The sequence below is a fragment of the Vibrio sp. 10N.261.51.C6 genome (assembly GCF_041471785.1).
GTDB lineage: Bacteria > Pseudomonadota > Gammaproteobacteria > Enterobacterales > Vibrionaceae > Vibrio > Vibrio crassostreae_C.
This window is the reverse complement of the sequence record NZ_JBFRPB010000066.1, coordinates 7093-53818: the sequence shown is the minus strand read 5'-3', so window position 1 is coordinate 53818 and position 46726 is coordinate 7093. Positions and strand designations below refer to the sequence as shown.

40 protein-coding genes and 1 tRNA gene are annotated in these 46726 nt (G+C 45.0%); 9 read left to right on the top strand and 32 right to left on the bottom strand.

Features of this window, described 5'->3' with window-relative positions:
- Positions 1 to 22: 22 nt before the first annotated feature.
- From purF to fabB, 10 genes are all read right to left on the bottom strand, one after another.
- Entirely contained in the window at positions 23 to 1537 is a 1515-nt protein-coding gene (gene purF / locus AB4375_RS17980) for an amidophosphoribosyltransferase (RefSeq protein WP_017062345.1), read from the bottom strand.
- Between the two features lie 34 nt (positions 1538 to 1571).
- Complete coding sequence (locus AB4375_RS17975) at positions 1572 to 2063, bottom strand: CvpA family protein (RefSeq protein WP_009848678.1); 492 nt, start codon at positions 2061 to 2063, stop codon at positions 1572 to 1574.
- A gap of 61 nt (positions 2064 to 2124) precedes the next feature.
- Positions 2125 to 2700, bottom strand: coding sequence for an SPOR domain-containing protein (locus AB4375_RS17970; protein WP_017063432.1), 576 nt, complete (start codon positions 2698 to 2700; stop codon positions 2125 to 2127).
- The gene (folC, locus tag AB4375_RS17965) at positions 2701 to 3963 is read right to left on the bottom strand and encodes a bifunctional tetrahydrofolate synthase/dihydrofolate synthase (RefSeq protein WP_017062347.1); all 1263 of its coding nucleotides are present in this window, start codon (positions 3961 to 3963) and stop codon (positions 2701 to 2703) included.
- Positions 3964 to 4005: 42 nt separating this feature from the next.
- Positions 4006 to 4932, bottom strand: a complete 927-nt coding sequence (gene accD, locus AB4375_RS17960) for an acetyl-CoA carboxylase, carboxyltransferase subunit beta (protein WP_017062348.1) — start codon at positions 4930 to 4932, stop codon at positions 4006 to 4008.
- 176 nt (positions 4933 to 5108) lie between these two features.
- Positions 5109 to 5903, bottom strand: coding sequence for a tRNA pseudouridine(38-40) synthase TruA (gene truA / locus AB4375_RS17955; protein WP_004734161.1), 795 nt, complete (start codon positions 5901 to 5903; stop codon positions 5109 to 5111).
- Between the two features lie 194 nt (positions 5904 to 6097).
- On the bottom strand, positions 6098 to 10924 hold the full coding sequence (locus tag AB4375_RS17950; protein WP_372052188.1) for a FimV/HubP family polar landmark protein: 4827 nt from the start codon (positions 10922 to 10924) through the stop codon (positions 6098 to 6100).
- Positions 10925 to 11131: 207 nt separating this feature from the next.
- Positions 11132 to 12145 carry an aspartate-semialdehyde dehydrogenase gene (locus AB4375_RS17945; protein ID WP_017062350.1) on the bottom strand — a complete coding sequence of 338 codons (1014 nt, stop codon included), beginning with the start codon at positions 12143 to 12145 and terminating at the stop codon, positions 11132 to 11134.
- A gap of 12 nt (positions 12146 to 12157) precedes the next feature.
- Complete coding sequence (locus AB4375_RS17940; protein WP_017062351.1) at positions 12158 to 13291, bottom strand: 4-phosphoerythronate dehydrogenase; 1134 nt, start codon at positions 13289 to 13291, stop codon at positions 12158 to 12160.
- Between the two features lie 483 nt (positions 13292 to 13774).
- Positions 13775 to 14986 (bottom strand): beta-ketoacyl-ACP synthase I, encoded by a 1212-nt coding sequence (gene fabB, locus AB4375_RS17935; RefSeq protein WP_017062353.1) that lies wholly within the window; start codon positions 14984 to 14986, stop codon positions 13775 to 13777.
- A gap of 56 nt (positions 14987 to 15042) precedes the next feature.
- On the opposite strand from fabB, the gene mnmC reads away from it, so the two are divergent.
- A complete protein-coding gene (mnmC, locus tag AB4375_RS17930; protein ID WP_372052186.1) occupies positions 15043 to 17193 on the top strand; it encodes a bifunctional tRNA (5-methylaminomethyl-2-thiouridine)(34)-methyltransferase MnmD/FAD-dependent 5-carboxymethylaminomethyl-2-thiouridine(34) oxidoreductase MnmC in 2151 nt (716 codons plus the stop codon).
- 145 nt (positions 17194 to 17338) lie between these two features.
- Here the strand turns inward: mnmC and AB4375_RS17925 are convergent, their stop codons facing one another.
- From AB4375_RS17925 to AB4375_RS17915, 3 genes are all read right to left on the bottom strand, one after another.
- Positions 17339 to 17860, bottom strand: a complete 522-nt coding sequence (locus AB4375_RS17925; protein ID WP_017070306.1) for an NADPH-dependent FMN reductase — start codon at positions 17858 to 17860, stop codon at positions 17339 to 17341.
- 176 nt (positions 17861 to 18036) lie between these two features.
- Positions 18037 to 18300, bottom strand: coding sequence for a YfcL family protein (locus tag AB4375_RS17920; RefSeq protein WP_017063425.1), 264 nt, complete (start codon positions 18298 to 18300; stop codon positions 18037 to 18039).
- A 9-nt stretch (positions 18301 to 18309) separates the two neighbouring features.
- On the bottom strand, positions 18310 to 18840 hold the full coding sequence (locus tag AB4375_RS17915) for an elongation factor P hydroxylase (protein WP_017063424.1): 531 nt from the start codon (positions 18838 to 18840) through the stop codon (positions 18310 to 18312).
- Positions 18841 to 19139: 299 nt separating this feature from the next.
- Here AB4375_RS17915 and AB4375_RS17910 point away from each other — a divergent pair, with 299 nt between their 5' ends.
- Positions 19140 to 19763 (top strand): trimeric intracellular cation channel family protein, encoded by a 624-nt coding sequence (locus AB4375_RS17910; RefSeq protein ID WP_017062358.1) that lies wholly within the window; start codon positions 19140 to 19142, stop codon positions 19761 to 19763.
- 150 nt (positions 19764 to 19913) lie between these two features.
- On the opposite strand, the gene aroC is transcribed toward AB4375_RS17910, so the two are convergent.
- A complete protein-coding gene (gene aroC / locus AB4375_RS17905; RefSeq protein WP_029235357.1) occupies positions 19914 to 20999 on the bottom strand; it encodes a chorismate synthase in 1086 nt (361 codons plus the stop codon).
- 269 nt (positions 21000 to 21268) lie between these two features.
- Positions 21269 to 21345 (bottom strand) — tRNA-Arg (locus AB4375_RS17900).
- Positions 21346 to 21556: 211 nt separating this feature from the next.
- Here AB4375_RS17900 and folD point away from each other — a divergent pair.
- A complete protein-coding gene (gene folD / locus AB4375_RS17895; protein ID WP_017062367.1) occupies positions 21557 to 22414 on the top strand; it encodes a bifunctional methylenetetrahydrofolate dehydrogenase/methenyltetrahydrofolate cyclohydrolase FolD in 858 nt (285 codons plus the stop codon).
- A gap of 126 nt (positions 22415 to 22540) precedes the next feature.
- Here folD and AB4375_RS17890 read toward each other — a convergent pair whose 3' ends face one another.
- The 5 genes from AB4375_RS17890 to AB4375_RS17870 form a co-directional block, all read right to left on the bottom strand.
- On the bottom strand, positions 22541 to 24355 hold the full coding sequence (locus AB4375_RS17890) for a cation:proton antiporter (protein ID WP_372052184.1): 1815 nt from the start codon (positions 24353 to 24355) through the stop codon (positions 22541 to 22543).
- Positions 24356 to 24519: 164 nt separating this feature from the next.
- Entirely contained in the window at positions 24520 to 25719 is a 1200-nt protein-coding gene (locus AB4375_RS17885) for a NupC/NupG family nucleoside CNT transporter (protein WP_372052183.1), read from the bottom strand.
- Between the two features lie 205 nt (positions 25720 to 25924).
- Positions 25925 to 26845 carry a LysR family transcriptional regulator gene (locus AB4375_RS17880; RefSeq protein WP_017063421.1) on the bottom strand — a complete coding sequence of 307 codons (921 nt, stop codon included), beginning with the start codon at positions 26843 to 26845 and terminating at the stop codon, positions 25925 to 25927.
- A 135-nt stretch (positions 26846 to 26980) separates the two neighbouring features.
- On the bottom strand, positions 26981 to 27979 hold the full coding sequence (locus AB4375_RS17875; protein ID WP_017062371.1) for a lytic transglycosylase domain-containing protein: 999 nt from the start codon (positions 27977 to 27979) through the stop codon (positions 26981 to 26983).
- 30 nt (positions 27980 to 28009) lie between these two features.
- Entirely contained in the window at positions 28010 to 28300 is a 291-nt protein-coding gene (locus AB4375_RS17870) for a YcgL domain-containing protein (protein WP_017062372.1), read from the bottom strand.
- A gap of 219 nt (positions 28301 to 28519) precedes the next feature.
- On the opposite strand from AB4375_RS17870, the gene minC reads away from it, so the two are divergent.
- The 3 genes from minC to minE are packed head-to-tail and all read left to right on the top strand — an operon-like array spanning position 28520 to position 30286.
- On the top strand, positions 28520 to 29182 hold the full coding sequence (minC, locus tag AB4375_RS17865; RefSeq protein WP_017063419.1) for a septum site-determining protein MinC: 663 nt from the start codon (positions 28520 to 28522) through the stop codon (positions 29180 to 29182).
- Positions 29183 to 29203: 21 nt separating this feature from the next.
- Positions 29204 to 30016 carry a septum site-determining protein MinD gene (gene minD, locus AB4375_RS17860; RefSeq protein WP_009848498.1) on the top strand — a complete coding sequence of 271 codons (813 nt, stop codon included), beginning with the start codon at positions 29204 to 29206 and terminating at the stop codon, positions 30014 to 30016.
- A gap of 6 nt (positions 30017 to 30022) precedes the next feature.
- On the top strand, positions 30023 to 30286 hold the full coding sequence (gene minE / locus AB4375_RS17855) for a cell division topological specificity factor MinE (RefSeq protein WP_010436847.1): 264 nt from the start codon (positions 30023 to 30025) through the stop codon (positions 30284 to 30286).
- A gap of 129 nt (positions 30287 to 30415) precedes the next feature.
- Here minE and rnd read toward each other — a convergent pair whose 3' ends face one another.
- From rnd to AB4375_RS17815, 8 genes are all read right to left on the bottom strand, one after another.
- On the bottom strand, positions 30416 to 31534 hold the full coding sequence (gene rnd, locus AB4375_RS17850; protein WP_017062374.1) for a ribonuclease D: 1119 nt from the start codon (positions 31532 to 31534) through the stop codon (positions 30416 to 30418).
- A gap of 143 nt (positions 31535 to 31677) precedes the next feature.
- Positions 31678 to 33372: a long-chain-fatty-acid--CoA ligase FadD gene (gene fadD, locus AB4375_RS17845; RefSeq protein ID WP_017062375.1), complete on the bottom strand. Its 1695-nt coding sequence runs from the start codon at positions 33370 to 33372 to the stop codon at positions 31678 to 31680.
- 106 nt (positions 33373 to 33478) lie between these two features.
- A complete protein-coding gene (locus tag AB4375_RS17840) occupies positions 33479 to 34330 on the bottom strand; it encodes an alpha/beta fold hydrolase (RefSeq protein ID WP_372052192.1) in 852 nt (283 codons plus the stop codon).
- Between the two features lie 48 nt (positions 34331 to 34378).
- On the bottom strand, positions 34379 to 34939 hold the full coding sequence (locus AB4375_RS17835; protein ID WP_017070299.1) for a Slp family lipoprotein: 561 nt from the start codon (positions 34937 to 34939) through the stop codon (positions 34379 to 34381).
- 35 nt (positions 34940 to 34974) lie between these two features.
- Entirely contained in the window at positions 34975 to 35280 is a 306-nt protein-coding gene (locus AB4375_RS17830) for a hypothetical protein (protein ID WP_017062378.1), read from the bottom strand.
- A gap of 72 nt (positions 35281 to 35352) precedes the next feature.
- Positions 35353 to 36054, bottom strand: coding sequence for a tRNA (adenosine(37)-N6)-threonylcarbamoyltransferase complex dimerization subunit type 1 TsaB (tsaB, locus tag AB4375_RS17825; RefSeq protein WP_017062379.1), 702 nt, complete (start codon positions 36052 to 36054; stop codon positions 35353 to 35355).
- A gap of 59 nt (positions 36055 to 36113) precedes the next feature.
- Positions 36114 to 38042 carry an ATP-dependent DNA helicase gene (locus AB4375_RS17820; protein WP_372052182.1) on the bottom strand — a complete coding sequence of 643 codons (1929 nt, stop codon included), beginning with the start codon at positions 38040 to 38042 and terminating at the stop codon, positions 36114 to 36116.
- A gap of 160 nt (positions 38043 to 38202) precedes the next feature.
- A complete protein-coding gene (locus AB4375_RS17815) occupies positions 38203 to 38403 on the bottom strand; it encodes a hypothetical protein (protein WP_017062381.1) in 201 nt (66 codons plus the stop codon).
- A 301-nt stretch (positions 38404 to 38704) separates the two neighbouring features.
- Here AB4375_RS17815 and purU point away from each other — a divergent pair, with 301 nt between their 5' ends.
- The gene (purU, locus tag AB4375_RS17810) at positions 38705 to 39538 is read left to right on the top strand and encodes a formyltetrahydrofolate deformylase (RefSeq protein WP_372052181.1); all 834 of its coding nucleotides are present in this window, start codon (positions 38705 to 38707) and stop codon (positions 39536 to 39538) included.
- 315 nt (positions 39539 to 39853) lie between these two features.
- Here purU and AB4375_RS17805 read toward each other — a convergent pair whose 3' ends face one another.
- On the bottom strand, positions 39854 to 40450 hold the full coding sequence (locus AB4375_RS17805; RefSeq protein WP_017070298.1) for a VOC family protein: 597 nt from the start codon (positions 40448 to 40450) through the stop codon (positions 39854 to 39856).
- A 347-nt stretch (positions 40451 to 40797) separates the two neighbouring features.
- On the opposite strand from AB4375_RS17805, the gene argS reads away from it, so the two are divergent.
- Positions 40798 to 42531, top strand: a complete 1734-nt coding sequence (gene argS, locus AB4375_RS17800) for an arginine--tRNA ligase (protein WP_017067376.1) — start codon at positions 40798 to 40800, stop codon at positions 42529 to 42531.
- A gap of 412 nt (positions 42532 to 42943) precedes the next feature.
- A complete protein-coding gene (locus tag AB4375_RS17795; protein ID WP_372052180.1) occupies positions 42944 to 43372 on the top strand; it encodes an HIT family protein in 429 nt (142 codons plus the stop codon).
- Between the two features lie 132 nt (positions 43373 to 43504).
- On the opposite strand, the gene AB4375_RS17790 is transcribed toward AB4375_RS17795, so the two are convergent.
- Genes AB4375_RS17790 through AB4375_RS17780 form a run of 3 tightly spaced genes read right to left on the bottom strand, consistent with a single transcriptional unit; the run spans position 43505 to position 46227 of the window.
- On the bottom strand, positions 43505 to 43735 hold the full coding sequence (locus tag AB4375_RS17790; RefSeq protein ID WP_017061938.1) for a FeoC-like transcriptional regulator: 231 nt from the start codon (positions 43733 to 43735) through the stop codon (positions 43505 to 43507).
- Positions 43732 to 46005, bottom strand: coding sequence for a Fe(2+) transporter permease subunit FeoB (feoB, locus tag AB4375_RS17785; protein WP_017061939.1), 2274 nt, complete (start codon positions 46003 to 46005; stop codon positions 43732 to 43734). The genes AB4375_RS17790 and feoB overlap by 4 nt, the downstream gene beginning before the upstream one ends.
- Positions 46006 to 46227: a FeoA family protein gene (locus AB4375_RS17780; protein ID WP_004734203.1), complete on the bottom strand. Its 222-nt coding sequence runs from the start codon at positions 46225 to 46227 to the stop codon at positions 46006 to 46008. It lies immediately after the preceding gene.
- Positions 46228 to 46726: the final 499 nt, after the last annotated feature.

Sequence of the window (46726 nt, the reverse complement as noted above, 5' to 3'; positions counted from 1 at the left end):
GGTGTTCATGGCACGCTTACAGTTAAGCGCCTTCGTTGTGTAACTCTAAGTTAGCAAGATCTTGTTGAATCTCACGCTGAACCTTTGAGTCGTCATTACGCAAAGAGTCTAGGAAATCTAGGTACACTTGGTCGATATCGCCCGTTACATACTCGCCGTTAAATACAGAAGTATCAAAACGAGAGATGTCTTGATTGCCCATGCCCACTGCAGAAATCAGATCTGGTAGCGTTTGGAAAATCAAGGCGTCTGCGCCAATCTGCTTACAAATCGTTTCGTTATCACGACCATGAGCAATCAACTCTGTCGCGCTCGGCATATCAATGCCGTAAACGTTAGGGAAGCGAACCTCTGGAGCAGCTGAAACCATGAAGACCTTATTTGCGCCAGAATCACGAGCCATCTCAATGATCTGCTCTGATGTTGTGCCGCGAACGATAGAATCGTCAACCAGAAGAACGTTCTTACCTTTAAACTCAGAGCGAATTGCGTTGAGCTTACGGCGAACCGACTTCTTACGTTGTTGCTGACCTGGCATGATGAATGTGCGGCCAACATAGCGGTTTTTCACGAAACCTTGACGGTATGGCTTATTGATCGCTTGAGCGATTCGTAGCGCAATATCGTTTGATGTTTCAGGGATTGGAATAACTACATCAATGTCTAAGTCTGCGTACTCTTCTTTAATACGCATACCAAGCATCTCACCCATCTCAACGCGTGCGCTGTAAACCGAGATTTTGTCGATGAATGAATCTGGGCGTGCAAAGTATACAAACTCAAAGATACATGGGTTTAGTTGTGGGTTGTCTGCACATTGCTTAGTGAAAAGCTCACCGTCAAACGTTGCGTAGATAGCTTCACCTGGTGCTACGTCGCGCATGAAGTCGAAACCAACAGCATCGAGTGCTACCGATTCAGACGCAACCATGTACTCTGTTTTACCTTGAACTTCACGCTTACCAAGACACAATGGACGAATACCATGTGGGTCACGGAATGCGATCATACCGTGGCCGATGATCATCGCCGTTACGGCGTAAGCACCACGAATTGTACGATGCACATTTGCCACAGCGCGGAAAACGTCATCTGAAGTTACGTTACCTTTAACAGTATCGATCTCATGAGCTAATACGTTCAGTAGAACTTCAGAGTCAGAGGTTGTGTTTACATGACGACGGTCTTTTTCGAACAACTTCTCACGAACTTCGTTTGCGTTCGTCAGGTTACCGTTGTGCGCCAACGTAATGCCAAAAGGAGAGTTTACGTAGAAAGGCTGAGCTTCAGACGCACTTGAACTACCCGCAGTAGGATAACGAACATGGCCAATACCAACTTCACCTTGTAGGCGCTGCATGTGTTTTGCTTCAAAAACATCTTTTACTAAACCGTTCGCCTTACGCAGACGGAAACGATTGCTTTCTATGGTACAAATACCAGCGGCATCTTGGCCACGATGCTGCAATACCGTTAAAGCGTCATAAATAGACTGGTTTACAGGTGTTGAACCCACGATTCCAACAATACCACACATGTCCTAATCCTCGATTTTTCGACATTAACTGGCGCTAGAGCGCGCCAGATAAGAAACTAGATGTTGCTTGTAAATGCTCGAAGAACGGCGCAATGATTCGACTAAATTCTGGAACCAATTGCGAATTCTTCCACCACTCAGAACTTGGGAATGCAGTAAACGCATCCATGAAAAACAACACTGCAGAAACAATCAAAACACCACGTAAGCCACCAAAGACGACACCGAGGATTCTGTCTGTACCTGACAGGCCTGTTTTCTGAACTAGTTGACCGATGACATAGTTAACTAAGGCACCCACAACTAACGTTGCAACAAACAATGCTGCTATCGCAGTTCCGTTTCGAAACATCTCATCTTCGATATTGGTGAAGTACATCGCTAATTTAGCGTAGTACTGGCTAGCAATAAAAAATGCTCCAAACCAAATAACGAGTGACAAGGCTTCTTTAGCGAAACCACGAACTAAACTGATCACGGCAGAGAAGCCGATCACGCCTAAAATGACAAAATCTAACCAATTCATGAATTCTTCATCTTAAGTTGGCGCGCATTTTAACAGAAAAAATGCTGACGCAAACGTTTTCTTATGGATTTAACGGTTTAAATTTGAGCAACTGGCCTTTTGAACCCGTAATTTTTTCTAATTCCTTAATTTGTCGCTCAAGTTTGGATTTAGAGACATCCGGGCCAATAATTACTCGCGTAAAAGTTTTTTCTTGCTTGGTGTGAGCCTGATAACCGCGCTTTTGCAGATCCTTAACAACGTTTTTTGCGTTGTCAGCATTCTTCAAAGCCATCAATTGAATAATCCAAGCACTGTCTTGGTATTCATTTTTTTCAGGTACCGGCTTAACCACAACTGCCACTTTGTCTGCTTCTTTATCATTAGAAGAAGACGCGGTTTGCGTGTTTGAATTATCAGTACGACCACTTTCAACCACTTGCTCAACCGGAGAATCCGGTAGCGCTATCTGATCTTCAACGGGATCGAGTACTTCAAACACTTCAACATTACTATCAAGCTCAGGCTTAATTGGAATGCTTGCAAACTCTTCTTTGTAGTGGAGCTTCTTACCATCTAGTACATCGGGCAATACAATCACGCCAATGGCCACTAAAATGATGGTGCCGACTAACCGGCTTTGGAATTTACTTGCCATTTAGTTTCCTTTTTTCTGCCAATGCTCCAACACTTCACCCACTGTATGGAAAGAACCGACAACCAACACAACATCGTCACCTTTAACAGAAGCTAAAGCCGCTTCAAACGCTACAACAGGGTTTGAATACCGCTCTACACCTTCAGGTAAGCTTTGACACAATTCAGCGGCTGTTGCGGCTCGTGGGCCGTTCAGCGAAGCTGGGTACCAATGTGTTGTTATTGGAGCTAATACTTCCAATGTCGCGGGGATATCTTTGTCATGAAGCATGGCGACTACAACGTGTAAATTTTTGCCTGCATACTTCTTCGCGACTTGCTGCGCAAAGTACTCAGCAGAATGCGGGTTGTGTGCTACATCAAGCACAATCACCGGTTGTTCGCTAATTTGCTGCATACGCCCAGGAAGCTGCGCATTCTTCATGCCGTTAACCACGTTCACGTCGCTAATACTAAGCTCTGATGTGCCCAATGCCATCAACGCTGTTGCAGCGTTAGGTAACGGCAGGCTTGGAATAGGTAGCGATTCTAGTTGGAATGCACCACTGCGCCAGTTCCACGTATCACCGTCAACATCATAAGTGTATTGAATACCGACTTGGTAGAACTCAGCCTTAATGTCATCAGCGTGCGCTGCAACCGTAGCCGGTGGCTTGGGTTGACCACAGATAGCGGGTTTACCGCTACGATAAATGCCCGCTTTCTCAAAACCAATCACATTGATGTCATCACCTAGCCAGTCAACATGGTCGACAGCCAAACTAGTAATCACAGAAACATCATGCTCAACGATATTGGTCGCGTCTAAACGCCCGCCTAAACCCACTTCTAAAAGCACAACATCAACCGCTTCAGTTTGAAATGCACGTAACGCCGCTAAAGTGCCATATTCGAAAAAACTCAGGCTGATTTCGCCACGCTCTTTCTCAATGAAATCGAAAGACTGAACCATCTTTTCATCAGATAGATCTTGGCCGTTGATACGAACACGTTCGTTATAGCGAATTAAGTGAGGAGAGCTGTAGACACCAACTGAGTAACCAGCGTCCAATAGAATCGCTTCCATCAGTGCACATGTTGAGCCTTTGCCATTGGTTCCGGCAACAGTAATAACATGTTGAGCAGGTTTGGTGAGGTTTGCCTTAGAGGCGACGGCCTGAACTCGGTCTAATCCAAGATCAATAGCGCTTGTGTGGATGTTTGATAAATAATCAAGCCACATCTCCAAAGAGGATGTGGCTTGAGGAATAGGTTGTTGACTCATCTAACTCATAACCATAATTAAGTTGGTTTGTTAGAAGGTACTTTACCCTTTTTCTGGCGCTTCTGGTACTTCATAAGTAGCTTCATTCGGTGAATCGTTCACAGAAACTACTAATGGTGAAGGCTGGTTGGTCATTTTAGCAACAAGGCTTGCAACGCGCTGACGCATCTCACGACGGTCAACAATCATGTCGATAGCACCGTGGTCTAGTAGGAACTCACTGCGTTGGAAACCTTCAGGAAGGTCTTCACGTACCGTTTGTTCGATTACACGACGTCCAGCAAAACCGATCAGTGCTTTTGGTTCACCAATATTGATATCGCCAAGCATTGCCAAACTTGCAGAAACACCACCCATTGTTGGATCAGTCATAACTGAAACAAACGGTAGGCCTTTCGCAGATAAACGCTCAAGCGCAGCACTGGTTTTCGCCATTTGCATTAGAGACATCAATGCCTCTTGCATACGAGCACCACCACTTGCAGAGAAACACACTAAACCACAGTTGTTCTCGATAGCAGCATCTACCGCTTTCACGAAACGAGCACCAACAACAGAACCCATTGAGCCGCCCATGAATGAGAATTCAAAAGCACACGCTACGATAGGTAAACCCAATAGTTCGCCTTTCATTGCAACTAATGCGTCTGTTTCACCACTGTTCTTTTGAGCAGCAGAGATACGTTCTTTGTAACGCTTAGAGTCTTTAAACTTCAGCTTGTCTTGTGGCTCAAGATCAGCACCTAGTTCAACACGCTCACCTTTGTCTAGGAATGTATCCAGACGACGACGTGCTTTCATGCGCATGTGATGGTCACATTTTGGACATACTTCTAGGTTACGCTCTAGTTCAGCATGGTACAGAACCTGCTCACAAGAAGTACATTTCGTCCAAACACCCTCAGGGATAGACGCTTTACGAGATGTTACGATGTTGCTTTTTTCTAAAATCTTTTCAAGCCAACTCATGGAAGACCTTTTTGTTTCGATTCTTCCGCTTGATTGCGAAAGAAATAAATTTGGGAATTATGCGTGGGAATTAAAGCACATAAAACAGCGACTGTAGATAAAAAACTGGTTGTACCTATTTCCTGGGACTATCTTACGCACTAAACCGTAATAATTTTTGAACCTAAGTCTCACATTTAGTTCAAATTATCCGGTAAAAATAGAGGACCAATTGGCTCTCGTGGTAGCTCAAAATGTTCAGGATAATCAACATCCACCAGATACAAACCTTCCGCTTTTGCAGTTGCGCCGGCTACTTTTCGATCTTTAGCTTCTAAAAGCCACTGGATCCACTCTGGTTTCTGCTCACCTTTACCTACGGCAATAAGGCTACCCGTAATATTCCTCACCATGTGGTGAACAAACGCATTCGCTTTAATATCGATCACAATGTAGTGTCCATGACGAGTCACGTTCAAGTGAATCATGTTTCTCCATGGGCTACGAGATTGACAGTGTGTTGCCCTGAACGAAGTGAAGTCATTCTCACCAAGTAAGTACTGACCCGCTTCATGCATTTTTTTCTCATCAAGATGACCATGATAATGGCTCACACCTGAATTCAAAATGCCTGGGCGTAGTGCATGGTTAAAGATAATGTAGCGATAACGGCGGGCAGTAGCCGAGAAACGAGCATGGAAATCCTCATTCACTTCTGTCGCCCAACGAACCGCAATATCTTTTGGCATGTTGGCATTCGCGCCCATTGTCCATGCCACCATTTTACGATCGACATTAGTTTCAAAGTGAACGACTTGTCCCGTACCGTGAACACCGGCATCTGTACGACCTGCGCACATAACTTCTACAGGGTGATTCGCGACAACTGAAAGAGCCTTTTCCAATTCTTCTTGGACACTTTTCACGTCTCGTTGGCGCTGCCAACCAAAGTAGTGGGTACCGTTATATTCAATACCTAAAGCAATTTTCATGTTCTTGTTCTCTTTGAAAATGGGCGAGAAGTATATACGGAAATCAGTGCTAGCCCAAATAGGATGGGGCTAAAACTTCAATAAACAATCAGCATCGACCGAGACGATGCTGTTGAAAAACCAAATGAAACGATAGCGCTCTGTATCGCCTTAAAATAAAGGGTAGCCAACGCTACCCTTTCTGATTTGTAAATTTATCGACCGTTTAACGTATCGATAAGATTTTTTGCCTCTCGACGAATATCATCGCTGCCGTCAACGATTGCCTCTTCTAGAAGCTTAATTGCCCCTTGCGAGTCACTCATCTCGATGTAGATTTTGGCCAAATCAAGCTTACCCGCAGCTTCTGCATTGCTGTCGACATCATAATTGCCAATATCACCGATAACATCAGGGAATTCGTTAAGACCCACATCCAGTTTAAGCTCTTCATCGTCTGGATTAATGACTTCTTCACCTTCTTGCTCGACTTGAGCCATTAGCTCATCAATCGTCATGTACTGCTTATCACGACTGTTGCCTGATTCGGTTAAATTGTCTTGTTCAGCCCAATTCTCTTCTTTGATTTTCGGTTCAGCTTGCTGTTCAGCCGATGCCCAAATCTCTTGTTGGTCATCAGGCACATCATTATGCATGCTCGATTGTTGTTCTGGCGCTAGGTTAAAGCCTTTCCAGTCTTCGCCGCCGACTTCAAGCATGGCGTCAATATCTAACCCTGCGCTATCAATCGAAGTTGCGTCCAATGGCTTATCGAACATGTTGTCGACAGAGTCTTGAACATCTTCAGAAAGCAACTCAGCTAATGCTGTCTCATCAAAGTCATCAAAGCCTTCTAGTGGCTCGTCTTGAACCGCTGCAGGCGTTGAGTTTGGCTCTGAAGCCGCGCTCAGTGATTGTTCTGGCTGTGCAAAACCAGCCGGTTCAGAGTCTTCAGCATTCGAGAAATCATCAGCCTGACTATAGCTCTGCGGATTTGAGAACAGATCATGCAACGCATCTTGCTCTTCGCCTTGTGGGCTGAAAGAAGTCAGTGGTGTTGGCTTCTCAGCAAACGCATCAGAGATGGCTTCATCTTCACCATATTCCGGTAAATCAAACTCATCGAACTCTACGCCTTGGGCTTCCGCCACCGGCTCGGCATTGCTTTGCTCAATATCATCTAAAACAGAGTCTGCTTTTGCGCTTTCTTCATCGTACTCCGGAAGATCAAGGTCATCGAACTCGAACTTCTCTGTGTCAGGCGCTAAGTCTTGCTCTAACTGTGCTTCATCTGGTTCACTCACCACTTCCGCTAACGCATCGTCTTCACCAAACTCTGGTAGTTCGAAGTCATCAAGCGAGAATTCTTCTTCGCTTTCTGGTTTCGCAGTTTCAACTTGTGGTGCAGCATCTAACTGAGGCTCAGAGGTAGGTTGCGATTCAACACTTGATTGAGAGTATATAGCAGGCGTTGCTGGCTCTGTTGTTGATTCAGCATCAGCTTCCGCTAGTGCGTCTTCTTCACTAAACTCTAGTAAGTCGAAATCATCAAACGAAAACTCTTCGTCGTCTTGCGCCTGAGCTATAACTTGGGCTTCAGTTTGAGGCTCAACACTTGGTTGAGCATCAATAGCTGGCGTTACTGGTTCTGGTGTTGATTCAGCATCAGCTTCCGCTAGTGCATCTTCTTCATTAAACTCTGGCAATTCGAAGTCATCAAACGAGAATTCTTCTGCGCTTTCTTGTCCTAGAACTTCAGCTTGTTCTGCTACTTCCGCTTGTGGTGTAGCTTCAACTTTCGGTTCAGCGACAGGTGTCACTAGCTCTGGTGTTACGTCAGTTTCCCCTAATGCTTCTGGTTCAGACGCCTCATCTTCAATCAGCCAATCATCGTCTTCTGGCACACCAAATTCATTTGGAATGATCTCTGGCATGTTTGCAGCACGAACTGGCTCTGGCTCTGGCTCTGGCTCTGGCTCTGGCTCTGGCTCTGGCAAGGATTCAACGACATCTTCAAGCTGATCGCTACCTTGGATTTTCGGTTCAAAGTCAAAATCAGAGTCAATGTTCGCTGGCGACTCTACATCGTCGATGGCTTCAGCTAACCAGTCTTCAACCGTTTCTTCTTCATCTTCAGAGATATCGTTCAAAGACGATGGCGAAGCTTGCTCTTGTACGTCGGCTTCTTTCGGCTCTGGTTCTTGTTGTGCGGTTTCTTCTTTAACTCGCTCTTCAAAATCTGGTTTGTCAAAATCAGAATTCTCAGATAACAGCGAGTCGATATCCAGTTCATCATCTTCAACCGATGATGCGGTTTCTTGCGCTGATACTTCGTCGCTGTCTAAAAGAGACGCTTGCTCTGGTTCAACCGTATTGTCAATTGATGGTTCAACAGGCTCTTCTATTGCTGGCAACAAATCATTGTCATCAGAAGTCATTAACTCATCAATCAACGCTTCGTCTGTTGTTTCTAGCGAGTCATCAAGCAAAGCATCCGTTGCCGGTGCGACACCGAACAAATCATCGATAAAATCATCACGATTAAAGGCTTCATCATTTTCTGGCTTAATGTCAGAACTTTCTTGAGTCATTTCAGAATCTAACGATTCATCAGTAACGACTTCAGGTTGTGGTGTTTCACTAATGTCCGGATCTTGCTCAGGCTCACCTTCAGAGGTTAACGGAGTAAGCTCAACGTCTGAGTCCTTTTCAGGCTCCTCATTGGCGTTGTCCAAACCAAAGGCTGCGTCTAACTCTTTATCAAACGTCTTATCTTCAGATTCAAGCTCGTCTTCAATGCCACTTGTCAGTAAGTCATCAAATGGGTCTAGAGATTCTGATTTTGATGCATCCGCTAAAAGCTCATCATCTGACAATTCACTATCAAGGAAATCATCCAATAAGTCGGTACTTTCGGCGTCGAGTTCGAAATCATCGTCGTCAGAGTCACCTATTAATTCATCCAAGGTTTCCGTGCTGTCTTCTGCGATGTTGAGGTCATCATCGGTCGATAAACCAGAAAGCTCTTCAAGTTCAGACAGAGAATCAAAGCCAAGAGGTTCGCTTTCAGACTCATCATCCGAATCGTCCCCTAGCATCTCATCAAGAAGGTCTGTCGAGTTACTTAGGTCTACGTCATCGCCTGCCAGTTGCTCATCAAGCAGATCAACGCTGTCTTGAGGTTCTTCATTTACGATGGGCTTATCGAACTGAGACAGAATGTTTTCGATATCATCATCAGACGCCAAACCACCGTTTAGGTTAGTGGCAATCTCATCGTCGCTATCGAGGTTGAAAGGGTCATTCGCTTGATCGTTCTGAGCAGCAACTTGGGCAAAGATGTCATCAATATCATCATTCGCTGTCGGGGAAGCTGGCTCAGGGGACTGTTGTTCAGAGATTAGAGCATCAATATCAAAATCGTCATTGCTCAAATCAACAGGCTTAGTCTCACTTTGTTGCTCAGAGATAAGCGCATCGATGTCAAAATCATCGCTTGCTGGTGTTTCAGTGCTAGAAGGCGAATCACTTTGCTCTTCCGAAATCAGAGCATCAATATCGAAGCTGTCGTCATCTTCGTCATCAAGAGCAAACAGATCATCTAATAAAGATTGGTCTAACTCGTTGGAACCGAGATCTTCAGTTTCAGACTCTTGAGATAGTAAAGCTTCAATGTCATCAGCAGACATTGCGTTATCATCAGAAAGATCAAAGTCGACATCATCAGTATCGACGGCGCTTTCCGCTGTTTTGTCTAGCGCACGTTCCATCTCTTCAAGGCCAAGCGCTTTCTCTTCGCCATTAACACTAATGCCGTTGCTGCTGTCTAAATCTAGATCGTCGAAGTTGGTGTCTAAATCACCGTTTTCGCCAATGCTAGCAAATGGGTCATCGTCTTCACCATCTAGATTGAAATCGAGATCAGATTCATCTAAACCAGCAAAGACATCATCCTCTTCGGCTAGCGCTTGATCGTCAAACAGCTTGTTGGCGTCATCTTCCGTACCAAACAAGTCATCATCTAAAGACAGCTCGTTAAGGTCGTCCATCTCGTCGCCCAATGTAATAGGTGCAACGGTACTTGGTTCTGGCTGGAGCGGTTGTTCTTGAGTCGTCTGCTGTTGCTCATCATTTTTAGAACGACGGCCTAACAGCATCACAACGATCAAACCAATGAGCAGACCTGGAATAATCGCAAGAGCCGCCACTAACCAACCATTCGATAACAGTTCGTCCATGACACTTGGTGCCATCTTTTCAATTTCGGCGTTCTTTCTGCGCTCTTCATCAAGCAGCTTTTCCACTTCGCTACGAATGCGGTCTTCATCACTGAGCTCTGTTTTTAGCTCATCCACTTCCGATTGAACATTCGATAACATCAAACGAAGTTGGTGATTTTTCTCTTCAAGTGACAGCAGTTCAGTTTCTGAAAGCTCTAGCTGCTTCTCTAGCTTGTTCATCTCTTGGGTTGGTGCAGATTGAGCTAGAGATGATTGAGTTGGAGACAATGGCTTTTTAGCAGTTTCAGTAGTGCTTACTTGCTTAGCAGGAGTAACATTTTTTGCATCAGAACTCGGCGCTTTGGGTTTTGAAGCGACAGGCTTACTTGCAGGAGCATCAAGCTTAGCAAGATGTGAGTTCATGATGTTGATAGCTTGCTGCGTCGAGCTTGCACGTGCTTGCTCTAAAGAAGGCACGCGTAGATTGCTCGCAGGCAGCAGGCTATGGATATTCTGGTTTTCAAACGCTTGTGGGTTTAAGCGATAAATAGCCAACAGAGTTTGTTGGACTGAAACGGAGTTATCAGGGCGTAACTTTGAGGCAATAGACCACAATGTTTCTGAGCCGCGAGTTGGACCATAGAAACGTGAAGGCTCAGCGCTATTTGATTGCGCTCTTTGAAGTGGTTCTGAAAACGTAGGCGCTGATTGTATCTGGCCATTAGGCCCTACAACTCGAATGGAATCTGCACGAACAACGGAAATCTGAGTCGCAATGATAAAGGCAAAAGGCATTAACCACGGCTTGAAAATTTGAAACATAAAAGGCTCAGCTAGGTGCTTAAATTCGGAAAAGTGATGATCTATTAAATATATCGGATAAATGACGTAAAACTATAGAGATGAAAACAAAAAATGTGTTGCAGCAACAATATTCGCAGCAATTTCACACAATTTGACTAACAATATTTTTAATCGATTAAAAAAGCCCCACTAAAGAGTGAGGCTTTTTTATCAAAGCAATAAAGCTTAGAAGTAATCGCGAATCAGAACTTCAGCGATTTGAACTGCGTTTGTTGCTGCGCCTTTACGAACGTTATCAGCGACAACCCACATGTTTACGCCACTGTGATGGCTGATGTCGTTACGAATACGACCAACCATTACGTGGTCTTTACCACCTGCATCACGAACTTGAGTTGGGAAGTCTAGCGCTTGGAATACTTCAACACCTTCTGTGTTCTCTAGAAGCTGAACCACTTGCTCTGCACCGATTGGTGCGCGAGTTTCAATGTGTAGAGATTCTGCGTGACCGTAAAATACTGGTACGCGGACACAAGTCGGGTTCACTGTGATTGAAGAGTCAGCAAAGATTTTTTGAGTTTCCCAAACCATCTTCATCTCTTCACGCGTGTAGCCATTCTCTGTAAATTCATCGATTTGAGGAATACAGTTGAAAGCGATTTGTTGTGAGAACGCTGAGTTTTCAGCTGGCATACCGTTAAGAAGCTTAGCCGTTTGACCCGCTAGCTCATCGATACCTGGCTTACCTGCACCAGACACAGATTGGTAAGTTGAAACGTTAATACGCTCAAGGCCCACTTCATCGTGAATTGGTTTTAGCGCTACTACCATTTGGATAGTCGAGCAGTTAGGGTTCGCGATGATGTTACGGTTACGGAACTCAGCAATCGCTTCAGGGTTCACTTCAGGCACAACCAGAGGAACATCGTATTCGTAACGGAAGCGTGATGTGTTATCGATGACAACCACACCTTCATCAGCCGCAATTGGAGCCCAACGCTCTGAAAGCTCGCTACCTGCAGAGAAAAACGCAATATGTACTTGAGACCAATCGAAGTCTTCTACGTTTTGTACTTGTATTGTTTTGCCGTTAAAACGGGAAGTTTTGCCTTCACTACGTTCACTTGCTAGTAAGTGCATTTCACCGACAGGGAATTTACGCTCTTTAAGTACTTCAAGAATGGTTTCACCAACCGCACCAGTCGCACCTAAAATAGCAATATTAAATTCTTGGCTCATTGTTTCTCTCTTTTATAAAGTTGGCTTTACCATAAAACCGAGTTTAGATAACGGCGTTAAATTACAAGATTCGTCGCCCGTTAACTCGACTGCACTGTACTCTCTGCGGTCCCAATATTCTTTACGCATCTTGTCAAAAGAACCCGGCGTAACGATATTGCGACGGAATAAGGCGTCGTCTTTGCGCACATCATAGATCAACTGAGTCAAATTGTGCAGTGTTGCTTCATCCCAAGCTCTATCTAATTTCATTTGAGGTACAGGCGCTGTCGGCAATAAGTCGCTTGCATACGCACGCTGTTCAGTACCTAAAAATTCACAATAACTGTTGAAGATCATCGTGGTACCACGCGCTTTACCTTCTAAACCGTAGCCCGCTACGTGAGGCGTTGCAAAAGCGAGTAACGGAAGAAGCTCAAAGTCGACTTCAGGTTCAAACTCAAACACATCAAGCACTGCAGTGAAACCATCGGCTTTTTGCAGGCGAGCTTTTAGCGCTTGGTTATCAACCACAGGACCGCGAGCTGCATTAATCAGGATTTGATCAGCACGTAAGTTGTTCAGCACTTGCTCACTGATCAAGTGATGCGTTGGATACTCACCCGTCTTAGTGATTGGCGTGTGTAATGTAATAACGTCTGATTGTTCAAGCAAAGTCTCTAACTCAGTAAATTCGCGCGTATCACCCTCTTGCTGTTTTAGAGGGTCGTTCAGCAGAACTTTGATACCAATACCTTCAAGGCACTTCGCTAAGTAACTGCCCACTTGACCACAGCCGATAATACCAACCGTTTTATCAAAAACAGAAAAGCCTTGCTGTTGCGCAAGCACCATCATCGCACTGAATGCGTACTCAGCAACACCCACCTTGTTACAGCCAGGCGCCGCAGTAAAGAAAATGCCACGCTCTTTCATCAATTCTTGGTCAACATGGTCCATACCAGCCGTCGCAGTACCGACAAACTTCAGCTTATTGGCTTTGCTGATCAATGACTCGTTTACCTTGGTAACAGAGCGAATCATCAATGCGTCTACGTCAACTAGGTCGTCAGCAGTAAGTGTGCGACCAGACTTCATTGTCACTTCCCCTAGCTGGCTAAAAAGCGCTTCAGCGTAAGGCATATTTTCGTCGATTAAGATTTTCATTTGGCGAGTACTTTTGTTGGGGTCTATCGACCTAAATGTGAATTGAAATGATTGTGCAAAATTCCACACACGGTGTCGAGTAGCAATTGGAATACATTATAAATAAAGGGCTGAATCACTGAGTCTGCACAAACAACAGGCATAAGATTCCATACCCAAATCTCAAACGGCTAAAACGAAAAATGCCCGATTGAATAAACAATCGGGCAAACATCCAGAACAAAAGGATCCTATCTCGCTCTCCAGGAGACAGAGTCTTGCGTCTGTTCAACCAGTACTAACCAAAGTCAGTACTGGTCAAGCTCTGGAAACCTTTCAATCTCTAAACCCAGATTTAAAAACTATGTTCAAAAAACACGTTTACCAACCTGCGTCTAAAAACTTTGTTCTGATGGTCATTATTACTGGGTGACCTGTGCGTGTTGAATCGGCACTAGCGCAACCCTTTAACGATTAACCTTGTCTCTGTAACTCAAGCTTAAGTTAAGCTTGGTACTTTTTGATTACTAGCGTTGCGTTCGTACCGCCGAAACCAAAACTGTTAGACATAACTGTAGTTAGCTCTTGATCACGAGCTTCAGTCACGATGTCTAGGCCAGCAGCAGCTTCGTCTAGGTTAGAAACGTTAATGCTTGGAGCAATAAAGCCGTTATCTAGCATTAGCGTTGAGTAAATAGCTTCGTGTACGCCAGCAGCACCTAGAGCGTGACCTGTCATCGCTTTAGTTGCAGAAATTGCTGGGCTGTTGCCACCAAATACTTCTTGGATAGCGCCTAGCTCTTTAACGTCGCCAACTGGAGTTGAAGTACCGTGAGTGTTCACGTAATCAACGCCATCAACGTTTTGCATCGCCATCTTCATACAACGAACCGCACCTTCACCAGAAGGAGCAACCATGTCGTAGCCATCTGAAGTTGCGCCGTAGCCTACGATTTCACCGTAGATTTTTGCGCCACGAGCAACAGCGTGCTCAAGCTCTTCGATAACTAACATGCCGCCGCCACCAGAGATAACGAAACCATCACGGTCTGCATCGTAGGTACGAGAAGCCAGCTCTGGCGTGTCGTTGTACTTAGTAGAAAGTGCGCCCATTGCGTCGAACATCATAGTCAGAGACCAATCCAGTTCTTCACCGCCACCAGCGAATACAACGTCTTGCTTACCAAGTTGGATAAGCTCCATTGCGTGACCAATACAGTGTGCAGATGTCGCACATGCAGAGCTCATAGAGTAGTTCACACCACGGATTTTGAAAGGAGTTGCTAGACAAGCAGAAACCGTAGAAGCCATTGTACGTGGAACCATGTATGGACCAACGCGCTTCACGCCTTTCTCACGGATGATGTCTACCGCGTTTACTTGGTTTAGAGATGAAGCACCACCTGAACCCGCAACGATACCCGTGCGGTCATTAGATACTTGATCTTCAGTTAAGCCAGAATCAGCAATTGCTTGCTCCATTGAAAGATAAGCGAATGCCGCTGCATCACCCATAAAGCGCATTTTTTTGCGATCGATATGGTCAGCAGGGTTCATTTTTAGGTTACCCCATACTTGAGAGCGCAAGCCATTTTCCTTGAACTGCTCTGAAGCGGTAATACCAGATTTACCCTCTTTCAGTGATGCTAAAACTTCTTCGACGTTGTTACCGATACTTGAAACAATACCCATACCGGTGATTACGACTCGTTTCATGTGACATTCCTATAATTCTAAATTCAGCTAGATGATAACTAAGAAGCCCAACAAAAGTGGTCAGCTTTCCTAGAAATTCGTACAATCCCTACCAACATATCGCTTCAAATCACAAAATGATAGATTTTATGACTTCAATTACTAATGCAGAACTGGAATGGAATGAGTCTGGCACGCCAGTTTCAGACCAATTTGACGACGTTTACTTCTCCAATGTTAACGGTTTAGAAGAAACTCGCTACGTCTTTTTAAAGCAAAACCACCTTCCAGAGCGTTGGCTTGAACATGAACAACGCCGCTTTGTGATTGCTGAAACCGGCTTTGGCACAGGTTTGAACTTTCTTGCAGTTTGGCAATGGTTCGATGCTTTTCTTAAAGATAACCCACAAGCGATGACCAAAGAGTTACATTTCATCAGTTTTGAAAAATATCCTTTAAATAAAGAGGATCTGATCAAAGCACACCAATCGTGGCCAGAATTAGCCGAGTATGCGACCCAACTCCAAGAACACTACCCTATTGCTCTACCTGAATGTCACCGCATTGTGCTGGGCGACGGTGCAATCACATTGGATTTATGGTTCGGTGATATCAAAGACTGTATGCCAAGCGTGCCTACGCCAAAGCAAGGTTTGGTGGATGCATGGTTCCTAGATGGATTCGCCCCAAGCAAAAACCCAGAGATGTGGAACCAAAACCTATTCAATGGCATGGCAAAGCTAGCCAAACAAGATTGTAGCTGTGCGACTTTTACCGCGGCTGGCTTTGTGCGCCGTGGCTTAATTGAAGCTGGCTTTGAAATGAAGAAGGTCAAAGGTTTTGGCACCAAGCGAGAAATGATTGCAGGCCGACTTGGCGAAAAGCATGCTCACACCAACATCAAACCTTGGTATGGCCTATCACAGCACAACGAATCGCAAGACATCGCTATCATCGGTGGTGGTGTTGCTAGTGCAGCACTCGCTAAAACGCTGAGCCGCCGTGGTAAAGACATCACGCTTTATTGTGAGCACCCACAAGCAGCGGGTAATGCATCAGGCAACAATCAAGGTGCGATTTATCCATTGTTAAGCGAAGCCACCTCGAACGTGTCTCGCGTGTTTGGACCAGGCTTACTGTTTGCTCGTCAATTTATTAATCAAGCGGCTCAGTCTATTCAATTTGATCACAGTTGGTGTGGCGTGAACATCTTGATGTGGGATCAAGGCTCCACTAAAAAGCTCAACCGCATGTTGGAAGGCAACTTCCACACCGACCTGATTCAGCGTTTATCGCCAGAGCAAGCCAACGAAAAGATTGGCTTACCCGTCGATAAAGAGAGTGTTTACTTTCCGCTGGGTGGTTGGCTAAGCCCTCTGCAACTGACTCAAGGCTTGATTGGCAAGTTAGAAGAGAACAACCAAGTAAGCGCGCACTATCAACATCAAGTAACGCAACTTGAGTGGCTCGAAGCTGAACAACAATGGATACTGACGATGGATACACCTCAAGGTGAGATTCAAACCAAGCACGACCAAGTGGTTGTCGCGAATGGACACAAGTTCACTCAGTTTGAACAAACTCAGCCAGTACCACTGACTCCGGTTAAAGGCCAAGTGAGCCATATTCCGACCACGGAAAATCTCAGCCAGCTAAAAACCGTGTTGTGCTTTGATGGCTATTTGACGCCACAGAACCCCAACAATAGTCATCACTGTATTGGTGCGAACTACGACAAAACCAATATCGACCAAGAATTTGATATTGAGGTTCAGCAGCACAATGGCGAGCGCCTACATGGGTCACTACCAGACCAAGCATGGACAAAAGATGTCGATACCAGTGACAACTTAGCGCGCCAAGGTATCCGAAGCGTAAGCCGTGACCACCTTCCGTTTGTCGGAAACGTTGGTGACTTTGAAGCCATTAAGGAGCAGTACCAAGATCTCCACAACTTCAACCCGCAGCGTGACTCGGTTGAGGATGTAGAAACGGTAACAAGCTTCCCTAACCTTTATTGCTTTATCGGACTGGGTTCACGTGGTTTGAGCTCTGCACCATTATTGGCTGAAGTATTAGCATCACAGATCTGTGGCGATCCGCTGCCCTTGCCTGTTGATGTGCTTGAGGCGATTCACCCAAGTCGAATGTGGGTACGCAGACTGCGTAAAGGTAAGGCATTAACGGCTGGATGGGTTGCTGACAAGCATTCTAAATCAAAGCCGTAGTTTCTAGTTCAGCTATTTTGAACATCTGAAATTTCTGAATATCTGAAACTAATAAGTTAAAAGCTAAAAAGCCCGAGTTCATTGTGTCGCTCGGGCTTTTTGTTATTCGTGTTGCTCTAAACTGATGTTCTAAACGAAGCTGTATTTACAGCTTAGCAACCGCGTCTTTAATCTGTAGAGCAATCTCTTCGTTGCTGATAGAACCAGATTCAAAATCAAAGTTATCGTAGAAGCTTGGTACTGAAACTGACGCTTGCACGTTGCCACCGAAGTAAGGTGCAGAACCTGTCGCTGCACCAAGTACCGTTTGTGCGCCACCAGGGCCCGGTGAAGTCGCTAGGTAAACCGCCGGCTTCTCGCCAAACACTGAACGCTCAATACGTGTCGCCCAGTCAAATAGGTTTTTATACGCTGCTGGGTAGTGACCATTGTGTTCTGCGAACGAGATAACAAACGCATCAGCTTCAGCTAGGTCGCGTAGGAATGCTTGAGCACCTTCAGCTTGGCCAATCTCTTTTTCAGTGTCTTCACTGAACATAGGAACATTGTAATCGTTGATGTCTAGGACTTTTACTTCAGCACCTTCAATCAAGTTTGCTGCGTAAGTTGCTAGTGTTTTGTTGATTGAGGTAGAACTTGTGCTTGCGCCAAATGCGATAACTTTCATGATGTGACCTTTCTGTAATTCCGTTAAGTGGGATTAGAATAACGTAGTAAGAAAATGTAACCATCACAAGAAATGAACGGACTCATTCAAAAATTTCGAACGAGTCTCAAATAAACCAGTTCGCTCAGCAAAATGGGAAAGGAAGGGACTGAGCGGATAGTATTAATACATCGAGATTAAGCTTGGTTTTGTAGCTCAACCCAAAGGTCATTAACGATAGTGCGGTCTGCTGGTGTTAGTTCAGAGCGAGCGTCGTCTAGGCTCTGTTCAATACGAGCTTTTACTTCAGCCACATCTTCAATGCCTTCTTCTTCACATGAAGCCACTGAAAGAGAAATATGACCACGTAAGTAACCACCAGCAAACAGTTCATCGTCTGATGCGTTTTCAATGCGAGCATCAATTACTTCAAGTAGTTTTTCTTCAAATTCGATAATCATAATATTCTCTTATTTCACAATAAATTGGCTAGCACATAAAGGTTCTACATCGTAGAAGCTGCGTAATGCTTCAGAGAGCATTTTCACGCGAGGCGGAAAGCCTACTTCAAAGATACCCATAACTTCGCTATGTACTTTATTCATAAAGGCCAAACGATCTGGCTCAAAATCGCCGTGTAGATTGTCACAGCTGACATTAAAAGGAAAGCCTGCGCTCATCGCAATGATCCATTCATACGCTTGTGGGCGAATTTCTACTTTTTCAAACTCAGCTTGAACCGATTCCGTTCGACCGTCAGGTTCATACCAATAGCCAAAATCTTCAAGTAAACGACGCTCAGGCCCAGCAACGCACCAGTGTGCGATCTCATGGAGTGCAGAGGCGTAAAAGCCACGTGCGAACACGATTCGATGGTGTGGGATAGTATCATCAGCAGGCAAATAGATCGGCTCATCAGCCCCTAGCTCTAGTTTGGTATTAAAGCTTTCAAAAAAGGTCTGATTGAAGATATCGATAATGTCTGAGTATTGGTGTGTCATAAAATCAAATTTAAGTAAAAATAACTGGGGCATTTTGCTTTTTTTTAAGCGCTCGGTAAAGCCCTATCAAGCGTAATGACATCGGGTTCGCCATTATACTTTGCAGTGACAATCGATTGCCATTCCCAGATTACACCACTTTAAGGTGAATGATTAGTTTAGCTAATCTGAAAAGGCCATTCACGGTACAAATATTCATTCGTCAATCAGCATTTTTACTACTACACTCGCGCTTCATTTTTATATCCCTATGGCCTATAAGACTCCAATTTATAGACCTATATTATAGAGCTACAGCAATGCTACTAAGTGTTTTGTATATCATTGGCATCACGGCAGAAGCCATGACCGGCGCTCTCAGTGCAGGCAAACAAAAAATGGATTGGTTTGGTGTAATGTTGGTTGCGAGCGCAACGGCAATTGGCGGCGGTACAGTACGCGATATCTTACTTGGCCATTACCCTTTAGGTTGGGTTGAAAACCCTCAGTATCTGGCCATCACCTGTATAGCAGGTGTCATTACAACCGGGTTGGCGAAATGGGTTATCAAGCTAAAAGGTTTGTTTATTCGCTTGGATGCCTTAGGCCTAATCGTATTCAGTATCATTGGTACCAAAGTAGCGATGACCATGGGTCTGCACCCGATGATTTGCATGGTATCGGCATTAGTGACAGGTGTCTTTGGTGGTTTGTTACGTGACCTTATCTGTCGTCAAACACCATTGGTGTTACATGAAGAGCTGTATGCCTCTGTCGCACTTGTCGCTTCAGGTTTGTACCTAGGTTTGCTTGAGCTTGGCATCAACGACGTCACGGCGACAATTGTGACGCTTGTAGTTGGTTACTTGCTGCGCATGGCGGCTGTAAGATTCAAATGGAGTTTGCCTTCGTTCCAGCTTGATCCTGAAAGTTCAGTGCATTAATGGATTAAGAGCCTTAAGCTGCTAGCTGTCTTTAATGACGATAGTCGCTAACCGGACGAATAATCCTGCTAATGTGAAAAAGGGTTACTTCATTACGAAGCAACCCTTTTTTGTTTCTACCAATTCTATTCTAAATAAAAAGAAGCAGAATTAGATTTGTGGTGTTTCAGTTGTCACACCAAAGTTTTGACCACGATGACGTAGCAAGTGGTCAAGCAGCACGATAGCCAGCATTGCTTCTGCAATAGGTACCGCACGGATGCCAACACATGGATCGTGACGACCTTTCGTGATTAGCTGCGTTGCTTCACCATCTTTCGTGATTGTGTCACCAGGTACAGTGATGCTTGATGTTGGTTTAAGCGCAATGCTTGCCACAATATCTTGACCAGTAGAGATACCACCTAAGATACCGCCAGCATGATTGCTGCTGAAACCTTCTGGAGTTAATGGGTCACGGTGTTCACTACCGCGTTGATTAACAACATCGAAGCCATCACCAATCTCAACACCTTTCACAGCGTTAATGCTCATTAGAGCGTGCGCGATGTCAGCATCTAGACGATCAAAGATTGGCTCACCAAGGCCTACTGGCACTTTAGTCGCAACCACTTGAATCTTCGCACCGATCGAGTTGCCTTCTTTTAGCAAGTCACGAATCAGTTGATCAAATTCTGGTACTTTGTCGGCATCTGGACAGAAGAAAGCGTTGTTTTCAATCTCGTTCCAATCCACTTTATCAATTGAGATATCACCCATTTGAGAAAGGTAAGCTTGGATTTCAACACCAAATTCTTGTTTTAGGTATTTCTTCGCAATTGCACCTGCAGCAACACGCATTGCAGTTTCACGAGCTGAAGAACGACCACCACCTCGGTAATCACGCACACCGTACTTTTGATGGTACGTATAGTCAGCGTGGCCAGGGCGGAACTTGTCTTTAATTTCGGAATAGTCTTTAGAGCGTTGGTCTGTATTTTCAATCAATAGACCAATAGAAGTACCCGTAGTTTGGCCTTCAAATACACCTGATAAGATTTTCACTTCATCCGCTTCACGACGAGCCGTTGTATAGCGAGAAGTGCCCGGACGACGACGGTCCAGATCTTTCTGCAGATCTTCTTCGGTAATTTCTAATCCTGGTGGGCACCCGTCTACGATACATCCTAGTGCGATACCGTGACTCTCTCCGAATGTGGTCACTCGAAAGTGTTGTCCGATACTGTTTCCTGCCATTGCTTCCTCTAAATCAGCCATCAATCAGAAGGTTTGATTCCTAAACCGACTGGCTAATAGCTTTACTTGTCTATTCTTCGTGAATTCATAGTGGCTTTATTACCAAATGATGTAAACCCCAAAAAACGAACAATTTTAACTTTCTATTACATAAGCCGAATGAAACGAATAACAGAAGAAAATGAGTCGCGCTTGAAAAGAAGTGTTTTATGATGTGTAAAATGCAAAAAACCCGACAACTCGGAGAGTTATCGGGTTTCTTTAAATAATGGCACGCCCTGTAGGATTCGAACCTACGACCACCTCCTTAGAAGGGAGGTGCTCTATCCAGCTGAGCTAAGGGCGCGCTACAGGAACGAATTATACGAATTCGAATCAGTAAAGCAACGGCTTTATGTAACATTCTGATCTAAGTGGGTAAAAAAAGGCCAACAAACATATAAGTGTTGGAAAATAGAGCAAAGCAAACGTTTGCTTGATGGTAATCAAAAAGATTTTCTGGAATAATGCGCCAAAAACATCAGCCACTAACTTGAATATCAATACTAAGGAAATTCATGACTGCTCAAAATATTGATGGAAAGCTAATTTCTCAAACGGTTCGCTCCGAAGTTGCTGCACGTGTAAAAGCTCGTACTGAAGCTGGATTACGCGCTCCGGGCCTAGCGGTTGTTTTAGTGGGTGAAGACCCTGCTTCTCAGGTTTACGTTGGAAGTAAGCGTAAAGCGTGTGAAGAAGTTGGCTTCGTATCTAAATCTTACGACTTGCCAGCCACTGCGACAGAAGACGAATTGTTAACACTTGTAGACCAACTGAACGACGATCCAGAGATCGACGGTATTCTTGTTCAACTGCCTCTACCAGCAGGCATTGATAGCACTCACGTTCTTGAGCGTATCACGCCAGAAAAAGACGTTGATGGCTTCCACCCCTACAATGTCGGCCGTTTGGCTCAGCGCATGCCTAAGCTTCGCTCTTGCACGCCAAAAGGCATCATCACGCTGCTTGACCGTTACAACATCGACTTACGTGGTAAGCACGCGGTTGTGGTTGGCGCATCAAACATCGTAGGTCGCCCAATGACGCTAGAGCTTCTTCTAGCAGGTTGTACGACGACAACATGTCACCGCTTCACCAAAGACCTTGAAGGTCACGTGCGTCAAGCAGACGTTGTTGTAGTTGCCGTTGGTAAACCTAACTTCATTCCTGGCGCTTGGATTAAGAAAGGCGCTGTTGTGGTCGATGTTGGTATCAACCGTTTAGAATCTGGCAAACTAGTGGGCGACGTTGAATACGACGTAGCGAAAGAAAGCGCAAGCTTCATCACACCTGTGCCGGGTGGTGTTGGCCCAATGACGGTTGCGAGCCTAATCGAGAACACCATGATCGCTTGCGAGCAATTTCACTCGAAGTAGTCCGCAGCGCATATAAATAAAATTAGAAAGCCGCAACGTGATGAACGTTGCGGCTTTTTTGATGCTTTGGTACTTAGCTATTCGTCTTTACAACGGGGTGACTCGCTTTTGATGAAGTGCTCGTTGCTACTTATCTGGAGTCTCGACTTTTTCCGTCTGTTCAGAAGGCGGTAATAAACTAATAAGCTCACACTCCGTTGATATGAGTTTTTCCAACTCAGATCCTTGTGTAATTAAACGGAAATCACCGCCATTAATCACCCCAAGAGGAATGGCTTTAGGATACAAAGCGTTAAACTCTTTTAAATCAAATGCCTCGGTCAAACCTGTACTTTTAATTTGGCTACCCTGAGCCATCAGTGAGTTAAGCTTAGAATAGGTAATCCCTTCCGAGAACAGACTTCGATTGCTATTGCGGCTCACTTGATGTCTTTCATGCTTAGTCTCTGACGATTCAAGCTCAAACACCTTATTGGCACCAAACTCGTCTTGGTAATGCATGCTGACTAACGGGTTGGTTTGACGATAAGGCGAGACGATCATCGCACGCCCTATCCCATCGAGTTCCAAATTGTTTTCCGCGTGGCTTGAAGCTGGGTTACCAAAGTAAACATTCAAGTTATCCATACGAGCTAAGCGAATGCTTTCCCAGTTAGTATCAGCAAGCACACTGTTGATGTTGTGTGTGGCTAGCACCTTGGCAAATTGTCTTGCAAAGTGAGTGGCGCCAAAGAAGATAACCCCTTGCGCTTTCTCTTGAGTGACCCCTAGCCTTCTCGCCCACCAGCTCGCGGTAAGGCTCTGAATCACAACCGTACCAATAATGACTAAGAACACCATGGGCACGAGCAGATCTGCGCCTTCAATCAATTGCTTCTCTTGCAGTTTTATCGCAAACAGAGAAGAAACCGCGGCTGCTACGATCCCGCGAGGTGCCATCCAACTCAAAAACCATTTATCCGCCGAATTAAGATCCGTACCGATCCCGCTGATCCACACGCTTAACGGGCGAGCCACCAACATAACCACCGCTAGCAACCCAACCCCACCCCAGCCTATCGAGAGGAAGGTTCCGGAGTCAAGCCTGCTCGCTAACAGAATAAACAACGCAGAAATAAGTAACACGGTCAGGGTTTCTTTGAATTCGATGATGTCTTCGATATCCAAGCCCTTCACGTTGGCAAGCCAGATCCCCATGATGGTCACGGTTAATAAACCCGATTCTTCACTCAGATCATTAGAAAACGAGAACGCCGCCAACATTAGCGTCAGCACAGCCACATTACGTAAATAGTGCGGTACCCAATGCCCTTGCAGCATCTTGGCAATCAAATGGCCACCGATGCTCCCTAAGCCTAAACCTATGACTAACGTCAGGCCCAGAGCTGACAGAACGTGTCCGGTAGGGTCGGCAGAAGAAACAATGTACTCGTAGACGAGAACCGCAAACAGAGCGCCAATCGGATCAATTACTATCCCTTCCCATCGCAAGATACTGCCTAACGAAGATTTAGGCTGAATACTGCGAAGCATGGGCACGATTACCGTAGGGCCAGTTACCACAACTAATGCACCAAACAGTGCGGCTAACGGCCAACTGAAGTCCACAAAGTAGTATGCCCCCACCACGATACACGCCCATGTAATCAACATGCCGAAACTTACGAGGTGAGTCACCATCCGGCCATGGCCTCTGATTTCTTTGAAATTTAGGGTCAATGCTCCTTCAAACAAGATGATGGCAACCCCTAAGGAGATCATAGGAAACAGCACATCACCGAAAATGGCATCGGGATTTAGAATATTCAGGCCGGGACCTAACAATAGGCCAACGATAAGGAGAGGGAGAATGGCGGGAAGACGTAAACGCCAGCCGAGCTGCTGACAAGCTAAAGACAAGAGTCCAATTAACGCCAAAGAAGAAGTAATCGACAAATCCATTTGTGCCCCTAAAAGGTTTGCACCACACCCTGTGGTACAAACTATTCAATGAAATAAGAAAGCCTACGTTCTTACACTATAGGCTCTCTTTTTCACGCTAACCGAATATTATTGTGATTAATCAGTCACTTTACTATAGGGGGAGTAAAGTCATGATCAGTTAACTATAGAGAAAGTACAACACCAGCAATAGCAGCACTCATTAGGTTAGCAAACACACCTGCACAAATTGCTTTGAAGCCATATTGTGAGATGAAAGAGCGACGTTCTGGAACTAAGCTGCCCAAACCACCGATAAGAATCGCCATGGTAGAGATGTTAGCAAAGCCGCATAGAGCGAAAGTTACGATCGCTTGTGAGTGCTCACTTAGCGCCTCTTTAGCATCCATTAGTTGGATGAAAGCCACGAACTCGTTCACGACAATCTTGTTACCGATCAATGAGCCCGCAACCACAGCCTCAGACCACGGCACACCGATCAGCCATGCAACGGGTGCGAACACATAACCTAGTAGAAGTTCGAAGCTTAGGTTTACGCCAAACCAACCACCAACAATACCTAGCAAGCCATTCAGCATTGCAATCACACTGATAAAGGCAAGTAGTGTCGCACCCACCGCAACGGCAATACGAAGTCCAGACATAGCCCCATCTGCCATTGCCTCAACTACGTTTGTTGCTCGTGGAATTTCAACGTCAGACTCAATATTTTCTTGAGCGTCATCTGCGCTACCTGGTACTAAGATCTTAGCCATCAATAGGCCAGCAGGTGCAGACATGAATGCCGCAGCGATCAGGAAGTTTAGGTCAACGCCAAGCGATGCGTAACCCACTAGCGTACCACCAGCGACAGAAGCCAAACCACACACCATCACAGCAAACAGTTGTGAATCCGTCATGTGCTTCAAGTAAGGCTTAACCACCAATGGAGCTTCAATCATGCCAACGAAAATGTTTGCAGTCGCAGACAGTGACTCCGCACGACCTGTGCCCAAGAACTTTTGTAGTGCGCCACCGATAAGGTTGATCACCTTTGGCATAAAGCCGATGTGGTACAAACCAGAGATCAGTGCAGAGAAAAAGATAATGATGCCTAGAACGTTAATCGCGAAAACAAATCCGTTATTCGTTAGGCCACCAAATAGGAAGTTAATCCCCTCTTGACCGTAGTTGATCAAGCTAGATACCGCACCTGTGGCTGCATTCAACGCTTCTTTACCCATTGGTACATACAGAACCAACAGCGCGAATGAGATTTGTAATAAGAAAGCCAAAGAGACTGTTCTTAGTGGAATATTTTTTCTGTCCGTAGATAGTAACCAAGCGGCAACTAAAATAGTGATAATTCCAAGTAGCGAAGCCATGTGCGTCAACCTAAAAGTTGTAGATAGGAAAGGCGACGCATTCTATAGAGGAAATCGTTTGCGGCAAGCTGAGGTTGTTAATGTGATGTTGGGGTAATCACGATTTAACTATGAGTATAATTAAGTTATTGAATTTTAATAATTAACTTTGATTAAAAAGCGTACTTTTTCCATATGGAAATTATATTTATAGATTAGGAAACAGTTAGCGATGCAGTTCAACGCAAGTTTTGAGGTTTTTGTCCCAATACGTCGGCGACCCGATATGATCTTTAATGAACTCAATCACTGCCGAAAGCTTCTTCGGCATATTCTTTCGGCTCGGGTAAACGGCATAGAATGGCATCAGCTGACTGGCTCTCCACTCTGGCAATACTTGAATGAGCTTGCCCGTTCTAAACTCTTCTTTCACTAAGTAAGTCGCCAAATAAGCAACGCCCCACCCTGATACTGCCGCGTCTCGTACTGCCTCAGCCAAATCGACTGAGTAATCGCCCGCGACTTTGACGCTGAGGTTTTCTTGCCCGTTGTCAAACGCCCACGATGTGTAATCTCGTTCACGGCTGCGATAGATAAGACAGTTATGGTCAATCAAATCGGAAGGTACATGTGGCGTCCCAGCCTTAATCAGATAATCCGGTGACGCAGCCACCACAAACTGACTGTCGGCTAATCGCTGCGCAATGTAACCTTCAGGCAAATCTTCATTGTTGGTGATCCAGAGATCCAAGCGCTCTTCAATCATGTCCACCTTATAGTCGAACAAGTGGACCTCGATTCTCAATTGAGGATAAAGCTGTCTGAGTTGATCAATCGCCGGAATGATATGGAGTGTGCCAAATGACTGCGACAACCCGACGCGTAGTATTCCAGAGATATCATCGCGCTGGCTGTCCATATCCATCTGAGCTGCTTTCACCGTGTTAAACAGCTGCTCACAATGTTGATAGAATACGTCTCCCGCTTCAGTCAGCGTGAGGCTTCGTGTGGTTCGTTGTACCAACTTGATGCCGATTGAGTCTTCAAGCAAAGCGACTTGCTTACTGATATGAGACACCGAAACGTTCAAGCTTTTTGCAGCACTGGTAAAGCCTTCGTGCTTGATCAGCGCATGGAATATCACCATCTGTGCAGCTCTATCTGTTAGCACAAGATCACCTTATTAAATCTCTGAAATATAAAATCAAAAAGGACTCCGAAGAGTCCTTTAGTTCGTTCTGCCTATGATAGGCCAAATGCTATTCAAAGCGACTTAGGTCTGTTAATCAAACTTAATTCTGTCGGCTAGGTGGCTTACTGCCAAAGCAAAGTAGTAAGAACGATTCCACTTCATTAACACATTGTAGTTGTTATAAATGAGGTACGAACGTCCGGTTTCATCATCCGGCATGATTAACCAAGCTTTAATGTCTTCATCAAGTGTTGGCAGTGGGCGATCGTCATAGCGTTTAATACCGAGTTCAGACCACTCTTTTAAGTATTTCGCTTTGTCTTCGTCTCGACCTTGTAAATCGATCGACACAGTTGACGGAACATGAACCTGACGACCCCAAGTATATTTGTCATCCCACCCTGATTGGCTGAGATAATTGGCCGCCGAAGCAAATACGTCTTCTTCAGTGCCCCAAATGTCTTTCTTGCCATCACCACTGCCATCAGCGGCGTAAGCTAAGAATGAGCTTGGCATAAACTGAGGTTGACCCATCGCACCAGCCCAAGAGCCTTTCATCTCTTTTGGTGCAATATGGCCTTGATCAAGAATCTTCAATGCCGCCATCGCTTCGCTACGGAAGAAAGCTTCTCGGCGTCCTTCATAAGCCATGGTCGTTAGGGCGTCGATAACGCTGTAATTGCCCGTGAACTTACCAAAATTACTCTCAACGCCCCATAGCGCGACAATGAATCTTGGTTGAACACCATATTCATCACCAATACGCTTTAACGCGGTGTAATGCTCCTTGTAGAGTGACCTTGCTTGCTTCACTTTCCAATCTGGAACCGCTCGTGGAATGTATTCATCCAGAGTCAGTTTTTTCTCAGGTTGGTTTTTGTCGGCTTTTACCGCTCTTGGCTTAAACGTTACACCATCAAAGGCTTCATCAATGATCGCTTCAGAGATGCCTTCTTCACGGCCTTGTTGTTTTAGTTTTTCTACATATTGCTCGAAGCTCAGTTCTTCAGCTTGTACTGAACTTATGGTCAGGCTATTACCCAATAGTAATGCCGACACAGCCAATATGGTTTTCGAAAATTTACTCAACGATCACTCCTCCTTGAATTGAGGTGGCTATCACTCTTCGTCTTGAGATTTCTGTTGAGCTTTACGCTCTTTATGAAGCTCAAGTTCGTTAACTGGTGGTGGCGGAACCTGTAAAAAGAAACCATCGGTATTCAGTGATTCTTTCACTTTTTCGATGTTTACTTGAGCCAGTTTACGGCCATCCATTTTAATTACCATTACAAAACTAGGTTTACCAAACATTTGCATCAATGCGTCAGGAACTTGTGAAAAATCATCCTTCTTAGGGATATAAAGGTATGTTCCTTCTTTCTTTGAGCTTTTATATATAGAACACAGCATGACAAACCTTTTAATTGATTATGACTACAAAACTCTCACTTGCGAGATCAATAGTTTATGTTAGGGAAATATTGGGAACAAAACGTCCATTTGACAACAAGATTACTTGCTGTGCTTGGTTTGGGAATATAACATGATAAACCTAGTTTCAGGCAATGCCCTTTATTTTATTGATAAAGAAATTGTACTAATCCGCTATTGAGGTCCTGTAGTTTTTCGATGTCTAGTAACCCAGATCTAAAAGGTAGCAGCTTTACGCTATCTGTTTTGCACTTATCCGATGATCAAGTCGAAAATGCAGTCTCTTTTCTTCAAGAGAAAGTAGACCAAGCACCTACGTTTTTCGCTGCCGCACCTGTTGTTATCAACATCAGTAAAGTCGCGGGCGATATCGATTTTGTGCAACTTAAAAATGGTATATCTCAAGCGGGCATGATCCCGGTTGGTGTGGCAGGCTGTTCTGATAAGCGAATGCAAAACCTCGCTAAAGAAGCCGGTTTTGCAGTGATGACGGCAAGCAAGTCGCCATCTCAAGCTCCAGCGAAAATGGCACCAATCAAAGTGATTAGAACCCCTATTCGTTCTGGTCAGCAGGTTTATGCGAAAGATGGCGATCTATTGATACTCAGCCATGTGAGTGCAGGCGCGGAAGTGATTGCCGATGGCAGCATCCATATTCATGGCACTTTACGCGGCCGTGCGATTGCAGGTGCAAGTGGTCAAACTGAAGCAAAAATAATTTGTAATGACTTACAAGCCGAGCTGGTTTCCATTGCTGGAAATTACTGGCTCAGCGATCAAATTGAAAGCGAGTACTGGCAGAAGAAAACCATGTTCAGTATGGCAAACGATGTATTACACGTTGATGTCCTCGCAATATAAGAGAAATAAAAGGAAAACAGAATGGCACGCATTATCGTTGTAACGTCAGGTAAAGGCGGGGTAGGCAAAACGACCTCCAGTGCAGCTATTGCCTCGGGTCTGGCTTTAAAAGGAAAGAAAACCGCAGTTATCGACTTTGATATCGGTCTGCGTAACCTAGATTTAATCATGGGTTGTGAGCGTCGTGTTGTGTACGACTTCGTTAATGTTATCAATGGTGAAGCGACGCTGAACCAAGCGATGATCAAAGACAAGCGCACAGAGAACCTGTTCATTCTTCCTGCTTCTCAAACTCGTGATAAAGACGCACTAACAAAAGATGGTGTTCGTCGTGTATTTGATGAACTGGATGAAATGGGCTTTGATTTCATCATCTGTGATTCTCCTGCGGGTATCGAACAAGGCGCTCTTATGGCGTTGTACTTCGCTGATGAAGCGATTGTAACCACCAACCCAGAAGTCTCTTCAGTACGCGATTCAGACCGTATTCTAGGTATTCTTGACTCTAAATCTCGTCGTTCTGAAGACGGCTTAGAGCCAGTGAAAACACACCTTCTATTGACTCGCTACAACCCAGCACGTGTAACTCAAGGTGAGATGCTCAGTGTTGAAGACGTTGAAGAAATCCTGCACATCTCTCTACTGGGTGTAATTCCAGAGAGCCAAGCGGTACTGAACGCATCGAACAAGGGTGTTCCAGTTATCTTTGACGAAGCAACCGACGCAGGTATGGCTTACAATGATACTGTAGAGCGACTACTGGGTAGCCAAGTTGACTTCCGCTTCTTAACGGAACAGAAGAAAGGCATCTTCAAACGACTGTTCGGGGGCTAATGCACAATGTCATTATTAGAGTTTTTTAGACCACAGAAAAAGACAACCGCAAACCTAGCCAAAGAACGTTTGCAGATCATTGTTGCCGAACGACGCAGCCATGACGACCCAGCGCCGTCTTACCTGCCGCAACTAAAAGAAGACATCTTGAAGTGTATTGCCAAGTACGTTGAGGTCGATCCATCAATGGTTGATCTGACTTTTGAACACAAAGATGACGACATCTCAGTGTTAGAGTTGAATGTTAAGCTTCCAGAAGAAGATCGATAATCTTTCTGAACAAGATTGGCAGGTAATACACTTGCTTGTATTGATTGAATAAAAAAGAGAGCCTAGGCTCTCTTTTTTGTATGTGCAGTTTATAACTGTAACTAAGTTAGGCTTTAAAGCAGCAAGCGGTTATTTGATCGCTTTACTCAGCTTTTCGCCAACCACATCTAAACGCCAGCCTTGCATAACATCAGGCAGCTTTTCTGGGTTACGATCGTGCTTCCACACCCAGCTTAACATTTGGTTAAGTTGCTTCTTCGATGCCAAGAATTCCGTCGCCAAACCACTGTGTTGTGATGCTGTTTTCACTTCATCTTTCAGCACTTTGAACAGTTGCTTGTAGCCAGGGAAGTCCATTAGACGTTCTACTGGTGCTGGGTACTCTTCTTCTGGTGTATGTTCCGCTAACTTTACGATTGAGCTGATCTTCGCACCATGGCGACGCACAGAGCGGTAATCAAAACCCTCTTGCTCCATGTGCTTGGGATCTTTCATCGCAAAACGCGCCACAGCCCATAGGTCTTGTTCTTTGAAGACAAAGTTCAGCGCTAAATCGCGCTTGATTGCTTCTTTTAGACGCCAAGTTGCTAGAGGTCGTAAGATCGCTAATTGCTTAGGTTTAAGCTGCCACGCCCCTTTAATATCAAGGTAGGCTGTATCTGGGTTTACTTTACGAATGCGCTTGGCAACTTGTAAATCAGACTCTTGCTGAGCCGCTTCCCACCAGCCAGCTTCCATCACTTTTTCTAGAAGCTTGTTGTACATTGGCATTAGGTAATGCACGTCTGCCGCTGCGTAGTCCAATTGCTTTTGAGAAAGCGGACGCGCTAGCCAGTCTGTGCGAGATTCACTCTTATCGAGATCGACACCGACAAACTCTGAAACCAGAGCAGCAAAGCCCGTTGATAAACCATGACCTAAGAAAGCCGCCATGATCTGTGTATCAACCATTGGTGTTGGTGTACAGCCAAATGCGTTCTGGAACACTTCCAAATCTTCACCGCACGCGTGCAGCACTTTCAATACTGATGCGTCTTTCAACAAGGTAACGAACGGTGTCATGTCATCAAGAGCAATAGGGTCAATCAGTGACAGCGTTTCACCATCAAATAACTGAATCAAGCCTAATTGAGGGTAATAGGTTCTAGTACGAACGAACTCCGTATCAAGCATAACGACATCGGCTTCACGTGCTTGTTGGCAAACTCGCTCAAGGTCTTTCAATTGGGTAATGATTTGATAATCCACAAAAACTCTCACAGGTTTCTATTTGATCGCCGGATACAAAAATGCCGACATTAACTGTCGGCATTCTAACACCATTTTTCAGCGCTCGCTTAGATTAAGCGCCTCAATGGTTTTGGTGCAGTACTTTCGCGCAAACGGGCTAATTATTCGCTAGCGCGTTTCGCAAGTTCTGCATCGTTTTCTTCACGCAGTACGCGGCGTAAGATCTTACCTACGTTAGTCTTTGGAAGATCATCTCTGAACTCGACTAATTTAGGGATTTTGTAACCCGTTAAGTGCTCGCGACAGTGCGCGATAATGTCTTCTTTGGTCAGGCTAGGGTCACGCTTCACAACGTAGATCTTAACCAATTCACCAGACACTTCATGAGGTTGACCGATAGCTGCTACTTCAAGCACTTTACCATGCAGAGCCACAACGTCTTCAATCTCGTTCGGGTAGACGTTGAAGCCTGATACAAGAATCATGTCCTTCTTACGGTCAACGATGTACAACAAGCCTTCGTCATCAAACTTAACGATGTCACCTGTCGATAACCAACCGTCTTGATCGATCACTTCTTTGGTCGCTTCAGGGCGCTGCCAGTAACCTTGCATCACTTGAGGGCCACGAACTTGTAGCTCGCCTACTTGGTCATTAGCAATAACCTTACCTTCATCATCAACAATACGAACTTCTGTCGATGGTACTGGTAGGCCGATAGCACCTGTGTAGTCTTTCAGGTCGTATGGGTTACCCGTTACCAGTGGTGAACACTCAGTTAAGCCATAGCCTTCCAATAGGTGAATGCCTGTCGCTTTCTTCCATTGCTCAGCAACAGCGCGTTGAACCGCCATGCCGCCGCCAACAGATAGGCGTAGGTTACTGAAATCCAACTCGTGGAAATCTTCGTTATTAACTAGCGCATTAAACAAGGTGTTTACGCCGGTAATTGCGGTAAACGGAACCTTTTGCAGCTCTTTAATAAAGCCAGGAATGTCACGAGGGTTAGTAATTAGAAGGTTACGACCACCCATCTCAACAAACAGTAAGCAGTTCACCGTCAGTGCAAATACGTGGTAAAGCGGTAATGCCGTTACAACCAACTCGCGGCCTTCTTGCAGAACAGGACCGTAAGCCCCTTTCGCTTGAAGTACGTTCGCAATCATATTGCGGTGCGTTAGGATTGCGCCCTTCGCTACACCTGTTGTACCACCAGTGTACTGTAGGAACGCGATGTCATCACCCGCCATGAACGGTTTCACATATTGAAGACGACGACCTTTGTGCAGCGCTTTTCTGAATGAGATAGCACCCGGCAGATCATACTTAGGCACCATGCCTTTTACGTATTTCACTACAAAGTCGACAATTGTCCCTTTCGCGCGTGGCAGCATTTGCCCTAGGCTAGTTAGAACAACGTGTTTAACCGGCGTGTTATCAACGACTTTCTCTAGCGTGCTCGCAAAGTTAGATACGATAACAATCGCCTTTGCACCAGAATCGTTCAGTTGATGTTCAAGCTCACGAGGTGTGTACAGTGGGTTGACGTTCACTGCAATCATACCTGCACGCAATACACCAAATAGTGCAATTGGGTATTGCAGTAGGTTTGGCATCATTAGCGCGACGCGATCGCCCTTCTTCAGTTTCAAGTCATTCTGTAGGTAAGCGGCAAAAGCACGGCTGCGCTCTTCAAGCTTACGGAATGTCATAATCGAGCCCATGTTCTCGAATGCAGGTTGGTCCGCGTACTTCTGTACCGACTGTTCAAACATTTCTACAAGAGATGGGTACTGATCTGGGTTGATCGTTTCTGGTACGTCACTTGGATAACGTGAAAGCCAAGGTTTGTCCACTATGTTACTCCTCGTTTATCAGCTGACGACTGCTTCGCCGCTTTTTATCATTGCGGTATTACAGCACAGCTTTAGTGCATGAGCACTAAAAGGCTCAAACACTTGTTTAAATTTTGTTAACTACACCAAGAATTAGCTCTGAAACTAGCTCCGGGCTCTCTAAATGGCAATGATGTCCGCCAGGAACAGTCTCTATATTCAGAGAACTATGGGCTGATTTGTAGCGATTATGCTGCAAATGTCGGAATCCATCATTTCCTAAAACTATTAATTGAGGGCATTCAATAGCCGCCATGATCGCTTCAGCGTGCGCCTGTGACATTCGATATAACGAGTCACATTTTAGGTTAGGGTCGCATCGCCATTGCCAAGAGTTATCTAACTCGACAATTCCTCGCTCGACAATAGGAGCAATTAATTCAGCATTGATTTGATTGGCGTGAGCTCTCAGCTTAATAGCATCCTCAAGGCTTGCCAGAGGACGTGAAGGCTTTCTTCGCTGTCGAAGACGACTGAGTACCCCATCTCTCAAGCGAGAAACCGTTTCTTGGGGAGCTTCTGAAAGAGGTCCGTGACCTTCAATTTGAATTAATCCTGACACCTTTTCAGGAAAGGCGGCACTATAGCAACTTGCGATCAATGCACCAAGTGAATGTCCTACCAGTACCAGTCTGTTTGGCGATAATTTAGTCACCAACTGATGCAAGTCATCAATATAATCATGAAATGGGTAGTAACTTCCCGATTTGTGCGACGAGAAGCCGTGTCCGAAAAGGTCGATAGCAATAAGGTGAGCATTGGGCGCAAACTTGGCGACTTGCTGCATAACCTGGTTAAAACTGGACGAATTGTCCAACCACCCATGAATAAAAACGACCGTCGTTGCGGTCGTTTGTGGGTTGCCAATCTGTTGTGTTGCAAGCGTCCCGCTCGCGAGGGAGTATGACTTTTCAATCATCAAACACTTAGTTCCATCTGTTTGCGCAATCAACGTCTAAAAAGTTAATTACTCTACGTCCTGTATCACTCGACCTTGTCTTGGCATCGTTTGAAAACTGCGACAATGTAAACTTCTGCACGAGTAGTAGGTTGGTGCAAAATCATTAACAACAACGCGCTCAGTAATGTTCCACAGTCGTTGGTTGTCCACTTTCATTACAGGGAAGGTGTAAGGGTATTCCCCTATTTTTCCATCTTCACTCCCGCTTGACTGACCAACCAAAGTAATCAGACGACCTTCTGCAAAGCTTAGAGGCTCAACATACCCTTCAATATAACCAACAAAACGTCCGCTTGGCTCTGCGTCTAGGTCTGGCTTACCGCTACTCGAAATCGGCATATTAGCAACTTCGATTCGAGTCTTATCTTTCAAGTTGGTCACTTTAGAGATAACGCCACCTAATCGAACACTTTTCGCCTCCGGTAGTTGGTCGACCCACTGTTGGTAATCACTAATTACAGGCTCTGATTTTGCTTCAAGTTCGCTAGGAAGTGATGAACACCCGGCAAGTACCAAGACACCAAGAGAAAGGGCTATTAAGCGTAATTTAGAGAGATAATTTGACATGGTTCTGGTCCTTAAACAGGCATTAATAAGAAGCTCTAGATGTAGATATCGACACCGATAAGCTTTGCAAGTTCTTCTTTCTTCGCCTGATTCATTACATCCATATACTCTTCCATAGCCTTACGTCCTCGGCCTTCTGGAAGATCATACTGGATTTGAGCCTTGTGTAGTTCAGACTCTTTAACTTGACGAATAGAGTGAGAAACAGCATTAGCCACCTTAGTCGGTTGCCCAACCGCAGTGCTAGCATCAGATTTTTTTGCCTGCTCCTTCTTTTTAATTCGATTCGGCTTAGACGTGCTGCCTATCGAAGAAGGAGGTAAGTTGTTAATTGATACCATGACTAAATATCTGCCCTCTCAAATCTAAATAATACGCATTTAGACCTAATTTGCATCAGAACCTTGTAAAAATTATTCGCGACCTGGCAGTTTCTTCCAAGTCACTTTGTCACGAAGATAAACTGGCTCAGATTCTTCTGCTGCAACCGCTTTACCTTCTGCGTAAGCAAATTGAGCAAGGAACGCCATATCTTGAGCTTCTGGGAATAGCACTTCACACGCTTTGGTGTTGATCGCAAGTGTATCCATATGCTCGGCATAAGCTTCCCAGCCGGTACCGACTTTCGCCCATATTTCAGAATCTGCTTCTAACTGCGCAGCCAGTTCACTTGGTGGCGTTACACATTCGGCATCAACCGCAGTCCAACGACCATCTTGTTCGCGGCTGTAACGAGCCCAGTACACTTCGCTCATACGCGCATCAATCGCTGTTGCTACATGAGTTTCACCAAATTTACGGTAGCTGCCTTGCGCCATCGCTGCCAGTGTAGAGACACCAATCATTGGTAAATCCGCACCAAAAGCCAAGCCCTGAGCAATACCAATACCAATACGCACACCCGTGAAACTGCCTGGGCCTTGGCCAAACGCGATAGCATCGATATCGGTTAAAGCGACATTCGCTTCTTTCAGTACTTCATCCACCATAGGTAGAATTTTCTTCGTATGGTCTCGAGGAGCCTCTTCGCTACGTGCGAACACCTGGTCACCAATTACTAATGCAACTGAACAGTTTTCAGTTGCGGTATCTACTGCAAGAATTTTCGCGCTCATTTGTGTCTCAAATATTCGTTATCTAATCTAAAAATAATGGCTAAACTCAACAATGCCAATTACTCAGCAGCGGTTGAATGGTCTTTAGCTAAGAATTCTTTAATGACCCCTAAGTCACGTGTACGAGGGATAGGCGGTAAACTCGCCAAAAATATGCCACCGTAATCGCGAGTCACCAATCGGTTATCGCAAATAATCAAAGCACCATTATCGCGCTTGTCACGTATCAATCGGCCGACACCTTGTTTCAAGGTAATCACAGCGTCTGGCAACTGTACTTGTGCAAAAGGATCACCCCCTTTTAGCTTACAGTCCTCGATTCGAGCCTTAAGTAAAGGGTCATCAGGGGCTGTAAAGGGCAATTTATCGATGATAACACAGCTTAATGCGTCGCCCCTAACATCTATCCCCTCCCAGAAAGCACCTGTAGCCACCAGCAATGCGTTACCTAATTCCATGAATTCGGCTAAGGTTTTTTGCTTACTTGTCTCACCTTGCAATAGAACGGGAACCGAGAGGGTTTCACGGAATCGCTCCCCCAACTCTTTCATCATGCTGTGTGAAGTACACAAGAAGAAACAGCGGCCTTGGTTTTGCTCAATCACAGGAGTCAGCATTCTTACTAGCTTATCCGCGAGACCGGAGCTATTCGGTTCTGGAAGATAACGAGGCACACACAAGCGCGCTTGATTCGGATAATCAAACGGGCTCGGCAGTGAAAACTGTGCCGACGGTTTTAACCCTAATCGAGAAGTAAAGTGTTCGAAATCATCCGACACCGCCAAGGTTGCTGAGGTAAACACCCATGCGCCCGGCTTCAGCTCAATCTGTTCGTGGAATTTATCGGCGACAGAAAGCGGTGTGATATGCAGAGCAAAGTGGCGCGGTGTAGTGTCATACCAATACGAATAGCCAGTGATCGACACATCGCACACACGTTCGATACGCGACTTAATCATATTTGCGCGTTCGAAAGCGGTATCTAACAGCTGGCTTCGCCCAAGTGCTAACTTCAATACATCAACAGCAAGTTGCAGAGCATCTTGCAAACGAACTAACTCGCGTGCAATCGACTCGGATTTCAAAGCTTCGCGCCAGTTACCACGAAAGCCGGTATCACCAAGCACAATACGCAGATCGGCTGACGATTGAACGAGCCTATCCCCTACTTTCTGTAGCTGACGCATGTCTTTGGCTTCAGTTCGGTAAGCAATTTCAATGTCTTTGGCTAACTCTTGGATCTGTCGACTGGAAACCGATTGTCCGAAGTACTGGCTGGCGATGTCAGGAAGTTGATGTGCTTCATCGAAAATAAACACGTCAGCTTCAGGTATCAATTCGCCAAATCCGGTTTCTTTGATCGCCAAATCAGCTAGGAAAAGGTGGTGGTTTACGACCACCACATCGGAATCCATCGCTTTTTTACGCGCTTTAAGCACAAAGCAATCGGTATAGCTTGGGCACTCTTTACCCAAGCAATTATCATTGGTCGAGGTAATGGTTGGAATAACCGGGCTGTCTTCAGCGATATCATCACAATCGCCTAAATCACCCGTTTGAGTGGATGACGACCAACTACGAACTTTGACTAACTGAGCCAGCAGCGTTGGATCGGTATGAGCACCATGACTCTCGATCATTTGGCGGCTGAGTCTGTCCAAACACAAATAGTTTGAACGTCCTTTGAGCAACGCAACTTGACCATAAAAGCCAAGCGCATCGACCATCAAGGGTAAATCTCGGTGAAACAGCTGTTCTTGAAGGTTTTTAGACCCCGTACTAATGATGGTTTTCTTGCCACTAAGCAGCGCAGGCACTAGGTAAGCAAACGTCTTACCAGTACCTGTTCCAGCCTCAACAACCAACTGGCTTTGATTTTCAATAGCTTGTGAAACCGCTTCAGCCATGTCTAACTGAGCTTGTCTTGGTTGAAACCCAGGGATAGCTTTGCCCAGAGCGCCATCAGCAGAAAACGTTTTAGATATCATAGAGTACGAAGTTTAGAAAAAGAGAAGGAGAATTATGGCAGGTTTAGTGAGCCGGCGCGAATCAAGAATGACTTCGCACCGGAGGTGTTTGGTTTGGCTTGACGTGGCTTAAGTTACCTTGAAGGTAAGAATTGAAGAAGTAGGAATTAGAGAATCGTTTTTATTTTCGACTGAGATAACGTGATAGCCAAGGAGCACCTTCAAAATGGTTATCACCAGGCTGTATGGCTTTCGCTGCATCGGTTGGTGAGGTCTTACTTTCCCACATTTCATCTAGAACATGACCATCTAATTCGGTACCTCTCGCCAATGAATTCACTCGCTTGCAGTACAGTTTTTTGGCTAGTAACTCTTTATCCATAAGTATCACCTCTATTTTTGGCCAAGGCGTAAATGCCTCGGTTGAAGTTCAAATGCGTACTACGGTCAAAACTTTTAAAAATGAAGCTTCTGCCTGTTTTTCTATCTAAAAACTGATATTTCTATATCAAACAATTTATCAAAGCGATAAATGAGCAGCAGAATTTGTTGAAACCAACTTGATAATAGATTAATTATAACGGTGATATTGCGGCTCAGTTCACCGTTCGACGGCCTGCATTAAATTTGAAGAATCCCGATTTCATATAATAAGTGCAACATTTCATGGAAGTAAGATGCAAATGGAAAGAAAAACTTTACTAACACATTGTACTGATGCCCCCGGCCTCATCTCTAAGATCACCAATATTTGTTATAAGCACCAACTCAATATTATTCACAACAATGAGTTCGTAGATAACAAAAGTGGCCACTTCTTTATGCGCACCGAGCTGGAAGGCTATTTCAATGATGAAACCTTGCTTGCCGATTTAGACCAAGCCCTGCCACCAAATACGAAACGTAAGCTTGTTGATTCGTCTCGCAAGCGTGTTGTGATACTCGTGACCAAGGAAGCACACTGCCTTGGCGACATTCTAATGAAGAACTTCGATGGCAGCTTAGACGTTGAAATTGCGGCCGTTGTCGGTAACTACGACATTCTACAAAGCCTAACCGAGCGTTTTGACATCCCTTACCACCATGTTTCTCACGAAGGGCTAAACCGTGAAGAACATGAGAAAAAGATGCTAGAAGTGATTGACCAGTACGAGGCGGATTACCTTGTTTTGGCTAAGTACATGCGAGTGCTGACACCAGGTTTTGTTGAAAAATACCACCACAAGATCATCAATATCCACCACAGCTTCTTGCCAGCATTTATTGGCGCGAAGCCATACCAACAAGCGTATGAGCGCGGCGTGAAGATCATTGGCGCAACGGCACACTTTGTGACGAATGATTTGGATGAAGGTCCAATCATCAAGCAAGATGTTATCCCTGTGGATCACAACTTCAGCGCGAAAGACATGGCACAAGCCGGTCGTGACGTAGAGAAGAATGTATTAAGTAAGGCGTTAAACAAGGTGATCAATGATCATGTGTTTGTTTACGGCAACAAGACTGTAATTCTGTAAATCGGATATTCGATTTCCGGTAAGACTTCCAGTTAGAACCCAATAAAAAACGCGCAATAGGGAAAGCCCATCGCGCGTTTTTTGTATCTGATGATCAGACTCGCTTTGAGAGATTCCCGACTACGCTCCTTCGTCGCTATCGGGAATGACGAACTCGGTGATGAACCTTCGAGCTATAGGCTCTAACATACGCTCTCGAACGCTCAGTCTGTCACTATCCAAAGATAGACTCTGGCAAATTTCATCGAACACCCCGTCATTCCGACGAGCCAAGGCGAGATCAGGAATCTCTTTCCTAGCAACTCTCTATTCAAATTAAGCCTGTTCTGATTCCACAATCTTCTTCAAAGAGTGTGGATGCAGCTTGATGCAAATCCCTTGATGTTTAAAAGCCACTGTTGGGTTATTCAAGCGTTCACCCTCGCCTTTCGGGCTAGAGAGTTTGATCTTAACGCCTTGCTCACCCAGCGTTTCAAAGTTAGCAGCGAACTGCGGGTAAGTTTCTTTAAGATCCGCTAGATACTCATCAGCTGTTTGGGCATGAGAAGGAATCACAAACTCTACATGTTCCCAATCTTGGCTTGGGTAAATCTTACCTTCTGCTGGATATGGCAGCTCCAAACATTCAATTTTCCAGCCAAGGCTTTGCAAGGGTTCATCGAAAGCCAACACCACAATTGGACGACCATTAATCATCGCCTCAGAAATCATAGAGCCGTACTCAGACCACGCTTGATGGGCAGATTTCGCTAGCTCAGTGTCATTGATTCGCAGCGCAATATGATCCGCTTGAGCAAAGCTTAAATCCAAACCTAATGTATTTCCTAGGCTCTCGATTTTTGCCATAAAAGTATCAAGGCGGGCGATCATTTGTTGTGGTTCTAGTTCAGCTTGCTTCAGGCTCATCATCATTGTCTGTGTTCTCCAAATAATGGCTGCATGTTATCAGTTTTGCCTTTTGCAACAAGCGTTGCTTTTACAAAAAACACTCAATAACTATGTTCTTTTCGCTCCTTAAACATGCAAACGCGTCTTGCTAAAAGTCGATTGTCAAAAACCACTCAGGAAATGTTAATTTTCTATCAATTCGACCTATAAGAAACCGCACAAAATTGGTATGATTACCGCCATTTCTGTGAACTTAAACAGAGTCTGCTGCTGATTTTGGCATTAAATCGTTAACTAGAAGCATAATTAACCAATTTAATGACCAAGAATTAACGGCCACTCTTATCATCCTTGAATTGAAGGAAACGCGTGTGAATATCCAAGCACTTATTAATGACAAAGTATCTCAGGCTCTAGAAGCCGCTGGCGCACCTGCAGGCTCTCCTGCTGCTGTTCGTCAATCTGCAAAACCACAGTTTGGTGACTACCAAGCAAACGGCGTTATGGGCGTTGCTAAACGACTAGGCACTAACCCACGAGAATTTGCTCAAAAAGTATTGGACGTTCTAAACCTAGACGGTATCGCGTCTAAAGTTGAAATCGCAGGTCCGGGTTTCCTAAACATCTTCCTAGATGAAGCTTTCCTAGCCAAACAAGCAGACGCAGCATTGGCTGACTCTCGCCTTGGTGTTGCCGTTGCTGAAACGCAAACTATTGTTGCGGATTACTCTGCGCCAAACGTTGCTAAAGAAATGCACGTTGGTCACCTACGTTCAACTATCATCGGTGATGCAGTAGTTCGTACTCTAGAATTTCTAGGCCACAACGTTATCCGTGCTAACCACATCGGTGACTGGGGTACTCAATTTGGTATGCTTATCGCAAACCTTGAGCGCGTTCAGGCTGAGTCTGGTGAAGTTTCAATGGAACTTGCTGACCTTGAAGGCTTCTACCGTGAATCTAAAAAGCTCTACGATGAAGACGAAGAGTTCGCAGTTAAAGCACGTGGCTACGTTGTTAAACTGCAAAGCGGCGACGAGTTCTGCGCAGAGATGTGGAAGAAGCTTGTTGACGTAACAATGATTCAAAACCAACGCAACTACGATCGTCTAAACGTGTCTCTAACACGTGATGACGTAATGGGCGAAAGCATGTACAACCACATGCTTCCAACTATTGTTGCTGACCTAAAAGAGCAAGGTCTTGCTAAAGAAGATGACGGCGCACAAGTTGTATTCCTAGACGAATACAAAAACAAAGATGGTGACCCAATGGGCGTTATCATCCAGAAACGCGACGGCGGCTTCCTTTACACAACAACCGACATTGCTTGTGCAAAATACCGTTTTGAAGAACTAGGCGCAGACCGCGTTCTTTACTTCATCGACTCACGTCAACACCAGCACCTAATGCAAGCTTGGACTATCGTTCGTAAAGCAGGTTACATCCCAGAATCTGTTTCTCTTGAGCACCACGCATTCGGCATGATGCTAGGTAAAGACGGTAAACCATTCAAGACTCGTGCAGGCGGTACTGTTCGTCTTGCTGATCTTCTTGATGAAGCCGAAGTTCGTGCAGCGCAGCTAATCGAATCTAAGAACCCAGAACTAGCAGAAGACGAGAAGAAAGCGATCGCGAACACTGTTGCTATGGCAGCGGTTAAGTACGCAGACCTTTCTAAGCACCGCACTACTGACTACGTGTTCGATTGGGACAACATGCTTGCATTCGAAGGCAACACAGCACCATACATGCAGTACGCATACACTCGTGTTGCTTCTGTATTTGCTAAAGCTGGCATTTCTATGGACTCTCTTGAAGGTGAAATCAAAATCACTGAAGAGAAAGAGAAAGCACTTATCGCGAAACTTCTACAGTTTGAAGAAGCAGTTCAGTCTGTTGCTCGTGAAGGTCAACCACACATCATGTGTAGCTACCTGTTCGAACTAGCTGGTCAATTCTCTAGCTTCTACGAAGCGTGCCCTATCCTAGTTGCTGAAGACGAAGCTGTTAAGCAGAGCCGTCTGAAGCTTGCTGCACTAACAGCGAAGACGATCAAGCAAGGTCTATCGCTTCTAGGTATCGACACTCTAGAGCGCATGTAAGCGATTCGAGATTCGAGATTCGAGATTCGAGATTCGAGATTCGAGATTCGAGATTCGAGATTCGAGATTCGAGATTCGAGAAAATTAGAAAGGTTGACGTGAAAGCGTCAACCTTTTTTTTGTCTGGAGGTTTGTTTACTCGATTATTTAAGCGATTAGCTAACCTACACAGCAAGAGATCTCCTATTACGCTCATTCGTCGCTCTAGGAGATGACGAGAATAGGTGTAGTGAATCCAAGACAACATCAATGATGCGCCATCAAACCACACCAAATCGTTATCCCTCTTCTCACCATCATTCCCTACAGTGAGGGACGAACGTGATAGGGAATCTGCTTATTGAGAACGTAAGCCCTAGCCACATTCAAACTCCGACCTTATACTCATGTAAAACAATTAATTGGAAAGATCATGAGCTTCGAACTTCACCCGCAACTTGCGAAAGACACCACACTTATCGGCGAATTTCCACTGAGCTTAGCCCTGCTACACAAAGATAACGCAGTGCCTTGGGTTATCTTGGTACCAAAACGTGCCAACCTAAAAGAGTTGCACCACTTACCAATGAAAGAACAACAGCAGTTCTTACACGAATCTCAAGCAGTAAGCCAAGCATTAGAAGCGACGTTCCAGCCAGATAAGCTCAACCTAGGCGCACTAGGTAACATGGTTCCACAACTGCACATCCACCATATCGCACGTTTCAAAGATGATGTTGCATGGCCTGGTCCAGTGTGGGGCAATACCACAGGTGAACAGCGCAGTGAAGAAGATCAAGCCGCTATCCTGACTCGTATCCAAAACGTTCTGTCACTGAGCTCTATCTTCAAGAAAGCATAATTCGAGTTCATCTCATTGAGCTTTAAAGCAAAACACTTCAGAAAAGACACATAACAAAAAGCCGCTCATCTTAGATAAGCGGCTTTGTCATTTTCTAATCTCGCCTTTTTCAACGAGAGTCTGAAGACCGAACTACATCATCACGTTAAGCGACAAACCATCTTGTTTGCTGATGGTGTAGCGAATACGCGTTGTATGACCATGCTTATTCGTATCGACCAAGCGAGAAACTTTCCCTTTCTTGACCCAAACACTCAGCATCGCATCGACGCCATCTTCACTCATGCCAAACTTTGCAGCGAGCTCTTTACGAGCCGCAACGCCGTGGCTATCAATGTATTGATGAAGTTCAGTTAAAATCATACGACTTGCACCTCTAGTGCTTTCTGCTTACTGCCCACTTTCTTGAAGACGCGATACGTCACCACAAAACCACCAGCAATCGCCACCATCCATACTGCACTTGTCACAGGATGCGCAGCAAAGTTTGCCGCTTGGTAGTAGAACGTCGCACCAAAGTAACCAAGAGCCATCGTCCAAACCGCGATGAAGCGTGCAAACGTCTGACCAAATTCACGAACATAAGCACCCATCGCGGCCACACAAGGCGTGTAAAGCAGGATAAGAATCAAGTAAGCGAATGCCGCATGACCAGATACAAACTTGTCTTTCAAGTTACCAAAGATAGAGGTATCGACTTCTTGGTCAGCTGCTACAGAATTAGAGTCAGACAAGTCGCCAACTTCAATACCTAATGGATCTGAGTAGCTCAATCCGGCTAGGTTTTCAGGGATCGTCATTACCGCTTCTTGCAGGCTTGCTGCTAAGTCAAACTCAGCTGCTTCTTCATCAGAAGGCGTTGTATATAGGCTATTTAATGTACCAACAACGGCTTCTTTAGCGAAAATACCTGTGATGATACCAACCGTTGCAGGCCAGTTCTCTTCAGTAATACCAATTGGTTGGAATACAGGTGTTACAACTTGAGCTGCTCTAGACAGTACTGAGTTTTCGCTATCTTCGTTACCAAAGCTGCCGTCCATACCTAGAGAGTTTAGGAAGCTAAGAATAGCCACAACCATCACGATTGTTTTACCTGCACCAAGTACGAAACGCTTCAGCTTCTGCCAAGTTTTCAACATTACGTTTTGCACTGTCGGCAATTCGTAATCTGGCATTTCCATCACTAAGCTATCACTGCTACCTGGGTAGATCGTGTTTTTCAGGAACAAACCCGTAAATACAGAAGCAACGATACCCATGATGTACAGAGCGAATACTACGTTTTGTCCTGCACCTGGGAAGAACGCCGCCGCGAACAGTGCGTATACCGGTAAACGAGCACCACATGACATAAACGGCGCCATTGATGCTGCTAGTTTACGTTCGCGCTCTTGGTCAAGAGTACGAGTTGCCATGATTGAAGGCACGTTACAACCAAAGCCCAGTACAAGTGGGACAAATGCTTTACCCGGTAAACCAATCTTCTGCATCACTTTATCAAGTACAAATGCAGCACGAGCCATGTAGCCTGAGCTTTCTAGTACCGCTAAGAATAGGTAAAGCGCTGCGATAACAGGAATAAAGGTCGCAACCGTTTGGATACCGCCGCCAATACCATCAGCAAGTACAGTGACTAACCAAACTGGTAAATGGCCATCTAATAAGTGGTGTCCACCATCAACTAATATTGCTCCAACACCAATATCGAAGAAGTCGATAAACGCACTACCGATATTGATAGAGAACATGAACATTAGGTACATGATAACGAAGAAGAAAGGAATACCGACCCATTTGTTCAAAATGAATTGGTCTGCTTTCTCTGTAAAGTTACGGCTTAGTTTGCCTTCGCTGCGACGAACACGTTTACAAAGGTCATGTAAGAAAGTGTATTTAGCGTCAGCAACAGCAAGGTCAATATCGAAATCGGCACCAAGACGCACGCTATCAATTTGAGTGCGAGTTTGTGGGGCTAAACCATTCAATACCAAGTAATCATTTTCTAAAGCACGAATCGCTAGCGCTCGGTGAGATACGTCAGCATCATCAAATTGTGACTCAACAGAAGGGATAAGAGCTTCTAACGCGGCATCGTAATCAATAGAGATAGGGTCAAGGCTCACACCTTGAACAAGCAGTTTATGCAGACGCTCTTTAAAGCGAACCACTTGACCTTTATCGTTTGCAGACAAGCTTAGAACTGGGCAACCTAGCTCTTTTTCTAGTGCTTTAAGGTTAATCACCTGACGTTCGCGCTTTAATACATCCATTTTGTTCAACACAACGATCATTGGGCGACCCAACTCACGCAGCTGTAATGTCATATATAAGCTTCGTTCTAGACAGTTAGCGTCGACAACATTGATGATCACATCTGCTGGGTGAGTTAAAACAGCGCGAGACGCGATAGACTCATCGATGCTGTTCGCATCATTACCACTGTCTAGTGCGTAGATACCCGGTAAATCCGTTAGTTGAAACTGATCACCAGCGTGCGAGTATAAACCCGTCTTCTTTTCAACAGTGACACCAACCCAGTTACCAACGTGCTGCTTAGCACCAGTCAGTGCGTTGAACAGTGTTGTTTTACCACTATTCGGGTTACCAACGGTAAGAACTTGATAATCCATTTAGATAACCTCGATTTGTTCTGCAATGCTTTCACGAATGGCGATAGAAACACCTCTCACTTCAACTTGAAGCGGATCACCCATAGGTGCACGGCGGATAAGCGTCACCTCGGTTTTTGGCAACATACCCATGACCATAAGTTTCTTCCTTACGTCTGGTGTTAAACCTGTTAGTGCAACAATAGAAGCCGCCTTTCCTTGCTCTAGTTGTGAGAGTTTCATAAGTACCCAATTCGTGACTGATAATGAGAAAGATTGTTATTAACGCCATGATACACATACATGCCCACAATTCTATTGTGTGAAATCAATGTTTTCGAAAATACATACTCGTAAGTTTCGTTAAAAACGTTTACGTCAAAAACGTTACTTTCAACAACTAGCGAGAACTACCTCACTAGTACAAACCCTCCCAAACAAAAACAAATCATTAATTATCAATCACTTGAGACAATGTCGGTTTTCTCATAGGTATCTGTCGTTAATTTTATAAGTAAAATAAGTAGCTGGACGTATAGTTACTCCATCGAAGAGAAACTACTTCTCTTTAATTTTATTCCAGAGGTGATATGGCTTTGCTATATCACTCCGGCAGCAAGCGAAGGTGTCGTTGGCACCCGTGGTATAGTCCCCCCGGCTATGCCACGATATTTTTTTTCTTCCCTTTGTTTTATCCCAACAACCTTTTTAAACTCCCCATTTATCTCGTATCTCGTATCTC

Bases quoted from the DNA above. Each gene is read 5' to 3' on its own strand.
- purF (WP_017062345.1), bottom strand. From the start codon at position 1,537: ATGTGTGGTATTGTTGGAATCGTGGGTTCAACACCTGTAAACCAGTCT.
- AB4375_RS17975 (WP_009848678.1), bottom strand. From the start codon at position 2,063: ATGAATTGGTTAGATTTTGTCATTTTAGGCGTGATCGGCTTCTCTGCC.
- AB4375_RS17970 (WP_017063432.1), bottom strand. From the start codon at position 2,700: ATGGCAAGTAAATTCCAAAGCCGGTTAGTCGGCACCATCATTTTAGTG.
- folC (WP_017062347.1), bottom strand. From the start codon at position 3,963: ATGAGTCAACAACCTATTCCTCAAGCCACATCCTCTTTGGAGATGTGG.
- accD (WP_017062348.1), bottom strand. From the start codon at position 4,932: ATGAGTTGGCTTGAAAAGATTTTAGAAAAAAGCAACATCGTAACATCT.
- truA (WP_004734161.1), bottom strand. From the start codon at position 5,903: ATGAAAATTGCTTTAGGTATTGAATATAACGGTACCCACTACTTTGGT.
- AB4375_RS17950 (WP_372052188.1), bottom strand. From the start codon at position 10,924: ATGTTTCAAATTTTCAAGCCGTGGTTAATGCCTTTTGCCTTTATCATT.
- AB4375_RS17945 (WP_017062350.1), bottom strand. From the start codon at position 12,145: ATGAGCCAAGAATTTAATATTGCTATTTTAGGTGCGACTGGTGCGGTT.
- AB4375_RS17940 (WP_017062351.1), bottom strand. From the start codon at position 13,291: ATGAAAATCTTAATCGACGAAAATATGCCTTACGCTGAAGCGCTTTTT.
- fabB (WP_017062353.1), bottom strand. From the start codon at position 14,986: ATGAAACGAGTCGTAATCACCGGTATGGGTATTGTTTCAAGTATCGGT.
- AB4375_RS17925 (WP_017070306.1), bottom strand. From the start codon at position 17,860: ATGAAAGTTATCGCATTTGGCGCAAGCACAAGTTCTACCTCAATCAAC.
- AB4375_RS17920 (WP_017063425.1), bottom strand. From the start codon at position 18,300: ATGATTATCGAATTTGAAGAAAAACTACTTGAAGTAATTGATGCTCGC.
- AB4375_RS17915 (WP_017063424.1), bottom strand. From the start codon at position 18,840: ATGACACACCAATACTCAGACATTATCGATATCTTCAATCAGACCTTT.
- AB4375_RS17910 (WP_017062358.1), top strand. From the start codon at position 19,140: ATGCTACTAAGTGTTTTGTATATCATTGGCATCACGGCAGAAGCCATG.
- aroC (WP_029235357.1), bottom strand. From the start codon at position 20,999: ATGGCAGGAAACAGTATCGGACAACACTTTCGAGTGACCACATTCGGA.
- folD (WP_017062367.1), top strand. From the start codon at position 21,557: ATGACTGCTCAAAATATTGATGGAAAGCTAATTTCTCAAACGGTTCGC.
- AB4375_RS17890 (WP_372052184.1), bottom strand. From the start codon at position 24,355: ATGGATTTGTCGATTACTTCTTCTTTGGCGTTAATTGGACTCTTGTCT.
- AB4375_RS17885 (WP_372052183.1), bottom strand. From the start codon at position 25,719: ATGGCTTCGCTACTTGGAATTATCACTATTTTAGTTGCCGCTTGGTTA.
- AB4375_RS17880 (WP_017063421.1), bottom strand. From the start codon at position 26,845: ATGGTGATATTCCATGCGCTGATCAAGCACGAAGGCTTTACCAGTGCT.
- AB4375_RS17870 (WP_017062372.1), bottom strand. From the start codon at position 28,300: ATGCTGTGTTCTATATATAAAAGCTCAAAGAAAGAAGGAACATACCTT.
- minC (WP_017063419.1), top strand. From the start codon at position 28,520: ATGTCTAGTAACCCAGATCTAAAAGGTAGCAGCTTTACGCTATCTGTT.
- minD (WP_009848498.1), top strand. From the start codon at position 29,204: ATGGCACGCATTATCGTTGTAACGTCAGGTAAAGGCGGGGTAGGCAAA.
- minE (WP_010436847.1), top strand. From the start codon at position 30,023: ATGTCATTATTAGAGTTTTTTAGACCACAGAAAAAGACAACCGCAAAC.
- AB4375_RS17840 (WP_372052192.1), bottom strand. From the start codon at position 34,330: ATGATTGAAAAGTCATACTCCCTCGCGAGCGGGACGCTTGCAACACAA.
- AB4375_RS17835 (WP_017070299.1), bottom strand. From the start codon at position 34,939: ATGTCAAATTATCTCTCTAAATTACGCTTAATAGCCCTTTCTCTTGGT.
- AB4375_RS17830 (WP_017062378.1), bottom strand. From the start codon at position 35,280: ATGGTATCAATTAACAACTTACCTCCTTCTTCGATAGGCAGCACGTCT.
- tsaB (WP_017062379.1), bottom strand. From the start codon at position 36,054: ATGAGCGCGAAAATTCTTGCAGTAGATACCGCAACTGAAAACTGTTCA.
- AB4375_RS17820 (WP_372052182.1), bottom strand. From the start codon at position 38,042: ATGATATCTAAAACGTTTTCTGCTGATGGCGCTCTGGGCAAAGCTATC.
- AB4375_RS17815 (WP_017062381.1), bottom strand. From the start codon at position 38,403: ATGGATAAAGAGTTACTAGCCAAAAAACTGTACTGCAAGCGAGTGAAT.
- purU (WP_372052181.1), top strand. From the start codon at position 38,705: ATGGAAAGAAAAACTTTACTAACACATTGTACTGATGCCCCCGGCCTC.
- AB4375_RS17805 (WP_017070298.1), bottom strand. From the start codon at position 40,450: ATGATGATGAGCCTGAAGCAAGCTGAACTAGAACCACAACAAATGATC.
- AB4375_RS17795 (WP_372052180.1), top strand. From the start codon at position 42,944: ATGAGCTTCGAACTTCACCCGCAACTTGCGAAAGACACCACACTTATC.
- AB4375_RS17790 (WP_017061938.1), bottom strand. From the start codon at position 43,735: ATGATTTTAACTGAACTTCATCAATACATTGATAGCCACGGCGTTGCG.
- feoB (WP_017061939.1), bottom strand. From the start codon at position 46,005: ATGGATTATCAAGTTCTTACCGTTGGTAACCCGAATAGTGGTAAAACA.
- AB4375_RS17780 (WP_004734203.1), bottom strand. From the start codon at position 46,227: ATGAAACTCTCACAACTAGAGCAAGGAAAGGCGGCTTCTATTGTTGCA.